This window comes from Shinella sp. AETb1-6 (genome assembly GCF_009826875.1).
Taxonomy (GTDB): Bacteria; Pseudomonadota; Alphaproteobacteria; order Rhizobiales; family Rhizobiaceae; genus Shinella; species Shinella sumterensis.
The window spans coordinates 1-56,054 of the sequence record NZ_WUMM01000012.1 but is presented as its reverse complement, the minus strand read 5'-3'; the positions used below and the strand labels follow the sequence as shown (position 1 = coordinate 56,054).

53 protein-coding genes and 3 tRNA genes (1 of these 56 running past the window's edge) are annotated in these 56,054 nt (G+C 63.0%); 26 read left to right on the top strand and 30 right to left on the bottom strand.

Annotated features, from left to right (window positions below; translation table 11 throughout):
* Positions 1–491 carry the 5' portion of a GNAT family N-acetyltransferase gene (locus GR158_RS19615; RefSeq protein ID WP_160872267.1) on the bottom strand. 76 nt of this gene lie to the left of the window's left edge, so the window shows 491 of its 567 coding nt (coding positions 1–491); it begins with the start codon at positions 489–491; the stop codon falls past the left edge of the window.
* Positions 492–668: 177 nt separating this feature from the next.
* Positions 669–1,208, bottom strand: a complete 540-nt coding sequence (locus GR158_RS19610) for a single-stranded DNA-binding protein (protein WP_134649203.1) — start codon at positions 1,206–1,208, stop codon at positions 669–671.
* Between the two features lie 282 nt (positions 1,209–1,490).
* Here GR158_RS19610 and uvrA point away from each other — a divergent pair, with 282 nt between their 5' ends.
* Together uvrA and GR158_RS19600 are read left to right on the top strand one after the other, a co-directional pair.
* Entirely contained in the window at positions 1,491–4,409 is a 2,919-nt protein-coding gene (gene uvrA / locus GR158_RS19605; RefSeq protein WP_160872266.1) for an excinuclease ABC subunit UvrA, read from the top strand.
* Between the two features lie 19 nt (positions 4,410–4,428).
* Positions 4,429–5,241 carry a DUF72 domain-containing protein gene (locus tag GR158_RS19600; RefSeq protein WP_160872308.1) on the top strand — a complete coding sequence of 271 codons (813 nt, stop codon included), beginning with the start codon at positions 4,429–4,431 and terminating at the stop codon, positions 5,239–5,241.
* 61 nt (positions 5,242–5,302) lie between these two features.
* Here the strand turns inward: GR158_RS19600 and GR158_RS19595 are convergent, their stop codons facing one another.
* Positions 5,303–6,793, bottom strand: a complete 1,491-nt coding sequence (locus GR158_RS19595; protein WP_160872265.1) for an NAD(P)H-hydrate dehydratase — start codon at positions 6,791–6,793, stop codon at positions 5,303–5,305.
* 365 nt (positions 6,794–7,158) lie between these two features.
* On the opposite strand from GR158_RS19595, the gene GR158_RS19590 reads away from it, so the two are divergent.
* Together GR158_RS19590 and glnA are read left to right on the top strand one after the other, a co-directional pair.
* Positions 7,159–7,497, top strand: a complete 339-nt coding sequence (locus GR158_RS19590; protein ID WP_003515720.1) for a P-II family nitrogen regulator — start codon at positions 7,159–7,161, stop codon at positions 7,495–7,497.
* A gap of 62 nt (positions 7,498–7,559) precedes the next feature.
* Positions 7,560–8,969, top strand: coding sequence for a type I glutamate--ammonia ligase (gene glnA, locus GR158_RS19585; RefSeq protein ID WP_134649207.1), 1,410 nt, complete (start codon positions 7,560–7,562; stop codon positions 8,967–8,969).
* 90 nt (positions 8,970–9,059) lie between these two features.
* On the opposite strand, the gene GR158_RS19580 is transcribed toward glnA, so the two are convergent.
* Together GR158_RS19580 and GR158_RS19575 are read right to left on the bottom strand one after the other, a co-directional pair.
* On the bottom strand, positions 9,060–10,094 hold the full coding sequence (locus tag GR158_RS19580) for a TAXI family TRAP transporter solute-binding subunit (protein WP_160872264.1): 1,035 nt from the start codon (positions 10,092–10,094) through the stop codon (positions 9,060–9,062).
* Between the two features lie 129 nt (positions 10,095–10,223).
* Positions 10,224–11,177, bottom strand: a complete 954-nt coding sequence (locus GR158_RS19575; protein WP_160872263.1) for a hypothetical protein — start codon at positions 11,175–11,177, stop codon at positions 10,224–10,226.
* A 155-nt stretch (positions 11,178–11,332) separates the two neighbouring features.
* On the opposite strand from GR158_RS19575, the gene hspQ reads away from it, so the two are divergent.
* Entirely contained in the window at positions 11,333–11,665 is a 333-nt protein-coding gene (gene hspQ / locus GR158_RS19570; RefSeq protein ID WP_134649210.1) for a heat shock protein HspQ, read from the top strand.
* A 116-nt stretch (positions 11,666–11,781) separates the two neighbouring features.
* Here the strand turns inward: hspQ and GR158_RS19565 are convergent, their stop codons facing one another.
* From GR158_RS19565 to pcsA, 6 genes are read right to left on the bottom strand one after another with little or no spacing between them, the layout of a single operon-like run.
* Positions 11,782–12,852 (bottom strand): BMP family ABC transporter substrate-binding protein, encoded by a 1,071-nt coding sequence (locus tag GR158_RS19565; protein ID WP_134649211.1) that lies wholly within the window; start codon positions 12,850–12,852, stop codon positions 11,782–11,784.
* 53 nt (positions 12,853–12,905) lie between these two features.
* Positions 12,906–13,826: an ABC transporter permease gene (locus GR158_RS19560; protein WP_160872262.1), complete on the bottom strand. Its 921-nt coding sequence runs from the start codon at positions 13,824–13,826 to the stop codon at positions 12,906–12,908.
* Positions 13,826–14,920 carry an ABC transporter permease gene (locus GR158_RS19555; protein ID WP_160872261.1) on the bottom strand — a complete coding sequence of 365 codons (1,095 nt, stop codon included), beginning with the start codon at positions 14,918–14,920 and terminating at the stop codon, positions 13,826–13,828. Before GR158_RS19555 ends, GR158_RS19560 begins: the two co-directional genes overlap by 1 nt.
* Positions 14,910–16,484, bottom strand: coding sequence for an ABC transporter ATP-binding protein (locus GR158_RS19550; RefSeq protein WP_160872260.1), 1,575 nt, complete (start codon positions 16,482–16,484; stop codon positions 14,910–14,912). The genes GR158_RS19555 and GR158_RS19550 overlap by 11 nt, the downstream gene beginning before the upstream one ends.
* Before the next feature lie 48 nt (positions 16,485–16,532).
* On the bottom strand, positions 16,533–17,504 hold the full coding sequence (locus GR158_RS19545; RefSeq protein WP_160872259.1) for a quinone oxidoreductase: 972 nt from the start codon (positions 17,502–17,504) through the stop codon (positions 16,533–16,535).
* 18 nt (positions 17,505–17,522) lie between these two features.
* Positions 17,523–18,248 carry a phosphatidylcholine synthase gene (pcsA, locus tag GR158_RS19540; RefSeq protein WP_134649216.1) on the bottom strand — a complete coding sequence of 242 codons (726 nt, stop codon included), beginning with the start codon at positions 18,246–18,248 and terminating at the stop codon, positions 17,523–17,525.
* Between the two features lie 247 nt (positions 18,249–18,495).
* Here pcsA and GR158_RS19535 point away from each other — a divergent pair, with 247 nt between their 5' ends.
* The gene (locus GR158_RS19535) at positions 18,496–19,704 is read left to right on the top strand and encodes a UbiH/UbiF family hydroxylase (RefSeq protein WP_160872258.1); all 1,209 of its coding nucleotides are present in this window, start codon (positions 18,496–18,498) and stop codon (positions 19,702–19,704) included.
* Here the strand turns inward: GR158_RS19535 and GR158_RS19530 are convergent.
* Positions 19,672–20,634 carry an AEC family transporter gene (locus tag GR158_RS19530; RefSeq protein WP_134649218.1) on the bottom strand — a complete coding sequence of 321 codons (963 nt, stop codon included), beginning with the start codon at positions 20,632–20,634 and terminating at the stop codon, positions 19,672–19,674. The two genes, GR158_RS19535 and GR158_RS19530, sit on opposite strands and share 33 nt — an antisense overlap.
* Positions 20,635–20,676: 42 nt before the next feature.
* Positions 20,677–21,426, bottom strand: coding sequence for a cytochrome c biogenesis CcdA family protein (locus GR158_RS19525; RefSeq protein ID WP_160872257.1), 750 nt, complete (start codon positions 21,424–21,426; stop codon positions 20,677–20,679).
* Positions 21,427–21,684: 258 nt separating this feature from the next.
* Here GR158_RS19525 and GR158_RS19520 point away from each other — a divergent pair.
* A tRNA-Leu gene (locus GR158_RS19520) sits at positions 21,685–21,769 on the top strand.
* A gap of 87 nt (positions 21,770–21,856) precedes the next feature.
* On the opposite strand, the gene wrbA is transcribed toward GR158_RS19520, so the two are convergent.
* On the bottom strand, positions 21,857–22,456 hold the full coding sequence (gene wrbA / locus GR158_RS19515) for an NAD(P)H:quinone oxidoreductase type IV (RefSeq protein ID WP_160872256.1): 600 nt from the start codon (positions 22,454–22,456) through the stop codon (positions 21,857–21,859).
* A gap of 168 nt (positions 22,457–22,624) precedes the next feature.
* On the opposite strand from wrbA, the gene GR158_RS19510 reads away from it, so the two are divergent.
* The 4 genes from GR158_RS19510 (at position 22,625) to GR158_RS19495 (ending at position 29,456) form a co-directional block, all read left to right on the top strand.
* Positions 22,625–23,380: a competence/damage-inducible protein A gene (locus GR158_RS19510; RefSeq protein WP_160872255.1), complete on the top strand. Its 756-nt coding sequence runs from the start codon at positions 22,625–22,627 to the stop codon at positions 23,378–23,380.
* A gap of 64 nt (positions 23,381–23,444) precedes the next feature.
* Positions 23,445–24,287: a universal stress protein gene (locus GR158_RS19505; RefSeq protein ID WP_160872254.1), complete on the top strand. Its 843-nt coding sequence runs from the start codon at positions 23,445–23,447 to the stop codon at positions 24,285–24,287.
* A 123-nt stretch (positions 24,288–24,410) separates the two neighbouring features.
* A complete protein-coding gene (gene gpt, locus GR158_RS19500; RefSeq protein WP_134649223.1) occupies positions 24,411–24,908 on the top strand; it encodes a xanthine phosphoribosyltransferase in 498 nt (165 codons plus the stop codon).
* 729 nt (positions 24,909–25,637) lie between these two features.
* Positions 25,638–29,456: a vitamin B12-dependent ribonucleotide reductase gene (locus GR158_RS19495; protein ID WP_160872253.1), complete on the top strand. Its 3,819-nt coding sequence runs from the start codon at positions 25,638–25,640 to the stop codon at positions 29,454–29,456.
* A gap of 122 nt (positions 29,457–29,578) precedes the next feature.
* Here the strand turns inward: GR158_RS19495 and GR158_RS19490 are convergent, their stop codons facing one another.
* The 4 genes from GR158_RS19490 to GR158_RS19475 all read right to left on the bottom strand — a co-directional run bounded on the left by GR158_RS19490 (position 29,579) and on the right by GR158_RS19475 (position 35,940).
* A complete protein-coding gene (locus GR158_RS19490) occupies positions 29,579–30,844 on the bottom strand; it encodes an OmpP1/FadL family transporter (RefSeq protein ID WP_160872252.1) in 1,266 nt (421 codons plus the stop codon).
* A 346-nt stretch (positions 30,845–31,190) separates the two neighbouring features.
* Positions 31,191–34,118, bottom strand: coding sequence for a valine--tRNA ligase (locus GR158_RS19485; RefSeq protein WP_160872251.1), 2,928 nt, complete (start codon positions 34,116–34,118; stop codon positions 31,191–31,193).
* A gap of 138 nt (positions 34,119–34,256) precedes the next feature.
* On the bottom strand, positions 34,257–35,051 hold the full coding sequence (locus tag GR158_RS19480) for a PopZ family protein (protein ID WP_160872250.1): 795 nt from the start codon (positions 35,049–35,051) through the stop codon (positions 34,257–34,259).
* A 238-nt stretch (positions 35,052–35,289) separates the two neighbouring features.
* Positions 35,290–35,940: a protein-L-isoaspartate O-methyltransferase gene (locus GR158_RS19475; RefSeq protein ID WP_160872307.1), complete on the bottom strand. Its 651-nt coding sequence runs from the start codon at positions 35,938–35,940 to the stop codon at positions 35,290–35,292.
* Between the two features lie 316 nt (positions 35,941–36,256).
* On the opposite strand from GR158_RS19475, the gene exbB reads away from it, so the two are divergent.
* Both exbB and exbD read left to right on the top strand, forming a co-directional pair.
* Entirely contained in the window at positions 36,257–37,234 is a 978-nt protein-coding gene (exbB, locus tag GR158_RS19470; protein WP_371731763.1) for a tonB-system energizer ExbB, read from the top strand.
* Positions 37,235–37,238: 4 nt separating this feature from the next.
* On the top strand, positions 37,239–37,667 hold the full coding sequence (exbD, locus tag GR158_RS19465; protein WP_160872249.1) for a TonB system transport protein ExbD: 429 nt from the start codon (positions 37,239–37,241) through the stop codon (positions 37,665–37,667).
* A 66-nt stretch (positions 37,668–37,733) separates the two neighbouring features.
* On the opposite strand, the gene GR158_RS19460 is transcribed toward exbD, so the two are convergent.
* Positions 37,734–38,231: a ferritin-like domain-containing protein gene (locus GR158_RS19460; RefSeq protein WP_134649234.1), complete on the bottom strand. Its 498-nt coding sequence runs from the start codon at positions 38,229–38,231 to the stop codon at positions 37,734–37,736.
* 121 nt (positions 38,232–38,352) lie between these two features.
* Positions 38,353–38,426 (bottom strand) — tRNA-Cys (locus tag GR158_RS19455).
* A 279-nt stretch (positions 38,427–38,705) separates the two neighbouring features.
* On the opposite strand from GR158_RS19455, the gene GR158_RS19450 reads away from it, so the two are divergent.
* A complete protein-coding gene (locus GR158_RS19450) occupies positions 38,706–39,029 on the top strand; it encodes an RcnB family protein (protein WP_160872248.1) in 324 nt (107 codons plus the stop codon).
* Between the two features lie 54 nt (positions 39,030–39,083).
* Here GR158_RS19450 and GR158_RS19445 read toward each other — a convergent pair whose 3' ends face one another.
* Both GR158_RS19445 and GR158_RS19440 read right to left on the bottom strand, forming a co-directional pair.
* Positions 39,084–39,563: a DUF2938 domain-containing protein gene (locus GR158_RS19445; protein ID WP_160872247.1), complete on the bottom strand. Its 480-nt coding sequence runs from the start codon at positions 39,561–39,563 to the stop codon at positions 39,084–39,086.
* A 60-nt stretch (positions 39,564–39,623) separates the two neighbouring features.
* A complete protein-coding gene (locus GR158_RS19440) occupies positions 39,624–39,911 on the bottom strand; it encodes a hypothetical protein (RefSeq protein WP_134651847.1) in 288 nt (95 codons plus the stop codon).
* 163 nt (positions 39,912–40,074) lie between these two features.
* On the opposite strand from GR158_RS19440, the gene GR158_RS19435 reads away from it, so the two are divergent.
* Positions 40,075–40,149, top strand: a tRNA-Asn gene (locus tag GR158_RS19435).
* Positions 40,150–40,270: 121 nt separating this feature from the next.
* Here the strand turns inward: GR158_RS19435 and GR158_RS19430 are convergent.
* Together GR158_RS19430 and GR158_RS19425 are read right to left on the bottom strand one after the other, a co-directional pair.
* Entirely contained in the window at positions 40,271–40,462 is a 192-nt protein-coding gene (locus tag GR158_RS19430) for a hypothetical protein (RefSeq protein WP_134651849.1), read from the bottom strand.
* 72 nt (positions 40,463–40,534) lie between these two features.
* Positions 40,535–40,738, bottom strand: coding sequence for a hypothetical protein (locus GR158_RS19425; RefSeq protein WP_160872246.1), 204 nt, complete (start codon positions 40,736–40,738; stop codon positions 40,535–40,537).
* A gap of 225 nt (positions 40,739–40,963) precedes the next feature.
* On the opposite strand from GR158_RS19425, the gene GR158_RS19420 reads away from it, so the two are divergent.
* From GR158_RS19420 to GR158_RS19395, 6 genes are all read left to right on the top strand, one after another.
* On the top strand, positions 40,964–42,229 hold the full coding sequence (locus tag GR158_RS19420; RefSeq protein WP_160872245.1) for a cyclopropane-fatty-acyl-phospholipid synthase family protein: 1,266 nt from the start codon (positions 40,964–40,966) through the stop codon (positions 42,227–42,229).
* Between the two features lie 125 nt (positions 42,230–42,354).
* A complete protein-coding gene (locus GR158_RS19415) occupies positions 42,355–43,395 on the top strand; it encodes a cysteine synthase A (RefSeq protein ID WP_160872244.1) in 1,041 nt (346 codons plus the stop codon).
* A gap of 5 nt (positions 43,396–43,400) precedes the next feature.
* Positions 43,401–44,144 (top strand): alanyl-tRNA editing protein, encoded by a 744-nt coding sequence (locus GR158_RS19410; protein ID WP_202402365.1) that lies wholly within the window; start codon positions 43,401–43,403, stop codon positions 44,142–44,144.
* A 12-nt stretch (positions 44,145–44,156) separates the two neighbouring features.
* Positions 44,157–45,011, top strand: coding sequence for a 3-mercaptopyruvate sulfurtransferase (gene sseA / locus GR158_RS19405; RefSeq protein ID WP_160872243.1), 855 nt, complete (start codon positions 44,157–44,159; stop codon positions 45,009–45,011).
* Positions 45,012–45,013: 2 nt separating this feature from the next.
* On the top strand, positions 45,014–45,595 hold the full coding sequence (locus tag GR158_RS19400) for a GNAT family N-acetyltransferase (RefSeq protein ID WP_160872242.1): 582 nt from the start codon (positions 45,014–45,016) through the stop codon (positions 45,593–45,595).
* A 151-nt stretch (positions 45,596–45,746) separates the two neighbouring features.
* A complete protein-coding gene (locus GR158_RS19395) occupies positions 45,747–46,307 on the top strand; it encodes an OmpA family protein (protein ID WP_134651861.1) in 561 nt (186 codons plus the stop codon).
* 67 nt (positions 46,308–46,374) lie between these two features.
* Here the strand turns inward: GR158_RS19395 and ald are convergent, their stop codons facing one another.
* Entirely contained in the window at positions 46,375–47,493 is a 1,119-nt protein-coding gene (ald, locus tag GR158_RS19390; protein WP_160872241.1) for an alanine dehydrogenase, read from the bottom strand.
* Positions 47,494–47,653: 160 nt separating this feature from the next.
* Between ald and GR158_RS19385 the strand changes: the two genes are divergently transcribed.
* Complete coding sequence (locus GR158_RS19385) at positions 47,654–48,115, top strand: Lrp/AsnC family transcriptional regulator (protein ID WP_134651863.1); 462 nt, start codon at positions 47,654–47,656, stop codon at positions 48,113–48,115.
* Here the strand turns inward: GR158_RS19385 and GR158_RS19380 are convergent.
* The 3 genes from GR158_RS19380 to ilvA all read right to left on the bottom strand — a co-directional run bounded on the left by GR158_RS19380 (position 48,112) and on the right by ilvA (position 51,229).
* Positions 48,112–49,359 (bottom strand): diguanylate cyclase, encoded by a 1,248-nt coding sequence (locus GR158_RS19380; RefSeq protein WP_160872240.1) that lies wholly within the window; start codon positions 49,357–49,359, stop codon positions 48,112–48,114. The genes GR158_RS19385 and GR158_RS19380 overlap by 4 nt on opposite strands.
* 143 nt (positions 49,360–49,502) lie before the next feature.
* Positions 49,503–49,817: an HlyU family transcriptional regulator gene (locus tag GR158_RS19375; RefSeq protein WP_134651867.1), complete on the bottom strand. Its 315-nt coding sequence runs from the start codon at positions 49,815–49,817 to the stop codon at positions 49,503–49,505.
* Between the two features lie 164 nt (positions 49,818–49,981).
* Positions 49,982–51,229 (bottom strand): threonine ammonia-lyase, encoded by a 1,248-nt coding sequence (gene ilvA / locus GR158_RS19370; protein WP_160872239.1) that lies wholly within the window; start codon positions 51,227–51,229, stop codon positions 49,982–49,984.
* A gap of 259 nt (positions 51,230–51,488) precedes the next feature.
* Here ilvA and GR158_RS19365 point away from each other — a divergent pair, with 259 nt between their 5' ends.
* The 4 genes from GR158_RS19365 (at position 51,489) to GR158_RS19350 (ending at position 55,374) form a co-directional block, all read left to right on the top strand.
* The gene (locus GR158_RS19365; RefSeq protein WP_134651871.1) at positions 51,489–52,943 is read left to right on the top strand and encodes a TrkH family potassium uptake protein; all 1,455 of its coding nucleotides are present in this window, start codon (positions 51,489–51,491) and stop codon (positions 52,941–52,943) included.
* Positions 52,944–53,022: 79 nt separating this feature from the next.
* Complete coding sequence (locus GR158_RS19360) at positions 53,023–53,598, top strand: hypothetical protein (protein ID WP_160872238.1); 576 nt, start codon at positions 53,023–53,025, stop codon at positions 53,596–53,598.
* Positions 53,599–53,722: 124 nt separating this feature from the next.
* Positions 53,723–54,367, top strand: a complete 645-nt coding sequence (locus GR158_RS19355; protein WP_134651875.1) for a DUF47 domain-containing protein — start codon at positions 53,723–53,725, stop codon at positions 54,365–54,367.
* The gene (locus GR158_RS19350; protein ID WP_134651877.1) at positions 54,367–55,374 is read left to right on the top strand and encodes an inorganic phosphate transporter; all 1,008 of its coding nucleotides are present in this window, start codon (positions 54,367–54,369) and stop codon (positions 55,372–55,374) included. The genes GR158_RS19355 and GR158_RS19350 overlap by 1 nt, the downstream gene beginning before the upstream one ends.
* A gap of 97 nt (positions 55,375–55,471) precedes the next feature.
* Here the strand turns inward: GR158_RS19350 and GR158_RS19345 are convergent, their stop codons facing one another.
* Together GR158_RS19345 and GR158_RS19340 are read right to left on the bottom strand one after the other, a co-directional pair.
* Positions 55,472–55,690, bottom strand: a complete 219-nt coding sequence (locus GR158_RS19345; protein WP_160872237.1) for a hypothetical protein — start codon at positions 55,688–55,690, stop codon at positions 55,472–55,474.
* Positions 55,691–55,711: 21 nt separating this feature from the next.
* Positions 55,712–56,054: transposase (locus GR158_RS19340; protein ID WP_160872236.1), on the bottom strand; the 343-nt coding region annotated here is incomplete at its 5' end.

Here is a 56,054-nt window from a genome sequence, read left to right as displayed (position 1 = left end):
CTGTCGTTTTCGATAAGGTGCGCCTCGCGGCGCAGGCCCAGACGCTCGACCACACCGATCGAGCCCGCGTTTTGCGCATCCAACCGGGCGAATATCCGATGGAAACCGAAGGTCGAGAAGCCGATATCGATCATTGCGGCCACCGCTTCCGTGGCATATCCGGCACCGGCATAGTCCGGGTTGAAGATATAGCCGACCTCTCCCTGAAGAGCCTCCCTGCTGTCGAGCTTCAATAGCACCTCGCCAAGCAGCGCCTCATCGCCCCTGCGCACGACGGCGAGCCGAAAGACATCGCCGTCCTGTTCGAAGGGAGCCTTCAGAACATCGGCAAATGTCTGCTCCAGCGCTTCGCCCTGCAGTGGATCGGCGTAGAGGTAGCGGTAGACTTCCGGGCGGGAGTGGTAAGCCCCGAAGGCCGGAAAGTCGGTCTGGACGAACTTTCTCAGGATGAGGCGGTCCGTCCTGGTGGTCATGTGCTTTTCCTGCTGCATGGTGCCCTAGCTAGGAAGGCACAGAGCCAGCCGCAAGGCATCGGGTGTGCCCGGCCACGGGAAACCTGCCCACAAGAAGCCATCTCGCCCGGATGTTTGCTACGTATGAAACAGAAACCCGGCGCCAGGCCGGGTTTCTTGGTGTGGTCGAGAAGAACCGAACTTTCAGACCGGTTCTCAGAACGGGATGTCATCATCCATGTCGCGCGAGAGCGAGCCACCGCCCGAACGGCTGCCGCCGCCGCTGCTGGCGCCACCGGAGGCCGGACGCGAACCGTAGTCGTCGTAGCCCTGGCCGCCGCCGGCACCGCCGAAATTGCTGCTACCGCCGAAGTCGCCGCCGCGGCTTGCGCCGCCGCCCTCGCCCCGCCCATCCAGCATGGTCAGGGTGGAGCCGAAGCCCTGCAGCACCACTTCCGTCGAGTAGCGGTCGTTACCTGTCTGGTCCTGCCACTTGCGCGTCTGCAGCGCGCCTTCGATATAGAGCTTCGCGCCCTTCTTCACATATTGCTCGACGACCTTGCACAGGCCTTCGTTGAAGACGACGACATTGTGCCATTCCGTCTTCTCGCGGCGCTCGCCGCTGTTGCGGTCACGCCAGGTTTCGGACGTGGCGATGCGCAGGTTGGCGATCGGCCGACCGTCCTGCGTGCGCCGGATTTCCGGGTCCGCACCGACGTTCCCGATCAAGATCACCTTGTTGACGCTTCCAGCCATACCCGTATTCCCGTTGTCGCGCCGGGCAAAGGGGCACCCGGCATGTGTCACTCGATTTAAGATACCTTATCGACTGGAGCGCGCCAGCGCGCCCCACACAAGCGACAATCCACAGATTGCGCATTTTTGTTCTTTTTTTGTTCTATTAATTCCCTACACTCTTGTCAACCGAATCGGAAACGGGCACGGAATCTTCTCAAGGGCGCATGGACACGCGGCTGCCAATCCCTACATAGGAGCCGACCTTTCCTGAATGCGCAACGACTTCTGACGCTGGATACCATGAGCGAACTCAAGACCATTTCCATACGCGGCGCGCGCGAGCACAATCTCAAGGGCATTGATCTCGATCTGCCGCGCAACAAGCTGATCGTCATGACCGGGCTGTCCGGATCGGGCAAGTCGTCGCTCGCGTTCGACACGATCTATGCCGAGGGCCAGCGCCGCTATGTCGAGAGCCTCTCGGCCTATGCGCGCCAGTTCCTCGAGATGATGCAGAAGCCGGACGTGGACCAGATCGACGGCCTGTCTCCGGCCATCTCCATCGAGCAGAAGACGACCTCGAAGAACCCGCGCTCGACCGTCGGGACCGTCACCGAGATCTACGACTATATGCGCCTGCTGTTCGCGCGCGTCGGTGTGCCGTACTCTCCGGCCACTGGCCTGCCGATCGAAAGCCAGACCGTCAGCCAGATGGTCGACCGCGTCATCGATTTCGGCGAGGGCACCCGTCTTTATATCCTGGCTCCCATCGTGCGTGGCCGCAAGGGCGAGTACAAGAAGGAACTCGCCGAGCTCATGAAGAAGGGCTTCCAGCGCGTCAAGGTGGACGGTCAGTTCTACGAGATCGCCGACGTGCCTGTTCTCGACAAGAAATACAAGCACGACATCGACGTGGTGGTGGACCGCGTCGTCGTGCGCCCGGATCTTGCCTCGCGCCTCGCCGATAGCCTTGAGACGTGCCTGAAGCTCGCCGATGGCCTCGCCATCGCCGAATTCGCCGACAAGCCGCTTCCAGCAGAGGAAACCGCCGCCGGCGGCTCGGCGAACAAGTCGCTGAACGAGACGCATGAGCGCGTGCTGTTTTCCGAAAAGTTCGCCTGCCCGGTCTCCGGCTTCACCATTCCGGAAATCGAGCCGCGGCTCTTCTCGTTCAACAACCCCTTCGGCGCCTGCCCGACCTGCGATGGCCTGGGCAGCCAGCAGAAGATCGATCCGGACCTCATCGTGCCGGAAACGGAACGCACATTGAAGGATGGCGCGATCGCGCCCTGGGCCAAATCCTCCTCGCCCTATTACAACCAGACGCTGGAAGCGCTCGGCGCCGCCTATGGCTTCAAGCTGTCCAACCGCTGGTCGGAACTGTCGGAAAAGGCGCAGAACGCCATCCTGCACGGCACGGACGAGAAGATCGAGTTCAACTACAAGGACGGAGCCCGCTCCTACAAGACGGTGAAGACCTTCGAGGGCATCGTGCCGAACCTCGAGCGCCGCTGGAAAGAAACGGATTCGGCCTGGTCGCGCGAGGAGATCGAGCGCTACATGTCGGCCGCGCCCTGCCCGGCCTGCAACGGTTTTCGCCTGAAACCCGAGGCGCTGGCGGTCAAGATCAACAAGCTGCATATCGGCGAGACGACGGCCATGTCGATCCGCGTGGCGCGCGACTGGTTCGAGGCGCTGCCGGAGCATCTCAACGCCAAGCAGAACGAGATCGCGGTGCGCATCCTCAAGGAGATCCGCGAGCGGCTGCGCTTCCTCAACGATGTCGGCCTGGAATATCTGTCGCTGTCGCGCAATTCCGGCACGCTGTCGGGCGGCGAAAGCCAGCGCATCCGGCTTGCCTCGCAGATCGGCTCCGGCCTGACGGGTGTGCTCTACGTGCTGGACGAGCCGTCCATCGGCCTGCACCAGCGCGACAATGCGCGCCTGCTGGATACGCTTCGGCACCTGCGCGACATCGGCAACACCGTCATCGTCGTCGAGCATGACGAGGATGCGATCCTGACGGCCGACTATGTCGTCGATATCGGTCCCGCCGCCGGCATCCATGGCGGCCAGGTCATCGCACAGGGCACGCCGGAGGAGGTCATCGCCAATCCGGCCTCGCTGACCGGCAAGTATCTTTCGGGCGAGCTGTCGGTCGCCGTTCCAAGCGAACGCCGCAAGCCGAAGAAGAAGAAGGAGATCAAGGTCGTCGGCGCCAAGGCCAACAACCTGAAGAATGTCACGGCTTCCATTCCCCTCGGCGTCTTCACGGCGGTCACGGGCGTGTCGGGTGGCGGCAAGTCGACGTTCCTGATCGAGACGCTCTATAAGTCCGCCGCCCGCCGCATCATGGGCGCACGCGAAATTCCGGCGGAACACGAGCGTATCGACGGCTTCGAATATATCGACAAGGTCATCGATATCGACCAGTCGCCGATCGGCCGCACGCCGCGCTCCAACCCGGCGACCTATACCGGCGCCTTCACGCCGATCCGTGATTGGTTCGCGGGGCTTCCGGAAGCGAAAGCGCGTGGCTATCAGCCGGGTCGTTTCTCCTTCAACGTCAAGGGCGGGCGTTGCGAGGCCTGCCAGGGCGACGGCGTCATCAAGATCGAGATGCACTTCCTGCCCGATGTCTACGTCACCTGCGACGTCTGCCACGGCAAGCGCTACAACCGCGAGACGCTCGATGTCACCTTCAAGGGCAAGTCCATCGCCGACGTGCTCGACATGACGGTGGAGGAAGGCGTCGAATTCTTCGCCGCCGTGCCGGCGGTGCGCGACAAGCTGGTGACGCTCAACCAGGTCGGTCTCGGCTATATCAAGGTCGGGCAGCAGGCCAACACGCTGTCGGGCGGCGAGGCGCAACGCGTCAAGCTTGCCAAGGAACTGTCCAAGCGTTCCACCGGCCGCACGCTCTACATTCTCGACGAGCCGACGACGGGCCTGCATTTCCATGATGTGGCGAAACTGCTGGAAGTGCTGCACGAGCTGGTCAACCAGGGCAATTCGGTCGTCGTCATCGAGCACAATCTCGAGGTCATCAAGACCGCCGACTGGATCATCGACTTCGGCCCCGAGGGCGGCGATGGCGGCGGCGAGGTGATCGCCGAAGGCACGCCGGAGGATGTGGTGAAGATCGAGCGGTCCTATACCGGGCAGTTCCTGAAGGAGCTGCTGGAGCGACGGCCGATCAAGCGGATCGCAGCGGAATGAGGAAAAAGGGAGGACGATGATGAGCGCATCCGGCACGATCAGAACCGGAATCGGCGGCTGGACCTTCGAGCCCTGGGAGGGAAGCTTCTATCCCGAAAAGCTGGTGAAGAAGCGCCAGCTGGAATTCGCCAGCCGCGAACTGACGACGATCGAGGTCAACGGCACCTATTACGGCTCTCAGAAGCCGGAGACCTTCGCGAAATGGGCGTCGGAAGTGCCTGACGGTTTCATCTTTTCCCTCAAGGCCAGCCGATTTACCACCAACCGAAAGGTTCTGGCCGATGGCGGCGAGTCCGTCCAGAAATTCCTGACGCAGGGCCTGACGGAGCTTGGTGAGCATCTCGGCCCGATCCTCTGGCAGTTCGCGCCGACCAAGGCGTTCGATCCGGAGGATTTCGAGGGCTTTCTCAAGCTCCTGCCGGAAAAGCAGGATGGCTTGACGCTGAAGCACGCGCTCGAAGTGCGCAACGAAAGCTTCATGGCACCGGAATTTGCCGCGCTGGCCCGCAAATACAATGCGGCCGTCGTCTACGCGCATCACGCCGAATACCCCGAGATTGCCGATGTGACGGCCGATTTCGTCTATGCCCGCCTGCAGAAGGGATCCAACGATATCGAGACCTGCTATCCGCCCAAGGCGCTGGATGAGTGGGCGGAGCGGCTGAAGGCCTGGGCGGCAGGCGGTGAGCCATCCGACCTGCCGAAGATCGATCCCGACACGAAGCCGGCGAAGAAGCCGCGCGATGTCTTTGCGTTCTTCATCACGTCGGGCAAGGTCAATGCGCCGAATGGCGCGCGCGAATTGCAGAAACGTACGCAGCCGCGCGCGTAGTCATTCGCGCTTCGCGATGGGCGATATTCAGCCTTGCCCATTGATGTCGCCCGGAGAAACCTCACTTCAGCTGGTCGAGGCCGGTCAGGGCGTCGATCAGCGTTTCGGCCGTCAGGCCTTCGCCGGCCAGGCGCCCCGCCTCTCCATGGCGCCACACCGCGCTCGCCGCGGCCTCGAAAGCCGGCATGCCCTGTGCGAGATGCGCGCCGACGAGACCGGCCAGCACGTCGCCGGACCCGGCGGTCGCGAGCCATGGCGGCGCATTGTCATTGACGAGCGCGCGTCCGTCCGGTGCTGCGATGACGGTGTCCGCGCCCTTGAGGACGACCACGCCGTTGCTGCGCGCCGCGGCCTTTTGCGCCCGCTCGATCTTCGAAAGCGTGCTGTCTTTCGCGATATCGGGAAACAGCCGGGCGAATTCGCCGTCATGCGGCGTCAGGACCAGGCGCAGCGCCGGTCCTTCGAAAAGATCGAAAAGTGCCTGCGGGTCATCGCGGAAAGCGGTTATGCCGTCGGCATCGAGAACCAGGCGCCGTTCGCCCGAGGCGATCAGGCCGGCATAGCGTCGCGCCCGTTCACCGTCGCCGAAGCCGGGGCCAAGCACGAAGGTCTTGAGCCGGGCATCCTCCAGCAAGGCGGCGAGATCGCCTTCATCATCGATCGGCTTCAGCATGACCGCCGTCAGCTGCGCGGCGTTGGCGGGCAATGCCGCGATCGGAGACAACAGCGTGACAAGCCCCGCGCCGGCGCGAAGGCCTGCCATCGCCGAAAGCCTTGCTGCCCCCGTCGCGGTGGCAGGCCCGGAGAAGACGGCGAGATGACCCCGCACATATTTATGCCCCGCCCCCGTTTCTATCGGCAGGACATCCCGCCAGGCGGCCGGCGCATTGACGCCGATCTCTCCCCCATGGGCGCGCAGGATGCGCTCGGGTATGCCGATGTCGAAGATTTCCAATGCGCCGGCCAGCATCCGGCCCGGCAGGAGAAGATGCCCGGGCTTGCGGCACATGAAGGTGACGCTCGCGGCGGCCTGGAAGGCGGCGCCGCGGACTGTGCCGGTTCTGCCGTCGATACCCGAGGGAAGATCCACCGCAAGCACCGGAATGGCGCTTTCATTGATGCTTTCGATAATCGAGATCACATCCGCTGCAAGGTCCCTGGCCAGCCCCGCGCCGAACAGGGCATCCACCACGACGTCGCCGGTCCGGGGACGATAATCCGCAAGCGGCGCGACTAAGCCTGTGAACTGCCCGAAGGCCGTGGCCGCATCGCCGCGCAGCGCTGCCGGGTCGCCCAGTGCGTGAACCGCGATTTCCGCGCCGGCCGCCTGCAGCGCCCGCGCCGCCACATAGCCGTCTCCGCCGTTGTTGCCGGGACCGCAGAGGATGACGAAGCGAAGGGCACCGGCAAAGCGGCGCAGCGCGCAGGCGGCCACCGCCTGCCCTGCCCGCTCCATCAGGCCATAGCTGGAGAGACCCGATGCGGCGGCGGCGCGATCGACCTGCCCCATCTCTTCGGGCGTGAGCAGCAATGTGTCCTTATGGCTGTGCATGGCACACCATGCCCGGAAAATCCTCAGCTCGGCAAGAGCGGTAACCCGTCCTCCCAATAAGTCTATTATTTATGCAAATGCCCATATTGAATGCTCAAATTTGCGGCTTTTGAAGCCATGGCCGACGACATGTTCGCGCCGCACGGCAACCGGCCCCGAAAAGTGATAAATTTTAGGCAGATTTCGCTGGCCCTTTCGGCTGCAAATCCGCATCATCGGCGACGTGGCGACGAGCGGTTTCATCTTGAAACGGGATTTTTCGGTTTCGACACCAATCCTGCCTCAAGTTGGCATGCTACATGCATTGGATGTTTGCAGCGGGCGCAAAACGCGCGCAAACGGGAGAAGCGGAGAGACATTTTCTCATGAAAAAGATCGAAGCGATCATCAAGCCCTTCAAGCTCGATGAGGTGAAGGAAGCCCTTCAGGAAGTTGGCCTGCAGGGTATCACCGTCACCGAAGCGAAGGGCTTTGGACGCCAGAAGGGGCACACGGAGCTTTACCGCGGTGCCGAATATGTTGTCGACTTTCTGCCCAAGGTGAAGGTCGAGGTCGTTCTGGCCGATGAAAATGCGGAGGCCGTCATCGAGGCCATCCGCAACGCCGCCCAGACCGGCCGCATCGGCGACGGCAAGATCTTCGTCTCCAATGTCGAAGAAGTCATCCGCATCCGCACCGGCGAGACCGGTGTCGACGCCATCTAATCCCGCCTGGCCGTCCGGCCCGGGCTTTCATAACCTCGTCATCTCACACAGGGACTACACACATGACGACTGCCAATGATATCCTCAAGCAAATCAAGGAAAACGACGTCAAGTTCGTCGACCTGCGCTTCACCGACCCGCGCGGCAAGCTGCACCACGTCACGATGGACGTCGATTGCGTCGATGAAGACATGTTCGCCGACGGCGTCATGTTCGACGGCTCCTCGATCGGCGGCTGGAAGGCCATCAACGAGTCCGACATGGTGCTGATGCCCGATACCGCGACGGTTCACATCGACCCGTTCTTCGCGCAGTCCACCCTCGTCGTCATGTGCGACATCCTCGATCCGGTCTCGGGCGAATCCTACAACCGCGACCCGCGCGGAACGGCCAAGAAGGCTGAAGCCTACCTCAAGGCATCGGGCATCGGCGACACCATCTACGCCGGTCCGGAACCCGAATTCTTCGTCTTCGACGACGTCAAGTACAAGGCCGACCCGTACAACACCGGCTTCAAGCTGGATTCGTCGGAGCTCCCCTCCAACGACGACACCGACTACGAGACCGGCAACCTCGGCCATCGCCCCCGCGTCAAGGGCGGCTACTTCCCGGTTCCGCCGGTCGACAGCTGCCAGGACATGCGTTCCGAAATGCTGACCGTGCTCAAGGAAATGGGCGTCACGGTTGAAAAGCAGCACCACGAAGTGGCGGCCGCCCAGCACGAGCTCGGCGTCAAGTTCGACACGCTCGTCCGCAGCGCCGACAAGGTGCAGATCTACAAGTACGTCGTGCACCAGGTCGCCAATGCCTATGGCAAGACGGCAACCTTCATGCCGAAGCCGATCTTCGGCGACAACGGCTCGGGCATGCACGTCCACCTGTCGATCTGGAAGGACGCCAAGCCGCAGTTCGCCGGCGACGAATATGCCGGCCTGTCGGAAACCTGCCTCTACTTCATCGGCGGCATCATCAAGCATGCCAAGGCGATCAACGCCTTCACCAACCCGACGACGAACTCCTACAAGCGCCTCGTCCCGGGTTATGAAGCACCGGTTCTGCTCGCCTACTCGGCCCGCAACCGCTCGGCATCGTGCCGCATTCCGTTCGGTACGGGTCCGAAGTCCAAGCGCGTCGAAATCCGCTTCCCCGACCCGCTCGGCAACCCCTACCTCGGCTTCGCCTCCATGCTGATGGCTGGTCTCGACGGCATCAAGAACAAGATCCATCCCGGCAAGGCCATGGACAAGGACCTCTACGACCTGCCGCCGAAGGAACTGAAGAAGATCCCGACGGTCTGCGGCTCGCTGCGCGAAGCTCTGGAAAGCCTCGACAAGGATCGCAAGTTCCTCACGGCCGGCGGCGTCTTCGACGACGACCAGATCGACGCCTATATCGAACTGAAGATGGCCGAAGTCATGCGCTTCGAAATGACGCCGCACCCGGTCGAATTCGACATGTACTACTCTGCCTGATCGGCGCTTTTCCTCCCGCCTTCGGGCGGGAGGCCTCCCGAGACGAAAAACCCGGCCAGTGGCCGGGTTTTTTGTTGGTCTGCGATGCGGTCAGGGCTTCAGCCGCTGCTTGAGGAGATTGAGATATTCCTCGTTCGAATCGTCCGTGGCGCCCGTTGCCGCGCCGGCTTGCGGCTTGCAGGCCGGCTTGTAGTCCAGCGCCATGCCGGCCTTGACGCAGACCCCGACCTGCCAGCCCGGCGGCAGCGCCGTCAGGTCGACGGTCTTCCATTTCGGATGTCCCGTCGCCTTCAGCTTGTCGAGGCCGCCGATGATCAGGCTGGAGAAGTCGGCGACGGTCTTGCAACTGTCGCGATGATAGGCGTTGCGCTTGACGTCGTAGTCATAGGTCATCATCACGGCCTTTACCGCGACGAGATCGACGGGCTCGTCCTGGAACGAATAGGTGCCGGCTTCTATGCGCGAGGGCGTATAGGTGGCGAGCAGCGGCGCTTCGGTGATCGGCAGGAGGTGGAACTTCGCCTTGTCGATCGTGTTGCCGGAAAACAGCGATGCGGGCGCGCCCGCGACATAGAAGAACGCGTCGATCTCGCCGGAAAGCAGCTTCGGCAGCGCCTCGTCCGGGTTGATGTCGACCCGCTCACCCGCCTTCACCTGGAGGATGTCCATCACCAGCGTCGCGGTCAGGAAGGTCCCGGAATCCTTCTTGCCGACGGCGACCTTCTTGCCGGCGAGGTCCTTTACGCCGGCAATCTCCTTGCGCGCCAGCACGTGGATTTCCTCGTTGTAGAGCGGGAACATGATGCGCACGCCCTTTACCGCCTTCTGCACCTCGGGATCGTTCGCCTCGAAGGTCTTCAGATATTCGAGCACGTCGCTCTGGACGATGCCGAACTGCGTGTTGCGGCGGTTGCGCACGCCGACGAAGTTCTCAAGCGACCCGGCGCTTTCGACGACGTTCAGCGTCAGGCCGCACTCGGCGCCGAGCGCGGCGATGTCACGGCCGATCTTGATATAGGTGCCCTGGGGGCCGCCCGTCATGATGCTGCGCTCGAACGCCTGTGCCGATGCCGTTCCCATCGACAGTGCAAGGCCGAGTGCGGCGGCCAGAACTGATCGCTTCATGCAAATCTCCTTCCGTGGGCGGGCATTTTTCCCGCAGGTCAGGGCCGTCTGTTAAACGCTTTAACCGCCCATCGACGTGTCTTCGCGACCTGGCAGAACAGTATCGTGCCCCGCCTTCGCCGCAAAGGCCTAGCAGTCGCTGTCGAGATCGCGCATCAGGCCGCGAAGCGCCAGGATGGGCACGCGGTTCAGCACGCTGCCGAGCGCGTTGGTCACGCATTCTCCGGAAACGAGGGTCTGCTCCAGCTGTGTGCGTTGCGTCCCCGTCAGCCGGTCGAGCCCCGGCGTTCTCTCGATGACCTGCGCCACAAGTGCGGCGTTGCGGGGGCTGCGACCGTCGGCCGGTTTGGCGTTGTCGCGCGCGCGGTTGTCATCCGCCTGTTGCGGGCTCTTCGGCTGGGCGGCCGTCTCCAGCGCGGCAATCCTCTCCTCTAGGGCGGCGTTGCGCGCCGTCAGTGTCGCGATCTCCTGGTTCTTTCGGGCGATTTCGGCCACCAGGTCGGGCAGCTCGCGGGTGCGGAGCCTTTTAGCGGCTTGCTCGGCCTCGGCAAGTTCCCGGCGCAACGTCTCCGCCTCGGCCTCGAGGCGTTCGGTCTCGGTATTCCGGTCGGCCGCCTGCGTGCTGCGTGCCTCCTCGATCGCCTTTTCGAGCTGCGCAATTTGCCCGGCTCGTTCGTCGAGCTCACGGGCGCGCTCGGTTGCAGCCGCCTCGGCGTCCTTCCGCAGCCGTTCGACCTCGGCGAGTTTTTGACCAGCCAGCTCCAGTTCGCGCTGAAGTCCTGGAACGATCTCCTGTGCCAGGCGCACGTTTTCTGCGCTCTCCGCCGCGTCGGATCGGCTGGCATCGGCGCGCAACGCATCGAGCTGGCGCTTCAGGGCATCGTTTTCATCGGCCAGATCTGCAATGCGCCGGTTGCTGTCTTCGAGGGCATTTTCGGAGGGGGCGCCGGACATCGCGCGGAAGGCGCCATAACCGGCAGCGCCACCCAGCACCAGGCAGACGATCGACGCGAACAGAATGCCGCCGATGCCGCTACCGCCCCCGGTTGCCCCGCCGCTGCCTCTGCCCCACTGATTGTTCATGCATTACGACCCGCTTGACGCTGTCTTTTGGAGGTACGCCGAAACCGGAGCAGGCGCAAGCGCCGCCGCCCTGTTCGGAACGCGTAACGCACGCGACCGGAACTATTGATGTTTCAGCGCAATTACCCAAATATAAGGAGAAAGGTAGGTACGCCATGAAGATGCGTCATGCAAAATTTGCCATCGGCGATGTGGTCCGCCACCGGGTTTTCCCGTTCCGTGGCGTGGTCTTCGACGTCGACCCCGAATTCGCCAACACCGAAGAGTGGTGGAATGCCATTCCGGCGGAAATCCGCCCGTCGAAGGACCAGCCCTTCTACCATCTCTTCGCGGAAAACGACGAGTCGGAATATGTCGCCTATGTCTCCGAGCAGAATCTGGTCGCGGACGATAGCGGCAAGCCCGTCCGCCATCCGCAGGTCCGCGCGCTGATGGACGTGGATGAAGGCCACTACAGGTGGAAGGAACAGAGCGGTATCTTCCATTAACCGCTCCGGCAGGCCGCGAGGCCGACTGTGACGATCCGAAAGGCGCGTCACGGGTGCTTCAAACGAAAAAGGCGCTCCGCTGGAGCGCCTTTCTGTTTTTGGGATGATCGATCCGATCACTTCGGCAGTTGGTCGTCCACGCCGGCGATGTAGAAATTCATGCCGAGAAGCGTGCCGTCGTCGGAAACGGCGCCATCAGCCAGCCAGTCCGAGCCGTCCTGCTTCTTGATCGGGCCGGTGAAGGGGTGCAGCTCGCCGGAGCGGATCTTCGCTTCGGTCTCTTCTGCCAGCTTCTTCACGTCGTCAGGCATGTTCGTGTAGGGCGCCATGGTGAGGATGCCGTCCTTCAGGCCATCCCACATCTGTTCGGACTTCCACGTGCCGTCGAGAACGGCTTGGGTGCGCTTGATGTAGTAGGCGCCCCAGGTGTCGACGATCGCGGTCAGCTGCGTTTCCGGGCCGGCCTTGATCATGTCGGAAGCCTGGCCGAAGGCCTTGATGCCACGCTCGGCGGCAACCTGCATCGGCGCGGTCGTGTCGGTGTGCTGCGTCAGGATATCGACGCCCTGGTCGACCAGCGCCTTGGCGGCATCGGCTTCCTTGCCCGGGTCGAACCAGGTGTTGGCCCAGATGACCTTCACCTTGAAGTCCGGGTTCACGGACTGGGCGCCGTGGACGAACGAGTTGATGCCCATGACGACTTCCGGGATCGGGAAGGACGCGATGTAGCCGGCGAGGCCCTTCTGCGACAGCTTGGCGGCAATCACGCCCTGGATGTAGCGGCCTTCATAGAAACGCGCATTGTAGGTCGCGACGTTCGCGGCCGACTTGAAGCCGGTTGCATGCTCGAACTTCACGTCCGGGAATTTCTCCGCAACCTTGATGGTCGCGTCCATGAAGCCGAACGACGTGGTGAACACCAGGGCGCAGCCGGAGCGGGCCATGCGCTCGATTGCGCGCTCGGCATCCGGGCCTTCCGGCACGTTTTCGAGGAAGGGCGTCTCGATCTTGTCGCCGAAGTGGTCCTGCAGCGCCTGGCGGCCGATGTCGTGCGCCTGCGTCCAGCCGCCGTCGGTCTTGGAGCCGACATAGATGAAGCAGATCTTCGTCTTGTCCTGAGCGCTGGCAGCGGCGGCAAAGCCGAGAACGGCGGCCGATGTCGTGAGAGCGAGAATGATTTTCTTCATTTTATCCTCTGTAGGTGGGTTGGATTGGTTGTGTCCCGTCTTCTTGTTCTTCGTCACCGATCAGGCACGAATGGCTTGCCGAGGCAGGCGGGCGTGTTGATCAGCGTCATGCGCCGATTATGCGATATCAGGATTAGTACGATAACAGTGGCGGCATAGGGAAGAGCCGACAGGAATTGCGAGGGAATGCCGAGACCGAGCGCCTGGGCGTGCAGCTGGCTGATCGAGACGGCGCCGAAGAGATAACCGCCCGCCAGCAGCCGCCACGGCCGCCAGGAGGCGAAGACGACGAGCGCTAGCGCGATCCAGCCGCGCCCGGCCGACATGTTCTCCACCCATTGGGGCGTATAGACGAGCGACAGCTGCGCGCCGGCGAGACCCGCGCAGGCGCCGCCGAACATCACGGCGAGGTAGCGCGTGCGGATGACATGGATACCGAGCGCATGCGCCGAGGCATGGTTGTCGCCGATCGCCCGGATCTTGAGCCCCGCCCGGCTGCGGAACAGGAACCAGTTCACGCCGAACACCAGCGCAATCGACAGGTAGAAGATCAGGTCCTGCTTGAACAGAATGGGCCCGATGAACGGAATATCGGAGAGGAACGGAATGACGATGGGCTGAAGCTTGACGCCGGACATGCCGACATAGGGCTCGCCGATCTGCCCGGATACGCCAAGGCCGAGGATGGTCAGCGCGAGGCCGGTCGCCACCTGGTTGGCGACGAGCGTCAGCGTCAGGAAGCCGAAGAGCAGCGAAAACAGCGCGCCGCAGGCAATGCCCGCGAGAATGCCGATATAGGGCGAACCGGTGGCCTGCGTGGCGGCGAAGGCGAGCACCGCCCCCATCACCATCATGCCCTCCACGCCGAGATTGAGCACGCCCGCCCGCTCGGAGACGAGCTCGCCGAGCGAGGCGAGCACCAGCGGCGTGGCGGCGGTGACGACCGTCAGGAGGATGGCTTCGATGATACCCATCAGTGCGCTCCCCCCTCGCTCGTCTGGCCGAACCGGGAAAACACCAGCCGGATCCGGTACTGGATCAGCGTGTCGCAGGAGAGCACGAAGAACAGCAGCAGGCCCTGGAAGACGCGTGTCACCTTGTCGGAGACGCCGAGCGTCAGCTGCACGGCTTCGCCGCCGACATAGGTGAGCGCCAGGAACAGGCCGGCGGCGATGATGCCGAGCGGATTGAGGCGGCCGAGGAACGCGACGATGATGGCGGTGAAGCCGTAGCCGGGCGAAATGATGGGCTGCAGCTTGCCGATGACGCCGCTGACTTCGGAAATGCCGGCAAGTCCGGCGAACGCGCCGGAAAGCAGCATGGAGAACCAGATCATGCGCTTGGAGGAAAAACCCGCGAAGCGCCCTGCCCGTTCGGACTGGCCGAGCACGGTGATCTCGAAGCCTTTCAGCGTATAGCGCATCATGATCCACAGGCCGACCGCGGCGACGATGGCGAAGACGAAGCCGAGATTGGCGCGCCCGGAGGATATGAGTTCGGGCAGGATCGCTTCCGGCGCGAAATCGCGTGTAACAGGAAAATTGTAGGCATCCGGGCTGCGCCAGGGGCCGCGCACCAGCCAGTCGAGGAAGAGCTGTGCGATATAGACCAGCATCAGGCTCGTCAGGATTTCATTGGTGTTCATCTGCGCCTTGAGGAAGGCGGGTATGGCGGCATAGAGCGCACCGCCGATCATGCCGAAAATCAGCATCAGCGGCAGCACCAGCGACGAATGCCAGTCGTGGAAGACGACCGGAACGATGGCCCCCGCAATCGCGCCGGCGATGAACTGCCCCTCCGCGCCGATGTTCCAGTTGTTGGATCGATAGCACACGGACAACCCCGCGCCGATCAGGATCAGCGGTGCGGCCTTGATGGCGATCTCATGCAGCGACCAGATGTCGAGCAGCGGCTCGATGAAGAAGCTGTACAGCGCCGAGACCGGGTCCTTGCCCAGCAGCGCGAACATGATGCCGCCCGCAATCACCGTCAGCGCCAGCGCCAGAAACGGGGACAGGACGGAAAACAGGAGGGACGGGTTGGCGCGTCGTTCCAGTTCAATGCGCATGGGCCACCTCTTCGCCTTCCGTCTTGCCGTACATTCCACCCATCAGGAGGCCGATCTTTTCGCGCGTCAGCGCGTGCGCGGGATAGGCATCCGACAGGCGTCCCTCGCTGATGACGGCGATTTCGGTCGCCACCTCGAAGATCTCGTCCAGGTCCTGGCTGATGACGAGAACGGCCGAGCCGGATTTGGCGAGATCGACGAGCGCCTGACGGATGCGGCTTGCCGCTCCCGCATCGACGCCCCAGGTCGGCTGGTTGACGATCAGCACGGAGGGCTGGCGGTCGAGTTCGCGGCCCACAATGTATTTCTGGAGATTGCCGCCCGACAGCGAGCCAGCCGCCGGATCGTCACCGCTCTTGCGCACGTCCATCGTCTCGGAAATGCGGCGCGATGCCAAACGCACGACCGCATGCTTGATGATGCCGAGCACGCCGCCGCCGAGAAAGGTTCTCCGGTCGGACTGGTTGCGCGCCAGGACGAGGTTGTCCGACAGCGGCAGCGAGGGCACGGCGGCGTGGCCATGGCGTTCTTCCGGCACGAAGCCCGCGCCCATCAGGCGGCGCGCCGTGATGCCGAGATTGCCGGCCGGCTTGTTGCGGATGAACACGGCGGAGGCGTCCGCCGCGGGATATTCGCCCGAAAGCGCATCGAAAAGCTCGCCCTGCCCGTTGCCGGCGACGCCGGCGATCGCCAGCACCTCGCCGCCCCGCACCTTGAGACAGACGTTCTTGAGGGCGACGGCGAAGGGCGTGCGCGCCGGCACGCTCAGATGACGCGCCTCCAGCAGCACGTCGCCCTTGGTGTTGGTGCCGGCGGTGCTCACGGACGCGACATCGCTGCCCACCATCATGCGGGCGAGCGAGGCGGGCGTTTCCTTGCGGGGATCGCAGGCGCCCGTCACCTTGCCGTGGCGCAGCACGGTCGCGCGGTCGCAGATGCGCTGCACTTCTTCGAGCCGATGGCTGATGTAGAGAACGGAGCGTCCTTCGGCCTTCAGCTTGTCCAGCGTCTCGAACAGCCTGTCGGCCTCCTGCGGCGTCAGGACGGAGGTCGGCTCATCAAGGATGATCAGTTCAGGGTTCTGCAACAGGGCGCGCACGATCTCGATGCGCTGGCGCTCGCCGACCGAGAGATCCGCGACATGCGCCTTCGGATCGAGGGGCAGGCCGTAGAGATGCGAGAGGCGCGACGCTTCCTCGGCGACCTTCGACAGCGATATGCCGGGGCTCAGCGAAAGCGCGATGTTTTCGGCGACCGTCAGCGCCTCGAACAGCGAAAAATGCTGGAACACCATGCCGATGCCGAGACGGCGGGCGGCGCCGGGGCTCGGGATGCGCACGGCCTCGCCCTTCCAGACGATCTCGCCGCTGCTCGGCGCCAGAACGCCGAAAAGCATCTTCACGAGCGTTGATTTTCCCGCGCCGTTCTCGCCCAGCAGGGCATGGATTTCCCCGGGCTGGATTTCGAGGTCGATGCCGTTGCAGGCGGCAAACGAACCGAACAGTTTTGTCAGGCTGCGAACGGCCAATAAAGGTCTGCCCGCGGATGCTCCAACGGCTGGCACTTTGCCCCTCTTTCCTGCGATCCCAGCCTTTTTGCCCCGTCGGGGCGGTCAGGGAATGAGCAGTGTCGTTCCACTCGTTTTTCTTGTTTCCAGATCCGTGTGCGCGCGCCCCGCGTCCGCCAGCGGATAAGTCTGATTAATATTGATACGCACTTTGTTGCTTTGCACAATATCAAACAGCGAGTTTGCACATGCATCGAGTGCCTCGCGCGTGGCGATATAGGCAAACAATGTCGGACGCGTCGCGAAGAGTGAACCCTTCTGGGCGAGCAGTCCCATGTTGAACGCTTCGACCGGACCGGAGGAATTACCGAAACTCACGAACAGGCCGCGCGGCTTGAGGCAATCCAGCGACTTCGGAAAGGTGTCCTTGCCGACGGAATCGTAGACCACGTCGACACCCTTGCCGTCCGTCAGTTCCCGAACGCGCGCTGCGAAATCTTCCTTGCCGTAATCGATGACATGGTCGTAGCCATGGGCAAGCGCGAGATCGATCTTGGCCTGCGATCCCGCCGTGCCGATCACGGTGGCGCCCAGCGCCTTGGCCCATTGTCCGGCGATGAGGCCGACGCCGCCTGCCGCGGCGTGGAAGAGGATCACGCTGCCGGGCTTCACCTGGTAGGTCTGCAGCAGCAGATACTGCGCCGTCATGCCCTTCAGCATCATGGCGGCCGCCGTTTCGAGCGAAATGCCGTCCGGCACGCGCACCAGATGCCGCGTCGCGACATTGCGTTCCGCTGTATAGGCGCCATCGGCCGAGGCATAGGCGACGCGGTCGCCGACGGCGAACTCGGTCACGCCCTCGCCCAGCGCCGTGACGATGCCTGCGCCTTCCTTGCCGGGAATGAACGGCAGCTCCGTCTTGTAGAGGCCGGTGCGGAAATAGACGTCGATGAAATTGAGGCCCACGGCCGCCTGCCGGATCTGCACCTCGCCCGGGCCGGGCGCCTCAAGCACAACGTCCTCAAGCTTCAACACCTCGGGTCCGCCGAGGCTGCGAATGACGATCGCCTTGGTCATGGCATGCTTCCTTATATTCTAGCGGCGGCCGAGGCTGGGGAACACCTGCATCACGGCGCCGATGACATAGAGATAGAGACCCGTCGCGACCACGCCCCAGACCACCCAGGTGGGCGACGCGAAGTGAAGAAGCAGCGCATACCCACTCAGCAGCGCCCAAAGGAAGAAGACGGCGAGATTGACGTTGCGCAGCCGCTCCACGCGCACCGGGTGCAGGAAGTTGATCGGCATGAAGGTGAGGAAGACGGACACGAAAACGATGATCGACGCGGTCAGTTCGCTCGCCTGAATGACGAAAAGCGTGAACACCACCATGTTCCAGACCACGGGGAAGCCCGAGAAGAAATATTCGTCGGTCTTCATGCCCATATCGGCGTAATAGATGGCGCTGGACACCACGATGGCGCCGGCCGCCACGAAGGACCACGGCTCGCCGATCATGCCGCTCTGGTAGAGCGCGAAGGCCGGCAGCAGCACATAGGTCACGTAGTCGATGACATTGTCGAGCGTGTCGCCGGACCAGTTCGGCAGCACTTCCTTGACGCGCACCTTGCGGGCGATCGGCCCGTCGATACCGTCGACGAGCAGCGCGAGCCCCAGCCACCAGAACATGTCGACGAAACGGTGTTCCGCTGCGGCAACGACGCCGAGAAAAGCCAGGAAGGAACCGGATGCCGTCAGGATGTGAACGGAAAAGGCGCGGATTTCCGCGTAGGGCACGCGCTTGTAGTTGAAAAATTTCATTGCCGGTCGCAGTCCATCCTGGGGCTTTGTCACGCGTTCGTCCGTGCCGAACGCGCCCTCCTGTGCGGTCACGTCAGGTAATATGCATTGATTGCTCGCCATCGCCAGTGAAAATCCCCGCATTTGCGAGCCGTTTGCCGCCTGCGCGGATTCATCCCATGGAAATTGCCTCTTTGCCGGCCTAGTCTTGAGGGATAGAAGCCCAGCAAAATCTGTGGGTAATCGCGTCGCGCTGCGGAGGCCGGTCATGAGACAATTCGATATCGCCATCGTCGGGGCCGGCCTTGCCGGCAATCTCGCCGCTTTGGCGCTCGCCGACTCGGGGTCCAGCGTCGCGCTCATCGCCCCGCCCGCCCGCAAGGCAGACGGCCGCACGACGGCCCTCATGGACCAGTCCATCGCTTTCCTGAGGACGCTCGGCCTCTGGGAGGACATCGCCCCGCATGCCGCGGCGCTGGAAACCATGCAGATCCTCGACGGGACGACGCGCCTGCTGCGCGCCCCGCCCGTTGCCTTCCGTGCCGGCGAAGTCGGCCTGCCCGCCTTCGGCTACAACATCCCGAACGCGCCGTTCCTCGCGGCGCTGGATCGCAGGATTTCCGAAAACGCCGGCATCTTGCGCATCGAAAACGGCGTCAAGGCCGCCAACACGTTCGAAACCGGCGTCGAACTTGTGCTGGATGACGGCGAGCGCGTCATGGCCGGACTGGTGGTCGGCGCGGACGGTCGGCAATCGCTGATCCGCCAGAGCGCCGGCATCGGCGTGCGCGCCTGGTCCTACCCGCAATCGGCGCTCGTGCTCAATTTCGCCCACGACCGTCCGCACGGCCATGTCTCGACGGAGTTCCACACGGAGAGCGGCCCTTTCACCCAGGTTCCCCTGCCCGGCGATCGCTCCAGCCTTGTCTGGGTGCTGCCGCCGAAGGAAGCGGCAAGACTCGCCGCACTCCCCGTCGCCGAACTGAGCATCGCCGTCGAGCAGCGCATGCAGTCCATGCTCGGCAAGGTGTCGGTCGAAGCCGGCGCCCAGAGCTTTCCGCTGTCCGGCATGACCGCCGACCGCTTCGGCAAGGATCGAATGGTGCTGATCGGCGAGGCCGCCCATGCCTTCCCCCCGATCGGCGCGCAGGGCCTCAATCTCAGCCTGCGCGACATCATGGCCCTCAAGGACCTGCTCAAGACGTCAGCGGCGGCGAGCGATGCCGCGATCGGCGCGCGCTTCGACCGCAAGCGCCAGGCGGATGTCCGTTCGCGCACGCTCAGCGTCGATCTCCTCAACCGCTCGCTGCTGTCGGATTTCCTGCCCGTGCAGTTCCTGCGCTCGGCCGGCCTTCACCTGCTCTCCACCATCGGCCCGCTTCGCAGCGTCGTCATGCGCGAGGGTATCGAGCCGCTGGGCTCGCTCAAGGCATTCCGCGACAGCTTACGGGAACGGGTCGGCCGGAAGCAGGCCTGACTTCACGAGGTAGAGAAGCGCCGTCACAGTGGCGACGGACAGCACCGTCGTCACGAGGATGGTCGCGGACGCCCGCTCCTGCCAAACGCCATATTGCTGGCCGATGACGAAGACATTCGTTGCGGTGGGAAGCGCTGCAAGCAACACCGCGGTATAGACCCAGACTGGATCGAAACTGCCGGCAAGCCCGAGCATGAGATACATCGTCACCGGCAGCAGGACGAGCTTCGCCGGCACGATATAGCCGATCTCGACCGGCACCCGCTTCAACGGCCGCAGCGCCAACGTCACCCCCATGGCGAAGAGCGCGCAGGGCGCGGCCGCCTGTGCCAGATAATCGATCAGCCGCTGCAACGGTGCCGGCGCTTCGAACCCGGTGAACGCGGCAAGGAAGCCGGCGGCCGTGGCGATGATGAAGGGATGCGTGACGATCCGGCGTGCGACGCCTGCGGCAAGCCGGTGCAACGGCTGCTTCTCACCACCGCCCAGCGCCATCAGGGCCGGCGCAATCGAGAAATGCAGCATGTTCTCGAAGCAGAAGATGAGCGCCACGGGAACGGCCGCCGGCTCCCCGAAGGCGAGCAACGCAAGTCCCGGCCCCATATAGCCGATATTGCCATAGGCGGCGGCAAGCCCCTGGATCGTCGCCTCGCGCGTCGTCGCGCGGCGCAAAAGCAGGCCGGCGGCGAAGATGAGCGTGAAAACCAGATAGGTGGCGCTGACATTGGCCAGGATGAAATCGATACGCGTCAGCTGCTCGATGGGCGTCTTCGCCACGAGCTTGAAGAACAGCGCCGGCAGCGCGATGTAGATGATGAACGTGTTGAGCCAGCCCAGAGCCTCGATCGGCTGGCGCGTGATCCTTGCGACGACATAGCCCAGGAAAATCATGCCGAAGAACGGCAGAACCAGTCCGATGATGTCCGCCATGGTTTGTCGCCCAATCCCGCATGCAGAGGCTGATGCCCCGCACTAGCCGATTTGCGAGAGAATGGGAAACGTTTGCTGGAACCAGATGGCGACGGCGCTGATATAGCCGAAGATGAAGGCCAGTCCGGTGAGGATGAGCAGGATGCCCATGACCTTCTCTACCGTGCCGAGGTGACGGCGGAACCTGACGAGAAAGCGCATGAAGGCGCCGGAGAAGCCTGCCGCGATCCAGAACGGAATTGCAAGCCCCAGCGAGTAGACGGCAAGCAGCGCGGCACCGTCCCCGACCGTCTCGCGTGCGGCCGCCACGCCGAGAATGGCACCCAGCACCGGCCCGATGCAGGGCGTCCAGCCGAAGGCGAAGGCAAGACCCATGAGATAGGCGCCCGATGCCGTCGCCGGCTTGCCGCCGCCCTGGAAACGCGCCTCGCGGGCAAAGAGCCCGATGCGCAGCACGCCGAGGAAATGCAGGCCCATCAGGATGATGATGACGCCGCCGATCTGGGCGAGGATGTCGAGATGCCGACGCAGCACCATGCCGATCGTCGAGGCGCCGGCCCCGAGCGCCACGAATACGGTGGCGAAGCCGAGCGTGAAAAAGAAGGCGGCCAGCAGCACCGCACCGCGCGTGTCGCGCCGGACGGCGACCGCATCTGCGCCCTTGAACTGCTCGACGGAAATGCCGGCCATGTAGCAGAGATAGGGCGGCACCAGCGGCAGCACGCAGGGCGAGAGGAACGACAGCGCTCCGGCAAGCAGTGCGCTCAAAAGGGAAATATCGGCAATCGACACGGGCTACTCCGCAAGGCCGGGGCAAGACGGCCAAGCCGCGCAGCACCGTGAGCCTCCAAACATGCCTCCTGATAGCCGCCGCACCACCGCCCTGCCAATCACCTTTTGGAGAACGCGGCGAAATGTCTTGGTGCCCCGTGGTTGCCAACGGGGAAACAAGTCAGCGTCTGGTAAATGATGTGCAGCAAACGGAATTTCCATCGCAATAGCGCTTGCGAGGCTTCCAAAGTCACAGCGGCGTGTTATTTGAAGCTCAACGCGGGCGTGGCGAAACTGGTAGACGCAAGGGACTTAAAATCCCTCGGCCTTGGCTGTGCGGGTTCGATCCCCGCCGCCCGCACCAACCCTACAAAAGTGCGACAAACAACAAAAAGGGCGCGGCCCCTGACGCTGGCCGCACCCTCTTGTTCAGCGATGTTTCAGGAGAACATCAGGCCGAAAGCTTGGCCGCGAGCTTCGCGACATGGGCGCCCTGGAAGCGGGCGGCATCCAGTTCCACCTGCGAAGGCTGGCGCGAACCGTCGCCGTCGGTGATGGTGGAGGCGCCGTAGGGCGAGCCGCCCTTGACTTCATCGACGCCCATCTGGCCCTGGAAGGCATAGGGAAGGCCGGCGACGACGAGGCCGTGGTGAAGAAGGGTCGGAATGAAGCCGAGGATCGTCGATTCCTGGCCGCCATGCTGCGTGGCGGACGAGGTGAAGACCGAGCCTACCTTGCCGACCAGCTTGCCGGCTGCCCACAGGCCGCCCGTCTGGTCCCAGAAATTGCGCATCTGCGAAGCGACCGTGCCGAAGCGCGTGCCGGCGCCGACGATGATGGCATCGTATTCGGCCAATTCGTCGACCTTGGCGATCTCGGCCTTCTGGTCCAGCTTGTAGTAGGACGCCTTGGCGACTTCTTCGGATACCAGTTCCGGAACGCGCTTGACCGTCACCTCGGCGCCGGCCGACTTCGCGCCTTCCGCCACGGCGTAGGCCATCGTTTCGATATGGCCGTAGGCCGAATAGTAGAGAACCAGTACTTTCGCCATTGTCGTCTCCTGTTCGAAAAGGGCTTTCCGCTTGATCGCGGCATCCTCTTGGATGTAGCACTTCGGTGTGACAGCGTCACAACCCGTCGGGTCGACAGACTGTTCACCCCGCGTTGACAATACCCGGCCATGCGGTCGGATTTCCATTCGAAATTTCAGGAAATGACCATGAGTTCCACGTCTGTCGCTACGGCTGCCATGCTTGCCATCGGGGACGAACTGCTGTCGGGCCGCACCAAGGACAAGAATATCGGCCAGCTCGCCGATGTGCTGTTCCTCGCAGGCATCGACCTCAAGGAGGTGCGCATCGTCGGCGACGAGGAGGATGCGATCGTCGAGGCGCTCAATGCGCTGCGCGCGCGCTACACCTATGTCTTCACCTCCGGCGGCATCGGCCCGACGCATGACGACATCACCGCCGATGCCATATCCAAGGCCTTCGGCGTGCCCTGCCTGCATGATCCGCTTGCCATGCAACTTCTCGGCGCCATGTACGAACGGCGCGGCGTCGAGTTCAACGAGGCGCGCCAGCGCATGGCGCGCATGCCACAAGGCGCAGTCCACATCGAAAACGCCGTCTCGACGGCACCCGGCTTCCATATCGGCAATGTCTACGTCATGGCCGGCGTTCCCCAGGTCTTCACCGCCATGCTGGGAACCATCATCCCCAAGCTTGAGGGCGGCGTGCCCATGCTGTCGCGCTCCGTCGCCTCCCCCTTCGGCGAGGGCGATATCGGCAGTGCGCTGGCGGCCATCCAGAAAAACCATCCCGAGACCAGCATCGGCTCCTACCCGCGCTTTTCCGAAAACCGGTTCTCGACGGAAATTGTCATTCGCAGCCGCGAGGAAGCGCCAGCGCACGCCGCAGAACGTGATATAATGGCGATGATCGCCGAAATCGCGGGCGGCAAGGCGGCATCTTGATCCTGATCAAGGTTGCGGCGGCCGTGCTGGCGCAGATTTCGGACGAACCAGACAGGAGGCCGACATGACCTACAAGACGATTGTCGCAGTGCTGAGCACCGCAGAAGACGCCGGCAAGGTGACGGATCACGCCTTGGCGCTTGCCCGCCGCACCGGCGGCCACGTCATCGGTATTCACGCGGAAGCGCCCGTGGTGGTGACGCTGATCGCACCGATGGAATATCCTGATCCGAACGCCGTGCTGCAATTGCAGGACCGGGCGCAGCAACAGTCCCGCGCGGTCGAAGAGGCGTTCCGGTCCCGTTGCGAGCGCGACGACATTTCCTATGAATGGCGGCTGTTCACAGGTTCGGCCGGCTACGCCTCCGCCGGCGTGATCGACAGCGCACGCAGCGCCGATATCGTGATCGCCGCCCAGTTCGATCCGGATATCGACGGCCCGGCGCGCGAGGACATCGAGGACCTGCTCTATGAAAGCGGCCGCCCGCTCTATCTCGTGTCGAATGCACAGGCGGGGCCCGCGCCCATCGAGCGCGTGCTTGTCGCCTGGAATGGCTCGCGCGAATCGACCCGCGCCGTCTTCGATGCCCTGCCCTTTCTGACCGCCGCAAGGGAGGTCGAGATTTTCGCGATCGATCCGCCGGAGACCGCCCTGCAGTCGCGGGATTTCTGCGGCGCGGAGCTTGCCGCCACCCTGGCGCGCCATGGCGTCAGGGCAACGGTGTCCTCCGGTGCCTCAGAGGGCCGCTCGGTCGCCGACGCGCTCAATCATCGCGCGACCGAAATCGACGCCGGCCTCATCGTCATGGGCGCCTACAGCCATTCACGCCTGCGCCAACGCCTGTTCGGCGGCGTCACCAGCGCACTGATGCGCGGTGCCCGCGTGCCGACGCTGATGTCGCGCTGACGCGCCGAATGCGGTGACTTGCCTGTGGATCGGCGGCAGACGAGGGTCGGCCGCCGATTTTCTTGGGGTCAGGTTTGCAGTAGAGAGGTGGAATCTTGTTTTTCCGCCGTTCAGGAGCCCGTCATGTCGCTGCCCGACAAAGCCTTCCCCGTTTCCTGGGATCAGTTTCATCGCGACGCACGCGCCCTTGCCTGGCGCCTGGCCGACGGCGACCGCGAATGGAAGGCGATCGTCTGCATCACGCGCGGCGGCCTTGTGCCGGCTGCCGTCATTTCGCGCGAACTCAATATACGCCTCATCGAGACCGTCTGCGTCGCCTCCTATCACGACTATGTCTCGCAGGGAGAAATGCACGTCCTGAAGGGCATCTCGCCGGAACTGACCCAGCAGGGCGGCGAAGGCATCCTCATCGTCGACGACCTCACCGACACCGGCAAGACCGCCGCCCAGGTGCGCGCCATGTTGCCGAAGGCGCATTTCGCCGCCGTTTACGCCAAGCCGAAGGGCCGTCCGCTGGTCGATACCTTCGTGACCGAGGTCAGCCAGGACACCTGGATCTATTTCCCCTGGGATATGGGCTTCACCTACCAGGAACCGATTGCAAAGGGCTCGCGCGGATAGGCCACCGACTACCCTGACGCCGCGCCGAGCGCGGCCTGCTTGTCTCAAGCCGGCGCATGTGCCTGACATGCCGCCGGCTTTTCCTTGCCTGCGCATGGCTGGAGGACGGAGGATAGAATCACCTTATCCACGGATCACATCGTGGTCGGCATGGCCATCCCGAAAGTCGTGGCGGAGAAAAATCCCGTGTTTTTACCCCTCATTTCTTCTTGTTTTCCACAACGGTCTGGCCGCCGCCCTGCCCTTTGCACCGGAACCGCCTGAGTTTTCAGGCGTTCGGCACTGTCCCCATTTTCCACAGCCAGGAGGCACAAGATATGGGGTTCAAACTTCGTTCACAAACCAGCCCTTGACGAGAATCAGGCAGATGGGGTTAATGAAAACCAAGGTTGCGGCGGCGCCTGAACCGTAAGTCACGAGGTCGGTTCTCATCACGAAAATCGCGTTTATGCGCATGTGGCCGGGCGGTAGGTCCGCTCGCCGCAGGGGTATTTCGCGCGTCCGTTTTCTGGTGCGCCAAAGTTTCCTGAACCACTGGCATAAAGAAACTGTTAATACTATATTTAGCGTTTGCAGCCAGAATAAGCACAAGATACAGGAATATCCGAGATCAATCGGGTTTCCCATACGGACTGGAAGATCGGGGCTGGCTGCAGGGACATTGCGGCCTGGCGGGGATTATTTTTGCCCTGTTTTTGCGACAGGATGCGGCACAGAGGACAACGGACAATGCGTATAGAACGTCGTTTCACCAAACCTGGCCAGTCGGCCTATGCGGACATCGCGTTCCGCAAGGCCACAAGCGAGATCAAGAACCCGGACGGTTCCATCGTCTTCCGGCTGGCCGATATCGATGTGCCCCAGCAGTTCAGCCAGGTCGCAGCCGACATCCTGGCCCAGAAGTACTTCCGCAAGGCGGGCGTGCCCGCGCGGCTGAAGAAGGTCGAAGAAAACGACGTTCCGTCGTTCCTGTGGCGCTCCGTGCCGGATACCGAAGCCTTGAAGGCGCTCCCCGAGGGTGAGCGCTTCGGTTCGGAAACCGATGCCCGCCAGGTCTTCGACCGTCTCGCCGGCACCTGGACCTACTGGGGCTGGAAGGGCAAGTATTTCGCGACCGAGGAAGATGCCGCCGCCTTCAAGGACGAGCTTGCCTATATGCTCGCCACCCAGCGCGTCGCACCGAACTCGCCGCAGTGGTTCAACACCGGCCTGCACTGGGCCTACGGCATCGATGGCCCCGGCCAGGGCCATTTCTATGTCGATCCCTTCACTGGCAAGCTGACCAAGTCCAAGTCGGCTTACGAGCACCCCCAGCCGCATGCCTGCTTCATCCAGTCCGTCGAGGACGATCTCGTCAACGAGAACGGCATCATGGACCTGTGGGTGCGTGAAGCCCGCCTCTTCAAATACGGCTCGGGCACCGGCTCGAACTTCTCCCATCTGCGTGGCGAAGGCGAAAAGCTTTCGGGCGGCGGTCGTTCCTCCGGCCTGATGAGCTTCCTGAAGATCGGCGACCGCGCGGCGGGCGCCATCAAGTCGGGCGGTACGACGCGCCGTGCGGCCAAGATGGTCGTGGTCGATATCGACCATCCGGATATCGAGGCCTACATCAACTGGAAGGTCAAGGAAGAGCAGAAGGTGGCGGCGCTCGTCACCGGCTCGAAGATCGTCGCCGGCCACCTCAAGGCCATCATGAAGGCCTGCGTCAACTGCTCGGCCGAAGGCGACCGGTGCTATGACCCGGCGGAAAACCCGGCGCTGAAGCGCGAAATCCGCGCGGCCAAGAAGTCCCAGGTTCCGGAAAACTACATCAAGCGCGTCATCCAGTTCGCGCGCCAGGGCTACAAGGACCTCGAGTTCACCACCTATGACACGGACTGGGATTCGGAGGCGTACCTCACCGTTTCCGGCCAGAACTCCAACAACTCCGTCTCCTTGAAGGACGACTTCCTGCGCGCCGTCGAGAACGATGGCGACTGGAACCTGACCGCCCGCAAGGACGGCAAGGTCATGAAGACGCTGAAGGCCCGCGACCTCTGGGAGCAGATCTCCTACGCCGCCTGGGCATCGGCCGATCCGGGCCTGCACTTCAACACGACGATGAACGACTGGCACACCTCGCCGGCCGCGGGCCCGATCCGCGCCTCGAACCCGTGCTCGGAGTACATGTTCCTCGACGATACCGCCTGCAACCTCGCCTCGCTGAACCTGCTTCAGTTCAAGGATGCGGTGACCAAGAACATCAACATCGCCGACTATGAGCACGCCGTCCGCCTCTGGACCATCGTGCTGGAAGTCTCGGTGATGATGGCGCAGTTCCCCTCGCGCCAGATCGCCGAACGCTCCTACGAATACCGCACGCTCGGCCTTGGTTACGCCAATATCGGCGGCCTGCTGATGTCCTCGGGCATTCCCTATGACTCGACGGAAGGCCGCGCCATTGCCGGTGCACTGACCGCGATCATGACGGGTGTGTCCTATGCGACCTCCGCCGAGATGGCGAGCGAACTCGGTCCGTTCCCGAACTTCGAGCCGAACCGCGACAACATGCTGCGCGTCATGCGCAACCACCGCCGCGCCGCCTATGGCGAGACCACCGGCTACGAGCAACTGTCGGTCAATCCGGTCGCCCTCGTTCATGACGAGTGCCCGGACCAGACGCTGATCGTCCATGCCAAGGCTGCCTGGGACAAGGCCGTGGAACTCGGCGAAAGGCACGGCTACCGCAACGCCCAGACGACCGTGATTGCGCCGACCGGCACGATCGGCCTCGTCATGGACTGCGACACGACCGGCATCGAGCCCGACTTCGCGCTCGTCAAGTTCAAGAAGCTCGCCGGCGGCGGCTACTTCAAGATCATCAACCGCGCCGTTCCCGAAGCCCTGCGCACGCTCGGTTATTCGGAAAGCCAGATCGCCGAAATCGAGGCCTATGCCGTCGGCCACGGCAACCTGAACCAGGCGCCGGCGGTCAACCCCGGCTCGCTGAAGGCAAAGGGCTTCACCGACGAGAAGATCGAGGCGGTCAGCGCCGGTCTCAAGGCGGCCTTCGACATCAAGTTCGCCTTCAACCAGTGGACGCTGGGTGCCGACTTCCTGAAGGAGACGCTGAAGGTTTCCGACGAGCAGCTCGCCGACATGTCCTTCAACCTTCTGGAGCATATCGGCTTCACGAAGAAGGAAATCGAAGCCGCCAACATCCACGTCTGCGGTGCCATGACGCTGGAAGGCGCGCCCTTCCTGAAGCCCGAGCACCTGGCGGTGTTCGATTGCGCCAATCCCTGCGGCAAGATCGGCAAGCGTTACCTTTCGGTCGAAAGCCACATCCGCATGATGGCGGCCGCCCAGCCGTTCATTTCGGGCGCCATTTCCAAGACGATCAACATGCCGAACGAGGCGACCGTCGAGGATTGCAAGAACGCCTACATGCTCTCCTGGAAGCTTGCGCTGAAGGCCAACGCCCTCTACCGCGACGGTTCCAAGCTCTCGCAGCCGCTCAATGCCTCGCTGATCGAGGATGAGGACGACGAGGACGACGCCGTCGAGGCGCTGGTCGCAGCTCCCGCTGCCGCCCAGGCCGTCACGGTCACCGAAAAGATCGTGGAGAAGATCATCGAGCGCGTCGTGCGCGACCGTGAAAAGCTGCCGAACCGCCGCCAGGGCTACACCCAGAAGGCCGTCGTCGGCGGGCACAAGGTCTATCTGCGCACCGGCGAATTCGGTGACGGCCGCCTCGGCGAGATCTTCATCGACATGCACAAGGAAGGCGCCGCCTTCCGTGCGATGATGAACAACTTCGCCATCGCCATCTCGCTGGGCCTCCAGTACGGCGTGCCGCTCGAGGAATATGTGGAGGCCTTCACCTTCACCAAGTTCGAGCCCGCCGGCATGGTCCAGGGCAACGACGCGATCAAGAACGCGACGTCGATCCTCGACTACGTGTTCCGCGAACTCGCCGTCTCCTATCTCGGCCGCCATGACCTCGCGCATGTCGACCAGTCGGACTTCTCCAACACCGCCCTCGGCAAGGGCATCCAGGAAGGCAAGACCAACCCGTTCTCGACCGGCTGGACGCGAGGCCACAAGCCGACGCTCATCCAGGGCGGCCAGTCGGGCGAACGTCAGCTCGCCGAGCCCAAGGGTGCGGCCACTGCCGCTCCGGCAAAGGCGGCCGTGGCCGGCAACGTGACGGCTTTCGCCGGCAGCGCCGCCCGCAAGATCGAGCCGACGGTTGCGATCTCCACCAACGAAATCGTCGCCTTCAAGCGCGATTACGAGGAGCGCGCGGCCGAACTGGCCGAGGAGATCGCGGAAGAGGTCGCCGGAGAAGCCGAACAGAGCGTGACTGCCCTCTTCTCCGACAAGGCCGCAGCCGAAGCGGCTTCCGCCAAGGCGGACGCCAAGAAGCTCGAAGCCGAGCGCCGCATGCGCTCGATTGCCCAGGGCTATACCGGCAACATGTGCTCCGAGTGCCAGAACTTTACCATGGTGCGCAACGGCACCTGCGAGAAGTGCGACACCTGCGGCGCAACGAGCGGCTGCTCTTGATCTGAGACCGATGACCGGGGCGGAAACGCCCCGGTTCTTGTTTTAGCTCAGAAAGACCTTCGCAATGTAAAAAGGCCCGGCGCTATGCGCCGGGCCTTTCGTCTTGAAGCCTTGCCTTTAGGTCAGAACTTGACCTTAAGGGAGGTCGAAATGGCGGAAACCAGGTCATTGTCGAAATCGTAGGAGGCGCGCTGGCCATAAGCGCGGCCGTCCTTAACCACCTCACGGGAGGAACCGCTTGTCAGGAGGCCCAGGGCACCGCTCAGGCGGAGCTCGATGTTCTCCGTGGGGGTATAGGAAACGCCCGCGCCGAGCGTCCAGGTATCGGTATGCGTACCAATCCCCGTGCTGACGCCGCGATCCCACGTCAGGCTTGCAGCACCGCTCCACTGCTCATTGAACTTGTGTCCCACACCGCCCGAAATCGTCCACCCATCACGATAAAGCAGGTCGAGCGACGTAACTTCGTTCGTCGGGTTAGCCGGAGTACTTGTCGAGCATCCGGCACTGCGCAATGCGGTAGGGCAGAATGGAATGCTCTGCAATTGGCTCCAATCAGTCCATTTCACTCCACCGAAAACCAGCCAGCCTGGCGCAACACCGGTCTGAAACTTGAACTCGAGCGAGTCCGGCATGCTGACTGAGCCGAACACAGGGATAATGGTGCCATTGACCTGACTAAGGTTAAGCGTGCCCGTGATATTATCCAGATCGACTGCGCTGTTGTAAACGAGGCTAGTGCGAAGGGCGTACTCCTCGATCTCGTACGCAACGCCGGCTCGCCATCCCCAGCCATCAGCCTTCAGACCGAGATGGCCGACGCCCGAAAGGGGTAATCCAAGCGCCGGTAAATCATAAACCAATCTATCCTGGAAGCCCGAGACTTCCTGATAGAATGCGCCGCCTATTATTCGGAGTTTTCCGGTTCCAGCGTCGAATGAATAAGAGCAAGTCGTCGCGTAATTTTGACTCTTGATCTTCGTCTCGATGTTCTCGTTGGCACCCGCCCAGTTCTCTCCCTGATTTAGATGAGCACCCCAGGGTTCGGAGTAATCGGCCATGCAATCGACGGCGTCGCCAATAGATGCTTTTACGCCTAAGCGCTTGACCCAATAGCCTTCTGTCGCTCGGATTCCTTCATTAGGACGTCCGTTCAGATTCCCGTCTCCACCGAGCGGCGGCAGAATGCCAGTGTTGCTGTCCCGCACATTGTTCAGCTTGCGCTGCGGATTTACGTAGGTCACGGACGAATCGATGACATAGTCTGACGGGTCGAACAGCAGGTCGATATTGTAACCGCCCCGTTCGAGGCCGCCCGCCTGTGCCGATGTGGCCGCCAAAAGCGTGGCGGCTGTCATGGCCCCGAGACCGAAATTCTTCTTACGCATGCGCTCCTCCCCTGCGAATAGCGACGTGCGGAAAGTGCCCCCTCGCACACGCCTGTCCATGAAGACTATCGAAGACGACATCCGACTTGGCAAACCCCAGTTTTTCGCGGTGTTTTCCAGCGCAGGTCGCGAAATTACGTAAGTTTTTTCTGAAGCCCCTCACTATGCCGAGCCTCCGGAAAATCTTTCCAAGAATCACTTAAAAATTCCTGAAATTGAGATGACCATTTCCGGAGAGCAGCGCAATGTCACATTTTTGATACAGCGCGGCTTTTGTGCCCTGTCCTCAAATACAAAACCGCGCCGAAACGTTTCGGCGCGGTTTCGCAACGTCGGCAATGGAGAATCAGCCGGCCTCGCTGACCCGCGAAAGCGCCAGGGCCAGGCTGGCGAGCTGCTGCTCCAGCTCGACAAAGCGTTCCCGCTCCGCTTCGACGAGTTCGGGCTTGGCGTTGGCAACGAACTTCTCGTTCGAAAGCTTGCTCTCGATACGCGCCGCCTCGGTCTTCGCCTTGTCGATCGCTTTTTCAAGGCGGGCCTTCTCCACCGCGAGATCGATCAGGCTGCCGAGCGGCAGGCAGGCCGTGGCTTCGCCGACGACGATCTGGGCCGCACCCTTCGGTGCGGTGTCCTCGAGCACGATTTCGGAGACCCGTGCGAGACGACGGATCGCCGAGTCGTGCGTGACCAGGCGGCTTCTCGTCTGCGCGCTGGTGCCGACCATGACGAGCGGCGCCGTCGCACTCGGCGGCACGTTCATTTCGGCCCGCACCGAGCGGATACCGGAAACGAGGTCCACCAGCCAGTTGATCTCGTCGGCGGCCGCATCGTCGGCATAGGCCGGGGCCGGCCAGCCCGCGTGGCAGAGGAGACCGTCGCGGCTCTTGCCCTCGCCGGCGGTATGCGCCCACAGTTCCTCCGTCATGAACGGCATGAACGGATGGAGCAGCTTGTAGATCTCCTCCAGAACATAGGCCGCGCAGCCCTGGGATTCCGCCTTGGCCGCCGCATCCTCGCCGCCGAACACCGGCTTCAGCAGTTCGAGATACCAGTCACAGAACTGGTTCCAGACGAAGCGGTAGAGCGTGCTCGCCGCATCGTTGAAGCGGTAGGTCTCGATGGCCTCGGTGACGTCACGTGCCGTACGGGCAAGCTCCGTCAGGATCCAGCGGTTGATGGTGAGCGAGGCGGTCTCCGGCACGAATGTCGGGTCGCTCGTCACGCCGTTCATCTCGGCAAAGCGCGTGGCGTTCCAGAGCTTGGTGCCGAAGTTGCGGTAGCCGGCGATGCGGGCCGGGTCGAGCTTTACGTCGCGCCCCTGCGCCGCCATGATGGCCAGCGTGAAGCGCAGCGCATCCGCACCGTACTCGTCGATCAGTTCGAGCGGGTCGATGACGTTGCCTTTCGACTTCGACATCTTCTGCCCGTTCTTGTCGCGCACCAGGGCGTGCACATAGACGGTGTGGAACGGCTCGACCGGATTGCCGGCCTCGTCCTTCATGAAATGCAGGCCCATCATCATCATGCGGGCAACCCAGAAGAAGATGATGTCGAAGCCGGTGACGAGAACATCGGTCTGGTAGTACTTTTCCAGCTCCTTCGTCTGTTCCGGCCAGCCGAGCGTCGAGAACGGCCAGAGAGCGGAGGAGAACCAGGTGTCGAGTACATCCTCGTCGCGCGTCAGGATCTCGCCCGGCGCGAAGTTCTCCAGCTTTTCCTCGACCCACGCCTTCCACGGACCTTCGTGGGCGATATAGTGCTGGATGGCAGCATGAAGCGCCTCTTCCTCGGTCTTTTCGACGAAGACCTGGCCGTCCGGGCCATACCAGGCCGGAATCTGGTGACCCCACCAGAGCTGACGCGAGATGCACCACGGCTCGATGTTCTCCATCCAGTCGAAATAGGTCTTTTCCCAATTCTTCGGTACGAAGTTGGTGCGCCCCTCGCGGACGGAGGCAATGGCCGGCTCCGCCAGCGTCTTGGCGTCGGCGAACCACTGGTCGGTCAGCATCGGCTCGATGACGACGCCGGAGCGATCGCCGAACGGCTGCATGATCTTCTTGTTCTCGACATAGGGAATGTCGTTGCCTTCGGCATCCTTGACGGTGACGGCAAGTCCCTCGGCATTGATCGAATCAACAATACGCTTGCGCGCCTCGTAGCGGTCGAGACCGCGGTACTCGTCGGGAACGAGGTTGATGTCATCAACCTCGGCCTCGGTGGGAACCGCACCCGTGCGAGCAATTTCCAGCGCCTGCGCCGCATAGAAGGCATAGGGCTCTCCGTCGGCGCGCATGGAAGCGCGGGTATCCATAAGGCGATAGAGCGGAATGTTGTTGCGGCGGGCGACCTGATAGTCGTTGAAGTCGTGCGCGCCGGTGATCTTGACCGCGCCCGAACCGAAATCCTTCTCCGGATACTCGTCGGTGATGATGGGGATCAGGCGGCGATGCTCTTTCGGGCCTACCGGGATTTCACAGAGCTTGCCGACGATCGGTGCATAGCGCTCATCGGTCGGGTGAACGGCGACGGCGCCGTCACCCAGCATGGTCTCAGGACGCGTCGTGGCGATCGAGATATAGTCGCGCTCTTCCTGGAAGACGACGTTGCCGTCCTTGTCCTTCTCGACATAGGTGTAGGTCGCCCCGTCGGCCAGCGGGTACTTGAAGTGCCACATATGGCCGTCGACTTCCTTGTTCTCGACCTCGAGGTCGGAAATCGCGGTCTCGAATTTCGGATCCCAGTTGACCAGCCGCTTGCCGCGATAGATCAGGCCTTCCTTGTAAAGCGAGACGAAGACTTCGCGGACAGCTTCCGAAAGGCCCTCGTCCATGGTGAAGCGCTCGCGCGACCAGTCACAGGAGGCGCCGAGGCGCTTCAGCTGGTTGAAGATCAGCCCGCCGGATTCCGCCTTCCACTCCCAGACCTTGTCGATGAAGGCCTCGCGGCCCATCTCGCGACGGCCCGGCAGCTTTTCGGCGGCAAGCTTGCGCTCGACGACCATCTGGGTGGCGATACCCGCGTGGTCCATGCCCGGCTGCCACAGCACGTCCTTGCCGCGCATGCGCTCGAAGCGGACCATGATGTCCTGGAGCGTGTTGTTCAGCGCGTGGCCCATATGCAGCGAGCCCGTCACGTTCGGCGGCGGGATGACGATGGTGAAGGTCTCGGCGCCGGGTTCGGCGCCCTCGCCGGCGCGGAAGGCATCCGCGTCTTCCCATGCCTTGGCAATGCGCGGCTCGACCGCTGCGGAATCGTAATTTTTCTCAAGCATTTTGGTGCGTGGCCTGCTGTTTATCGGTGTGGTTTGTAAACCGGATGGCCGGCATGAAGTCAACAATATCAGAAGAAAAGCCGCCCCGGGGGCCCGGCGCGGCTTAAATCGTTCCTGTTTGGGGAGAGACGGGGGCGATCAGCGGCGCGAGCCGCGCGCCACCCGTTCGATTTCCTCGCGCACGAGGCGCTCCACCAGCGTCGGCAGGTTGTCATCCAGCCATTCCTGCAACATCGGACGCAGCATGTCCTCGGCGATCTCGTCGAAGGAACGGCGCGGGCCGGCATCGACCGCCTGCGCCAGCGCACCGAAGGAGAGCGCCACACGTTCGCCGACAGCGGGCGACACGAGTGCCGCGATATCCCTGGTGACCTCGGCCGTGGCGGCCTGTTCCTGCCGGGCCGGCTGTATGTCAACGGGCTGAACAGGAGCGGGCTCAGGCTCCGACACCAGCGCGGGTGCCGGTTCTTCGGCAGCAGGCTCCATCCTGGCAACGGGTTCCTCAACGGGCGTGAAGCGGCCGGCGCCGGCGGACATGCGGCTCGTGACCAGCGGGCTCTCCTCGCGGGAAACCGGCGACGGGACGACCGGATCGCTTTCGGCCGGTTCGCGATGGGCAGCGACATGGCGCTCGGATGCGGCACGGACGCGCGCGGCGACATCCGCCAGCGAAAGCGCCGGCTGGGCGCCCTGCCCGGGCTCGCTATGCCGGATCGGCTGGATGGGAGCAGGCTGCGGCTCTTCCATCCTGAACCGCTCGAGGACGGCGGGATGGTCCGACAGCGCGGAATGGCTTTCCGTGGTGATGTCGAAACCGTCGTCCTGCGCATCGGGAGCAAGGTCCGGCTGGGCCTCGTTGTTCTCGATGATCTTGCGGATGGACGCCAGGATTTCATCCATGGACGGTTCACGCGCTACATTTGGCTGAGCCATTTCTATCCCCGTTCTCTCGCGGCGGCCGCGGCGTACAAGACGTGGCGGGCCGGACCTGCCGAAGACCCTAGGCGAGTTCGCAGACGAACTAAATCGCCGCGAATCATGTGTCATCAGTGATGCACAGATTTGTTTACCCTGCCAAGGCCACGGGCGGAGCAATGACCTGCGGCCCGGCAAAAGAAAGAGCCCGCAACGGGTGCTGCGGGCTCCTCGAATCCTTCCTGACAAAATCTCGTCAGAAAACGAAATCCTTGGCCTTGCGGAAGCCCGGCAGCGGCTTGACCGCCGTATTGAAGGCATAGCGCTCGGAAACATGGCCGCCTTCCTTGATGTAAAGGCGGGCCTGCGAGGCATTGCCGTAGCCTTCCACCACGACGAGGCGGCCGCCGTCGCGCAGCTGCGTGAAAAGCGCGTCGGGAACGAACTCGACGGCACCATGCACGAAGATCACGTCATAGGGGGCTTCAGCCGCATAGCCGGCCTCGAGATCGCCGGTGACGACGGCGACATTGTCGTAGCCGAGGCGCGCGAGCGTTTCGGTCGCGGTTGCAGCAAGGTCCGTATCGCTTTCGAGAGCCACGACGGAGCTGCCCAGACGCGACAGGATGGCCGAGGCATACCCCGTGCCGCAGCCCACTTCCAGCACCACGTCGCTTGCCGCGATCTCGGCGAGCTGGATGAGCTTGGCGAGCGGCGACGGCTCCATCAGGTAGCGGCCGGGCGCAATCTGGATATCGTTGTCGATATAGGCGAGCGGCTTTGCGGCCGCGGGCACGAACTCCTCGCGCGCGACGGTCAGGAAGGCATCAAGCACGTCGTGCGACGTCACATCCGTCGTACGGATCTGGTTGTCCACCATCTTCGTGCGCGCTGCTTTGTAGTCAATCATCTCTAGCCCTTGAAGTGAGACGGCGTGAACCGGCGCAAAGGCCCGGTCCCGTGCCGGATGCATCGCAGTTCTCTTAGTGCGCTTTCGGGCCGGGTGTCCAGTGGCGCAAGCCGATTGCGCGCAAAAACCGCGCCCTTTGCCGATGACGCCCTACCAGGCCCGGATTGCCGTCATTTTATCATGAATAATAGAGTCAACATATTATTGCCTCCCGCACCGTAAATGTCGTATTGGACACTCATGTTTTACGGCGCCAGCGCCGTGTCCCTGCCCCACCGGGCTCTTGAACTTGAAGATGCAAGAGGAATACGCCGTGCTGAAACGGTCTCGACTGCTTTTCGCGATCATCCTGATGGCGATCACCGCCCCGCATATGGTTCTGGCGCAGGCACAGACCCCGTCGGTCCAGACGGAAGGCCAGCCGGAGGCTGGCCAGAGCGAAGGCTCCACGCCGGCGGTTACGACGCAAACCAACACGCAGCCGGCAACGACGGACAACACGATCGAGGGCGCCACCGAACTCGATGCGCTCGATGCCGACGAGGCCGCGGGTGAGGAGCGCCAAGCCGGCCTCCCGCACGACCTGTCGCCCTGGGGCATGTTCATGGCGGCGGATATCGTGGTGAAGGGCGTGATGCTCGGCCTCGCCTTCGCCTCGATCGTGACCTGGACGGTGCTGCTGGTGAAGCTGGCCGAACTTGGGGCGGCCCAGCGTTCGGCGAGCCTCGCCGTTCGCGAACTCGTTGCCGCCCGCGGTCTGGCGGATGGCGAAGCGGCCGTCGGCCGCGGCGTCGTCGGTCGGATGACACAGGCGGCACGCGCGGAGATGAGTGCGTCGGAAGGCGTGCTCGATCATGTCTCCGACGGCGGCGTGAAGGAGCGCATCGCATCGCGTCTCGCCCGCATGGAAATCCATGCCGGCCGCAGCATCGCCAAGGGAACGGGCCTGCTTGCGACCATCGGTTCGACGGCGCCCTTCGTCGGCCTGTTCGGCACGGTCTGGGGCATCATGAACTCGTTCATCGGCATCTCGAAGGCCCAGACCACGAACCTTGCCATCGTCGCGCCCGGTATCGCCGAGGCGCTGCTGGCAACCGCCATCGGCCTCGTCGCCGCCATCCCGGCCGTCGTGATCTACAACTTCCTCGCCCGCGCCATCACCGGCTACCGCCAGAGGCTCGGCGATGCCTCTGCCGCAATCGAACGGCTTGCCAGCCGCGACCTCGATGTGCGCCGCGCCCACCGCCAGCACGCCCAGCGCGCCGCAGGCACCATCGCGAAGGTCGGGTAACGTCATGGCCAGCAAGATCAAGGAAGGCGGCGGCGACGATCTCGAGGAGAACAGCGAAATCAACGTGACGCCGTTCATCGACGTCATGCTCGTTCTGCTCATCATCTTCATGGTCGCGGCCCCGCTGGCCACCGTCGATATCAATGTCGACCTGCCCTCCTCCGTCGCCCGGCCGACGCCCCGCGAGGACAAGCCGGTCTTCATGACGCTGAAGAAGGATCTCACGGTCTCCATCGGCAATGGCGAGATCGCGCGCGATAATTTCGGCCCCGAACTCGATGCGGTGACCGAAGCCAACAAGGACACCCGGATCCTGCTGCGCGCCGACAAGAGCGTCGACTATGGCAGCGTCATGGATGTCATGAACCTGCTGCGCGCCGCAGGCTACGGCAAGATCGCCCTTGTCGGCCTGGAAGGCGCCCCAGCGCAATAAACGCATGAGGGGCACACCCTGCGGTGTGCCCCTCATGAAAGTTAGCTCAATTAAGCGCTCTGCCGTTCAGGCGGCAGCCTTTGCCCTGGTGGTCGTCTTGTTGATGGCGGTAACGGCAAGGTTCGTGAGCTTGTTGTTCGTCGCCTTCTCCTGGTCGAGGATTTCGCTCAGGATCTTGTGGGCCTCGTCATGGCCGAGGTCCTTCGCCCACTCCCGCAACGAGCCATAGCGCGCGATCTCGTAGTGCTCGACAGCCTGACAGGCGGCCAGCAGGCCGGCGTCGAGAGCCGTACCTTTGGCTTCCTTCATCAGGCCGTCGGCTTCCTTGATCAGCCCTTCGATGGCATCGCACTTTTCGCCTGACGCCGTCTTGCCGATCGACTTGAAGACCTGCTCCAGCTTCTTGATCTGCTCCTTTGTCTCCGCAAGATGCTCTTCGGCAGCCTTGCGCAGCTCCGCACTGCCGGCGGCCTTCGCCACTTTCGGCAGAGCCTTGGTGATGGCGTTCTCCGCGTAATAGACGTCCTGCAGCGTATGTTCGAAAATGTCGGATAGCGATTTCATGGATTCCTCCTTCAAGCTAATGACGCGAGGAAAATCCATCTGCCGCGGAAACGTTCCGACGCCTCGGCAAAATAGGTCGCAGCGCGACCATCCGACATCGATGCATGTTGAGGGAAGAGAGTGGAGGCCTCGCCCGGAATCGAACCGGGGTGCAAGGATTTGCAGTCCTCTGCGTAACCACTCCGCCACGAGGCCGTCCGTTTGCTATAAAGCGAGTGGTGCCGGGCGTTTAGAACGAATTGAGAAAGGGCGCAAGGGGCTTCGCTGCGATTGCCATCCTTTTTTCGTTACGGCCGCCCTTCCATCCGGCGCAACAGGGCGTCACCACCCTACCCGCGCCGGGATAGTCGATGCAGCGCATTAAAAAGACCAATCTAATATATTGTTTTCCTTACAGGAATGTAATGTTGTCATTCAGTTTTCGTTCATCCCGTCCGCAATAGGGTGTCCTCATCGACAACGAGGAACCACCACATGAAGCTCTTCACCCGCACGCTGCTCGCCGCCGTCGCCCTGTCCTTTGCCGTGGCACCCATGGCACAGGCCCAGCAGCATGGCCATGATCGCAAGCCCGGATATTCTTCCTCCTGGAAGAAGAACGATTACAAGAAGAAGCGGCCCCATTGGAGCAAGGGCCAGCGCTATTCGGATTGGAAGCGCCGTCCGCCCGTGCGTGATTATCACCGCCACGGCCTGCGCAAGCCCGGCCGCGGCCAGCAGTGGGTGAAGGTCGACGACACCTATCTCCTGCTGAGCGTCGCATCCGGCCTGATTCTCGGCGTCGCCGCAGCCCGGTAAGCAGAACAAGACAAACGCCACCGTCGCCTTCGGCCGCGGTGGCGTTTTCACATGTCAGCGCAAGAGCAGCGCCGTCCCGTAGAGCCCCAAGCCGAACACCGTATGGGCCAGCAGATTGAAGATGCGCACGGTGTTGGCGTTGGGCAGCCTTGAGGCCGCGACCCCGATGCCGAGGCCCGGCTGCAGCAGAAACCAGCCGGCGGCCACCGTGACGATCCCCCAGATCCAGGCCGGCAGGAAGGTGGGCGCGGCAAGCCAGCCCGGCCCGACCATCAGCACCAGAATCACACCGTAAAGAATGCCGACGGCATAATGAGCGATCCATCCCAGCGCGCGTTCATGGTCATAGGGCGCGGCGCGAGCGATATCGTCGTGAAAGACCGTGCCGTTTTTCAGATGCCAGAACCATCGCCCGACGGGCGCCCAGTTGGGGCGCGGCTGGCGGAAGACCCTCCATAACAGCACCGCCCAGATATCCATCAGCAGCGTGGCGCCCGTCCCGATCAGGACGCCCTTCAAAAGCAATTCCATCATTTTCCCCATCACGATCAACTTCGCGTTTAGAGCAGGTTCGGATGGGAGAGGCAATGAAGCCTACCGGCGGCCGTCGCGCCGCATCTTGCGCGTCGCCCACCAGACGGCAAAGCGGCGGCGCTGCCGGCGCACGAAATGGGAATCGTGGGAAAGAACAAGCAGGCCGAGCGGCAACATCCAGAAGCCGAGCACCGGCAGGAAGCCGAGAAGTCCGCCGATGACCAGAAGGACCCCGATCAGCGTTCGCATCCATCGCGATTCCGGCAATTTGATCCTGAGCGAACCGATGACGATCTCCCGGGTCCTGGGATCGATACCGAAATGCATGTTGGATTTTCGCGCGGACATTCACGGCTCATTTCTTGTAACGCCCGGAATACCAGGGCTCTTTCTCAACCCAGTTGGCGACTTCTCCACAATCAATCAAGCCCATTGCATTTTTTTGTCAAAAAGCGCTTGGCAAATCGATCAGGCATTTGTATTACGCGCTCACTCCGCAGCGAGCGGATGATCCCTGGTAGCTCAGCGGTAGAGCATTCGACTGTTAATCGACAGGTCGCCGGTTCGAATCCGGCCCGGGGAGCCAGATTCTGAAAGGGGCCGCGCTGTAAAGCGAGGCCCCTTTTTCGTTTCTGATTGATAAGTATTGCGAGACGACACCGTGGGGCACGCAAAGTCCCTCGGCGCCTGTCCGCTTCTATTTCCGATCATCGCAGATTTTCTGGATGACGCTTGATGTTCATCTGGAGTTCGTGGCGGCTGGCGAAGCGGCCGAGCAGCGTCAGCAGCTTGCGTTCCTGCGCCTTGTCGACACCATTCTTCTGGCAGTGAGCCGCGACGTCGATGACGGCCCGGCTCTGTGTTTTACCCAACTGGCGATTGTCGATGTGATGGGTCATGGCGGGCCTCCTCGTAAAGCTGACACCGAAAAACCGGCTGAGGCCGCACTTTGTTCCCGCCGGCTTTACATTTTAGGCGACCATGCCCGCGCCGGTCTGGCCGGCCGTGCGCACGGCGCCGTAATCGCGCTCGTGGCGGCTGCGGGATGCCCGGCTGCGCTCGCGCAAAACGGCGGAGGGGTCGCTGCGCAGCACCTCCATCATGCCGTCGGCATAGGTGCCGGTCGCGATGTCGTCGTCCCTGTCGGGGCTGGACTGAAAAAATCCGAAAAACATGAGCGCTCCTCCTTCACGATCGAACTGGACATGCAACGGGCGACATCGAGATTGGTTTCAACGGGCCGCCCGATAGACGCAAAATTAACCATGTTTGCTAACGGGTCGTTAAAGCGGGGTGCTTTTCCCGCACGTCGTTGATCCACTCCAGGACGATTTTCGTATTGGTGTTTCGCCACATTGACGTTAGCCTTCCCCGACATCGGGTTGGCAGAGGGGCAATCGATGATGACCAAAAACCTTACAGAAACGGCGTTTCCGGGCCAGGAGCGGCTGACGCGTGAGACATTTGCCGAGCGCACGAAAGCTTTGCCTCTGCGCGCGCGCATGGTGCTGAAAGGACTTCTGGACATCGAGGCGGGCACGCTCGCCATGACGTTGCCCGCCGGACAAGTCTTCGTGATCGAAGGCGAAAGGCCCGGCCCGGCCGCCGCCGTGACGCTCAACAACTGGAACCTCATTCACCGCGCCGTGAGCGGCGGCACGATCGGCGTCGCGGAAAGCTATATGGACGGCGACTGGGAAAGCCCCGATGCCGGCGCATTCCTTGAGCTCGTCCTCGTCAATCCGCAGGTGGGGCGCAACTATGCCAACGGCCCGCGCGGCCTCTTTCTTCTCGTCGAGAAGTTCCGCCACTGGCTGAATGCCAATACGCGCCGCGGCGCGCGCCGCAACATCTCGGCGCATTACGACCTCGGCAACCAGTTCTATTCCCAGTGGCTCGATCCGACGATGACCTATTCGTCGGCGCTTTACACGAGCGGCGCAAACGACCTGACATCCGCGCAGGTCGCAAAATACCGTGCGCTGGCGGAGGCGACCGGTATCGGCCCGAAGGACCATGTTCTGGAGATCGGCTGCGGCTGGGGCGGCTTCGCCGAATTCGCGGCGGGTGAGATCGGCTGCACGGTCACGGGCCTGACCATCAGCCGCGAGCAGCTGGCCTTTGCCCGCGAGCGCATCGCCAGGGCGGGCCTTTCTGACCGGGTCGAGCTGAAGTTCCAGGATTACCGCGACGAGAAAGGCACCTATGACCGCATCGTTTCCATCGAGATGTTCGAGGCGGTGGGTGAGAAGTACTGGCCGGCCTATTTCTCCAAGCTGCACGAATGCCTGAAGCCCGGCGGGCGCGCCGGCCTGCAGATCATCACCATCCTGCAGGAGGCCTATGCGGATTACCGCGCCAACCCCGATTTCATTCAGAAATATGTCTTCCCCGGCGGCATGCTGCCGACACGGGAGCACCTTGCCACGCTCGGCCGCCAATCCGGCCTGTTCACCGCCTCCGACATGGGTTTCGGCCACGATTACGCCCGCACGCTCGCCGAATGGCGGCACCGCTTCTGGGCGGCGTGGGAACGCATCGTTCCGCTCGGTTTCGACGAGCGGTTCCGCAAGCTGTGGGAGTTCTACTTCTATTATTGCGAAGCGGGATTTCGGGCGAAAAACATCGATGTTCGGCAGGTGGTCTATACACGCCCCCTCGCCTGACCGTGACAGTGGAAAAAATCCCTCACGATGAGTGCTTGGCAGGAACAGGATTTCTTGCAAACCGACGGCTGCCGGCCGAAAAGACGCTTCCCACCAAGGCAAACCACATGCGAGGCTCGTCTGCCATGTCCATTCTTCCGTCTGTTCTGGATGCCATCGGCAACACGCCGCTGATCCGCCTCAAGGGGCCGTCCGAAGCGACGGGCTGCGAGATCCTCGGCAAGGCGGAATTTCTCAATCCCGGCCAGTCCGTGAAGGACCGCGCGGCGCTCTCGATCATCCGCAAGGCCGAAGCGGCCGGAAAGCTGCGTCCGGGCGGCGTCATCGTCGAGGGAACGGCCGGCAACACCGGCATCGGGCTGGCGCTGGTCGCCCGCGCGCTCGGCTATCGGGCCGTCATCGTCATCCCGGAAACGCAGAGCCAGGAAAAGAAGGACGCCATTCGCGGGCTCGGTGCCGAACTCGTCGAGGTGCCGGCTGTCGCCTACAAGAACCCGAACAATTACGTGAAGCTCTCCGGCCGTCTCGCCGAACAGCTGGCGAAGACGGAACCGAACGGCGCGATCTGGGCCAACCAGTTCGACAACGTCGCCAATCGCGCGGCCCATGTCGAGACGACGGCGCCGGAAATCTGGCGCGACACGGATGGCAAGGTGGACGGCTTCGTCTGCGCCGTCGGCTCCGGCGGCACGCTGGCCGGCGTGGCGGAAGGCCTGCGCGCGAAGAACCCGAACATAAAGATCGCCCTCGCCGATCCCAATGGCGCCGCCCTCTATAACTATTATGCCCATGGCGAACTGAAGTCGGAAGGCAGCTCGATCACCGAGGGCATCGGCCAGGGCCGCATCACCGCGAACCTCGAAGGTTTCACACCGGACTATTCCTACCAGATCCCGGATGCGGAAGCCGTTCCGCTCATCTTCGACCTGATCGAGAACGAAGGCATCGCCGTCGGCGGCTCGTCGGGCATCAATATTGCCGGCGCCATCCGCCTGGCGAAGGATCTCGGCCCCGGCCACACCATCGTGACGATCCTGTGCGACTATGCTAACCGCTATCAGTCGAAACTCTTCAACCCGGACTTCCTTGATTCGAAGGGCCTGCCCGTCCCGGGATGGCTGAAGGCGAAATCGGGGATCAAGGTCCCTTACCAGCCGGTCGAATAGGTCTCATGTCCATAGCCACCACCGCCCTGTTTCGCGACGATTTCTATCTTTCGACAAACGAGGCGGTGGTGACGGCGGTGCATGCCGATGGCGGCATCGAGCTGGATCAGACCTGTTTTTATGCCACGTCCGGCGGACAGCCCGGCGACACTGGCTTTCTGGAGCGCTCCGACGGCAGCCGCATCGCGCTCGGCCCGGCCGTCACCGGCGCCACCAAGGATATCATCATCCACCGCCCGCTGGCCGACGAGACCCTGCCCATCGTGGGCGAAACGCTTGTCGCGCACATCGATTGGGCGCGCCGTTACAAGCTGATGCGCATGCATACGGCCTGCCATCTGCTTTCCGTCGTCTGCCCCTACCCCATCACCGGCGCAGCCGTCGGCGAGGACGAAAGCCGCGTCGATTTCGACATGGCGCAGACCATCGACAAGGACGAGGTGACGGAGAAGCTGATGGGGCTCGTCGGCGAAAACCACCCGATCTTCGTACAATGGATCACGGATGCGGAACTGGCGGCCAATCCCGGCATTGTGAAATCCAAGAACGTGCGTCCGCCGAGCGGCCTCGGCCGGGTCAGTCTGGTCTGCATCGGTGAGAATTCGTCGGTCGACAGCCAGCCTTGCGGCGGAACGCACGTGTCCGAGACGCAAGAGGTCGGCGCCATCTACATCGCGAAGATAGACAAGAAGGGCAAGGAGAACCGCCGGTTCCGCATCCGTTTCGGTGCGCCGGGTTCGGATGCCTGAGAGGAGGATATGATGTCCAAGAAAAAGAGCAGGTTCGTCGTTTCGGCGGATTGGGTTGAAAAGCAGCTGGGCGCACCGGAATTCCGCATCGTGGACGCCGCCTGGTATCTGCCCGCGCAGAACCGCAACGGGGCTGCCGAATATGCGAGCGGTCACATTCCGGGCGCCGTATTCTTCGACCAGGACGTGATCGCCGATCATTCCAGCGGCCTGCCGCATACCATACCCTCGCCGGAATTTTTTGCCTCCGAAGTCGGCAAGCTCGGCATTGCCGACACGGATGCGATCGTCGTCTATGACGGCCCGGGCATCTTCACAGCGCCGCGCGTCTGGTGGCTGTTCCGGGTGATGGGTGCCAAAAACGTCTTCGTCATGGATGGCGGGCTGGACGGGTGGAAGAAGGAGGGACGGCCGCTCCAGACGGACCTTCCGGAACCCGCCCCCGCCGTCTTCCACACCAATTTCAATCCCTATGCCGTCACCTCCTTCGAGGAAATGCGCGGGATCGTGACGACGCGTGCGCGCCAGGTCGCCGATGCGCGTGGAGCGGGCCGGTTCACCGGCGAGGAAGCCGAACCGCGTGCCGGCATGCGCTCGGGCCATATGCCGGGCGCGAAGAACATGCCGTCGGGCACGTTCTCGGTCGATGGTCATTTCAAGGATCTCGATCAACTCCGCACGCTTTTCGAGGACGCGGGGATAGATCTGTCCAAGCCTGTCGTCACGAGCTGCGGGTCGGGCGTGACGGCCGCGATCATCACGCTCGCGCTGCATTCGCTGGGGCACGAGGACAACACGCTGTATGACGGATCCTGGTCGCAATGGGGCGGACGCGAGGACACGCCTGTCGTGACGGGGAAAGACTGACCATGGCACGGAAGGTCACGCCCGCACCCATCGCGGTTCATATCACGGCGCTTGAAATGACCGCGCCGCCGAAGCAGAGCCTGCCGGTGCCCGTCAATGTGCACACGGCCATCCTGAATGCGCCGGACATTCCGCTCGCATTCTACCGTTTCCTCTACCGGCAGGTCGGCAGCCGCTGGCACTGGGTCGACCGGCTGCGCATGGACGACGCGACGCTGACGGCGACGCTGCATGACAAGCGCAACAGCGTGACCGTGCTCTACGTGAACGGCGCGCCGGCGGGCTTCTTCGAACTCCTCCAGATCGACGCCGATGTCGTCGAGCTCACCCATTTCGGCCTGTTCGAACACGCGCTCGGGCTCGGCATCGGCAAGTGGTTCCTGCTGCAGACGCTCTATGCCGCCTGGACGCTCGGACCGAAACGCGTCAGCGTCACCACGAACAATCTCGACCATCCGCGCGCGCTCCAGCTCTACCAGATGTTCGGCTTCTCGCCTGTGGGCACCGAGGATGCACAGCTCGTCCCGCTCTCGGATGCCGAATTGCTTGAGCTTGCCAAACGCGACTGTCTTCCGCCTGCGTAAAGGGCCGCAGCGCAACCTGCGGCGGAAGCCGCGCGCTTGTCCGCCGGCCGTTAAGCAATCTGAACGGGAGATAAAAGCCGGGTTCAGCTTTGCTTCAGATCGACGATGGCATTTTCACGCCAACAGATGATCAACACTACAGGAGACAAGCATGCAACGCCGCGCCTTTCTGACCGCGCTTTCCGCCGCCTTCGCCGCCCCGGCCCTTTCGAGCCTTGCCTTCGCCCAGGAAACGCCGTCGGCAGACGTCATCCTGCGCCGGCTCGACGCCGCTCCGACGCGGCGCATGCGCGAACAGGACCGCGTGACGATCCGCGAGTTCAAGCGCCGGCCGGACCTGCGTGGCGCCGCCCCCTCCATCAATATCCAGTCGATCAACTTTGCCTTCGGCTCCGCCGAAATCCCGCATTCGGAATATCGCAAGGTGCGGCAGATCGCGCGCGCCATGGAGCAGCTGCTGCGCCGCCGGCGTCATGCGGTTTTCCTCATCGAAGGCCATACCGATGCGGTCGGCTCCTTCGAATCCAACCAGATCCTGTCGGAACGCCGTGCCGAATCGCTGAAGCGCGTCCTCGTTCGCGAATTCCTCATCCCCGCCCGCGCCCTTGAAACGGTCGGTTACGGCGAGGAATATCTGCTGGTGCAGACGCAGCTCGAGGAATGGCGCAACCGCCGCGTCACGCTGCGCCGTATCGACGAATTCGTCCGCTGATCGCACGGAAGAACGCCAAAGGCCCGGATCGCTCCGGGCCTTTTCTGTTTCCGGGGATAGCTGCGTCTTACGCGACGTTGAGCACCGCCTCCGGTGCGACGGATTCATAGCCCAGCGCATCGGCGACGGGTCCGTTCGTCACGCGGCCCCTGTGCACGTTGAGGCCGGCGCGCAGGTGCCTGTCCTCGGCAATCGCCTTCAGGCCCTTGTCAGCCAGTTGCAGGCCGTAATGCAGCGTCGCGTTGTTGAGCGCATGCGCGGAGGTGACCGGCACGGCGCCCGGCATGTTGGCGACGCAATAATGCACCACGCCGTCGACCTCGAAGGTCGGATCGGAATGGGTGGTGGCATGGGAGGTCTCAAAGCAGCCGCCCTGGTCGATGGCGACGTCGACGATGACGGCGCCCTTCTTCATGCCCGACAGCATTTCCCGTGTCACGAGCTTCGGCGCGGCGGCACCGGGGATGAGCACGGCGCCGATGACGAGGTCGGCCGCGAAAACCTCCTCCTCCAGCGCATCGATCGTCGAGTAGCGCGTGTGCACGCGGCCGCCGAAGAGGTCATCGAGCTGGCGCAGGCGGGGGATGGAGCGGTCGAGGATCGCGACATCGGCGCCAAGGCCCGCCGCCATCCTGGCGGCATGCAGGCCCACCACGCCACCGCCGATGATGGCGACCTTCGCCGGCAGCACCCCGGGCACGCCGCCGAGCAGCACGCCACGACCGCCATTCGCCTTCTGGAGCGCGGTGGCGCCTGCCTGGATGGAGAGGCGTCCGGCAACCTCGGACATCGGGGCCAGCAGGGGCAGGCCTCCGCGGTCGTCCGTCACCGTTTCGTAGGCGATGGCGGTCACGCCCGATTCCAGCAGGCCGCGGGTCTGTTCCGGATCCGGCGCGAGATGAAGATAGGTGTAGAGGATCTGGCCGTCGCGCAGCTGCGTCCATTCGCTCGGCTGCGGTTCCTTGACCTTCACCACCATGTCGGACTTCTGGAAGATGTCAGATGCGGAAGCGACGATGCGTGCGCCTGCGGCGCGATAGGCGTCGTCATCGGCGCCGATGCCGGAGCCCGCCCCTGTCTCGATGATCACATCATGGCCATGGGCGACGTATTCGCGCACCGCGCCGGGCGTCAGGCCGACCCGATATTCGTGATTCTTGATTTCCTTCGGACAACCGACACGCATGCGCGTTCCTTCCCAGTCTGTTTCCGTTGCTCCTCCCGCCGTATCGGCGGACGTCCATGGAAGCAGAGGATGTGCGCAATGTCCTTGCAAAGCAGCTTTGCCCAGGCAGCAGATATCGAATAATATTCGAAAAAGTGGGTGGATTCCGAAGGAAATTCGAATGTCTCAGCTCGACGCCATCGATACTGCGATCCTGAAAGTCATTCAGCAGCATGGCCGCATATCCAATGCGGAGCTTGCCGAGCGTATCGGACTATCCCCCTCCGCCTGCTCGCGCCGTCTCGACATCCTTGAGAAATCCGGCGTCGTGACCGGTTATCATGCCCGCGTCTCGGCCAAGGCGCTCGATTACAAGATGATCGCCATCGTGCACATCTCGCTATCGGGCCAGTTTGCCAAGACGCTCACCGAATTCGAGGCGGCCGTGAAACTCTGTCCGAACGTCCTGGTCTGCTATCTGATGTCGGGGGAGTACGACTATATCCTGCGCGTCGCGGCGAAGGACCTCGAGGACTACGAGCGCATCCATCGCGACTGGCTCTCCGCCCTGCCCCATGTCGTGAAGATCAATTCGAGCTTTGCTCTGCGCGAGGTCATCGACCGTCCGAATGTCGGGATCTAGCCTGCAACGACCCGGTTGCGGCCGGCGCTCTTGGCGGCATAAAGCCGGGTATCGGCGGCCGACAGCAACGCATTGAGCGTCGTGCCGTCGGTGTAGCTGTTGGCCACGCCGATACTGACCGTGACGGCGACACCGTCCGGTCGGCGGATGTCCGCCTCCACCAACGCGCGAAGAGCCTCGGCATGCGCTCTCCCGGCCTCCGGCCCAAGATCCTCGCAGATCACCACGAACTCCTCCCCGCCGAAGCGGAAGAGGCGATCGCCGCTGCGCATCACGGTTTGCAGGCGGCCGGCGAGGTCTTTCAGAACGCTGTCGCCGGCAAGGTGGCCGAAATGGTCGTTGATATCCTTGAAATGATCGGCGTCGACGATCATCAGCGCCATGGGCTTGCCCGCGGCCATCATGGACGACAGCATGCGCGGCGCCTCGAATTCCAGCCGGCTGCGATCGTAGACGCCGGTCAGGGCATCGCGGCCCGAGCGATCCAGCAGGTCCTCGTAGCGTTCGCGGAACGTGAGGTCGGCGAAGATATCGGAGATCGGCCGCGGCGAGACCGGAATGGCCGATATGCGCGAATAATAGAGATAGACCGAGATGAGCACGGCATAAGCGCAGGCCGCCATCATCTTGGCGATCCAGCCGCCCCAGAAAACGGCGATCGGCGCCCCGTTCAGGAAGTTCAGCGCCGCGTAGAAACCGATCTGGTCGAAGGTCAGGACCACGACGCCGGCGACGAAGAAGCGCATGGTCGTGCTCTTCCTGAAGACGCGACCAAGGCGCTCGTAGAGCAGGATGATGGCGAGCGAATCGACATAGAGCAGCATGGTGCCCCAAAGCATCAGCCAGCCCATCTCGTCGATGAAGGCAAGATCCGCCACGCGCCCCGGCACGGCACCGATGGTCTGGTGATGACGCAGGAAGAAACTTAGGCCCACCGTCAGGAAATTGCCGGCCAGAAGGCCGTAGATCGGCGCGCGCACGACGGCCGCATCCTCCTTCACGTAAAGAAGCAGGATCATCATCAGCTTGCCGGAGAACAGCACGGATGAGCCCGGCGAGATCACGCCGAACGGCAGCTCGATATAGAAGACGGCGGCAAGGTAGGTTTCGAGGAAGTGCATCACACCGAGGGCCGCGACGAAGACCCCGATGCCAAGCTGGTGGCGCATATGCAGGATCGCCACCATGAACACGAAATAGAATCCGGCCTCGATGAGAAGCAGGATCAGATTTTCAGTTCCCATGGCCGGCCCGTCGCGTCATCGACCGCCTCCCGGGCGGCCGTATTCAATGATGTTTCAGCCGATACAGGCAAACACGCCGGTTCTCCAGCACGCTTGCGCAACGGTCGCCATTTTTCGGAAGGCTTGTTGCGGTCGGTCGGACGTCAGACCTGCCGGCTTTCCACGCCATCGGCAAAAAGCGATGCGCCATGCTGGTCGGCGATCTGCCTGGCCTTGCGGAACGCCGTGGCCACCGTGTCGTCGCGCGAGGTGAAGATGTCCGCACGAATGAAGCTGCGGACCAGCACCCTGTCGCCGTCGTGCTTTTCGATTCGCCCGGCCAGACGGTACTGGCTACCCTCCTGGATCGGGGCTGCGACAAGAAGAAGGTCGTTATAGGCCTCGGTTTCCTCGGCAACCTTTGCCGGAGATGCCGAGCCGCCGCCGCGACCGAAGAGTTTTGAGAAGAATGAAGCCATGTCCGATTGCTACCACAGGCCACAGCGCCCTCCAAGAGCAGAGCGCCATGCCGACGGTTCTCCCAGAGCATTTCCGTTGAAAAACAGACTGCCCGGAAATGCTCCATCTTTTGTTTTGCCGCATTGTCCGATGCCGAAGCGATCCCGCTTCGGCTGGAAATGCTTTAGATGATGAGGTTGGCGAGGATCTCGTTTTCGGTGATGTCCTGATAGCCGAGCCCCGCCGCATCGAAGGCAGCCCTCAGCGCGGTAAAATTCTCCGGTGCCTTCGTCTCGATGCCGATCAGGATGGAACCGAAGTTGCGGGCCGACTTCTTCAGGTACTCGAAGCGGGCGATATCGTCGTCGGGGCCGAGCATGTTGAGGAAATCCCGTAGCGCGCCGGGGCGCTGGGCCAGCCGCAGGATGAAGTACTTCTTCAGGCCCGCATGGCGCATCGCGCGCTCCTTGACGTCGGGCAGGCGCTCGAAATCGAAATTGCCGCCGGAGACGACCGCGACCACCGTCTTGCCTTCGAGCGCCTCACGTCCGAGCGCCTCCAGCGCCGTCAGCGACAGCGCCCCGGCAGGTTCGAGCACGACGCCCTCCACATTGAGCATGTCGACCATCGTCACGCAGATCGCATTCTCCGACAGCAGCATCACCTGGTCGGACGAAAAGCGCTTCAGGGCGTCGAAATTGAGTGTACCGATCTGCGCGACCGCCGCCCCGTCGACGAAGTTGTCCACCTTGTCGAGCGTCACGACCGCGCCGCTCTCCAGGCTGCGCTTGAGGCTCGGTGCGCCCTCAGGCTCGCAGAACAGGAAGCCCGAGGGATCGATCACGTCTCTGAAATAGCCGGTGACGCCGGAGGCCAACCCGCCGCCGCCGACCGGCAGCACCACGAGATCGGGCAGCCTGCCCTCGCCGAGCTGCGCGACGATCTCGGCCGCCACCGTCGCCTGGCCCTCGATGATGTCGTGGTGGTCGAAGGGCGGCACCATCAGCGCGCCGGTGGCCTCGGCATGGTCTCGGGCGGCCTTGTAGCACTGGTCGAAAAAGTCGCCGACGAGCCTGATCGTGACGAATTCGCCGCCGAACATGCGGGTCTTGTCGATCTTCTGCTGCGGCGTCGTCACCGGCATGAAGACCACACCCGGCACGCCGAAATGGCGGCAGACGAAAGCGAAGCCCTGCGCGTGATTGCCGGCGGACGCGCAGACGAAACTGCGCGCGCCCTGCGGATCGGCCAGCACCTTGCGCAGGAAATTGAACGCCCCTCTGATCTTGTAGGAGCGAACCGGCGAGAGATCCTCGCGCTTGAGATAGATCTCGGCACCATAGCGGGCGGAGAGATGTTCGTTGAGCTGGAGCGGCGTTTCGGGAAAGAGCCCGCGCAAGGCGTCCAGGGCTGCGTCGACGTCGGATGTCATTCTGTGGTCCGTCTTCGGTTGGGATGCGGTTCGGTAGGCTGCATGTCGTGCCTTCGGCAAGGACAGAGACAGACGAGGACGATCATTCTTCCGGCCCTTTTACGATCCCGTGGCGCGCCCATGCGCGGTGCGGCGCAACCGATCCCGCCGCCGATCCCGCCCCTGGGGCGTCCTTGAGTTTGGACGTCGCAGAGGCTATGGCATATCGACGCGACGGTTTCCACCCGCCCTGGCCGAGATGGCCTCATCGAGACCAACCTTGAACGCCACGATCTTCCGTTCCGCCATCAATATCGCCGCCATTGCGGGCATGTACATGTCCGTGGCGATGCTCGTCCCGGCCTTCATCGACGTCTATTACGGCCATCCCGATTCGGAAGTCTTCTTCCTGTCCGCCTTCTTCACGGGCGGCCTTTCGCTTGCCACGGCCGCGGCCACCCGTGCCGGCCCGCCGCCGTTCAACAAGCGCATGGGCTTTCTCGTCGTCAACATGCTGTGGCTTTCGGCCAGCATCATCGGCTCGATCCCGCTGTGGCTGTCCTCGATGAAGCTCAGCTACGCGCAGGCTTTCTTCGAATCGGTCTCGGCGATCAGCACGACGGGCTCCACCGTCATCGTCGGCCTCGATCACGCGCCCCCGGGCATCCTGATGTGGCGGTCGCTGCTGCACTGGCTCGGCGGCGTCGGGATCCTGGCGCTCGGCCTCTTCATCATGCCCTACCTGCGCGTCGGCGGCATGTCCTTCTTCAAGCTCGAATCCTCCGACACCGCCGACAAGCCGTTTGCCCGCATCGCCAGCTATACCCGCGCCTTCCTCGCCATCTACGTGGCGATCACCCTGATCTGCGCCGTCACCTATGCCGCGCTTGGCATGACCCGCTTCGACGCCTTGAACCACGCCATGTCCACGGTCGCGACCGGCGGGCTTTCGACGCATGACGCCTCCTTCGGCTACTTCAAGAGCCTGCCGCTCCTGTGGGCCGCCACGTTCTTCATGACGCTCTCCAGCCTGCCCTTCTCGGTGCTCATCCTCTTCGTCGTGCGTGGACGGATCGATGCCTGGCGCGACCCGCAGATCCGCGTCTTCCTCGGCTATCTCGTGCTGTTCGCCATCGCCGCCAGCATCTTCCAGCGGTTGCAGAACGGTGTCTCGTTCCACGAGGCGCTGGCGCACTCTTTCTTCACCGTGTCCTCGATCCTGTCCACGACGGGCTTCGTCAGCGACGACTATACGCAGTGGGGCCATTTCATCGTGGCGCTCGCCTTCGTCGCGACCTTCATGGGCGGCTGTTCGGGCTCCACGGCCGGTGGTCTCAAGGCCTATCGGCTGATCATCCTGTTCAACTTCATGCGCACCGGTCTCTACCGCCTGATCTATCCCGACGGCATCCACGCCGTGCGCTACGGGACGATGACGGTCGATGCCGATTTCCAGCGCACCGTCTTCCTGTTCTTCCTGACCTATGTGAGCCTATCCGCGATCGGCGCCATTCTGCTCGGCCTCATGGGCTATGACGTGCTGACGGCCATCTCGGCAGCCGCCACCTCCCTCTCCAACGTCGGCCCGGGTGTCACGGAGGCCATCGGCCCGTCGGGTTCATTCGCCATTTTCCACGACGCTGCACTCTATCTCCTGTCGTTTCTCATGCTGCTCGGCCGCCTGGAAATCCTCACCGTGCTCGTCCTCCTGACGCCGCTGTTCTGGAAAAGCTGACCGGGTACAGTCGTCGAGGCGTTCTTGACTGTTGTCACGCTTCTCCGCATCTTGCCGAAATCGGCTGGAGGAAGACGGAATGTTCGTGTCGAAGTCACTGTTGCCCCTGTTTCTCGCCGCGTCCCTGGCATCACCGGCGCTCGCCGGGCCGCTTGCCGATGCCGCCCGGAAAGCTGAGGAACAAGCCGCGGCCGGTGATCCCGTGGGCGCCCACAACACCATCCGCGACGCCTTCGGCGCCTTCGCCGCCACGCTTCCGTTCACCATCGGCAAGGCCGTGTTCGTCGCGGCCCCGCCCGAGGGATACGGCATGTATGCCACGCGCCCGACCTCCGACTTCAAGTCCGGCGAAACCTTGATCTCCTACGTCGAGCCGGTGGGGCTCACCTGGCGCGCGGGCGATGGCGGCAATCTGGAGTCCCACTTCACCGTCGACTTCGAACTGCTCGATACGAAGGGCGCCAAACTCGCCGAACAGAAGGCCTTCGGCTCCTTCGATTTCAAGGGAACGGTGCGCAACCAGGAGGTCTTCGCCAAGCTGACGCTCAAGCTCAGCGGCCCGCCGGCCGGCGACTACGTGCTGCGCTACCGCTTTCGCGACACGGCAAGCGGCGCCGTCGCGATCAGCGAACAGCCCTTCAAAATCGTGCAGTAAGCCGGCTATCGAAGTTTTCCACAGGCTTTGAGAGAATTGGGACAAGCCCGAATCCGGGCTTTCCAGCGCATGGGCGCTGAATTATGACAGCGACATGACAACCCCAGCCACGTAAGGGGCACCCATGCTCTCGCTGTTTCGCAAACTCATGCCGCGTGAAGACCGGTTCTTCGATCTCTTCGAGCGGCATTCCCGCACCGTCGTCGGCGCCGCCGAGGCGCTCCAGGCCGTCCTGGCCGGCGGCCCGGACATGGAAAAGCACTGCGACCGCATCGTCGCGCTGGAAGACGAGGCGGACGCGATCACGGCCGAGGTCCTGCTTGCGGTGCGCCGCAGTTTCATCACGCCCTTCGACCGCGGCGACATCAAGGACCTCATCCAGTCGATGGATGACGCGATCGACATGATGCACAAGATGGTCAAGACGATCCGCCTCTACGAGCAGACGAGCTTCCAGCCCGGCATGCAGGAAATGGGTGCGGCGGTCGTCAAGGCCGCCCATCTCGTCGCCGAAGCCATTCCGCTGCTCGACAAGGTCGGCGTTCATGCCGACCGCCTCAGCGCCATCGCCCAGGAAGTCACCCGCGTCGAGGGCCGTTCCGACGAACTGCACGACCAGGGCGTGAAGGAGCTCTTCAAGACCTACGGCAAGACCGACCCGATGGCTTACATCATCGGCAGCGAGATCTACAGCGAACTGGAGAAGGTGGTCGACCGCTTCGAGGACGTGGCAGACGAGATCAGCGGCATCGTGATCGAGAACGTCTGATGGACGCCACCCTCGCCCTGCCGCTGCTCATCGCCCTCGTGGGCATCGCGCTGCTCTTCGACTTCCTGAACGGCCTGCACGACGCGGCGAACTCCATCGCCACCATCGTCTCCACGCGCGTTCTTCGCCCGCAATATGCCGTCATGTGGGCGGCGTTCTTCAATTTCATCGCCTTCCTGTTCTTCGGCCTGCATGTCGCCGAAACGCTCGGCAAGGGCATCATCGATCCCTCCATCGTCAGCCCGCTCGTGATCTTCTCCGCCCTCATGGGCGCGATCATCTGGAATGTCGTGACCTGGATCTTCGGCATTCCCTCGAGCTCCTCGCACGCGCTGATCGGCGGACTGGTCGGCGCGGGCCTCGCCAAGACCGGCTTCGACGCCGTCGTCTGGAGCGGCCTGATCAAGACGGCGAGCGCCATCTTCCTGTCGCCGGCCATCGGATTCTTCCTCGCCCTGATCCTGGTCCTCACCGTGTCCTGGATCTTCGTGCGGCAAACGCCGTTCGCCGTCGACCGCACCTTCCGCGTCATGCAGTTCATCTCGGCCTCGCTCTACTCGCTCGGCCACGGCGGCAACGACGCGCAGAAGACGATGGGCATCATCGCGGTGCTTCTCTACTCGCAGGGCTATCTCGGCGGAGAATTCTACGTGCCGTTCTGGGTGGTCATCACCTGCCAGGCGGCCATGGCACTCGGCACGCTGATGGGCGGCTGGCGCATCGTGCACACGATGGGCTCGAAGATCACCCGTCTCAACCCGATGCAGGGCTTCTGCGCGGAAACCGGCGGCGCGATCACCCTCTTTGCGGCGACATGGCTCGGCATTCCCGTCTCGACCACGCACACCATCACGGGCGCCATCATCGGCGTCGGCGCGGCCCGTCGCGTCACGGCCGTGCGCTGGGGCCTCGCCGGCAACATCGTCTGGGCATGGATCATCACCCTGCCCTCAGCCGCGGCCATCTCGGCGCTGTTCTACCTGGTCTTCGCCGCCATTTCGGGCTGATCAAAACAAAAAAGTCCGGTGACAGCAACGTCACCGGACGTCTTTAGGCCAACTCAGCGCAAATCGGCAACAGCACGACAGGCTCAGGGCCAAGCCCTCAAAAGCCCGTTTCTGCGCCTTCCAGATCGCTGCCCTCGCAGGCCGATACATTGGCGACCTCATAGGTCGTCTTGCCCGGTCCGGCCGGCGGAACGGGCGTCAGCGTGACGATGACGTAGCATTCGGAATTCTGCACGCGCCATTCGATCTGGCCATTGTCGCGCGTGCGAACCTGCTCCAGCGTATCGAACGCCCGCCCGCCCATGGCGAAGGACACCTTGTCGCTGCCGACGACCGCCTAGGTCACCGACTCATAAGTGCGCAGCCATATTCGTAATGCGGCGAGTTGGATGGATGCCAGGAAGTTGTCGTCGCGTTTGTCATACCGGGTTGCAACGGCTCGGAAGAGTTTGATCTTGCTGAAGAAGCGTTCGACACGGTTGCGCTTGCGATAGAGGGTGGCGTCGAAGGCGGGAACACGCCTTCGCGTCGGCATGGGTCGGATGTTGGCTACTGCACCACGGGCGGCGAGGCTGTCACGCAGCGCATCGCTGTCGTAGGCTCGATCAGCCAGCAGCGTCTGGCCCGCACCGACCGATCCGTACATGTCGGCCGCCGAGCGCCCGTCATGCGCCTGGCCT

What these genes read in the sequence shown, in the direction of transcription:
- GR158_RS19610 (WP_134649203.1), bottom strand. Translation starts at nt 1,208, where the DNA reads ATGGCTGGAAGCGTCAACAAGGTGATCTTGATCGGGAACGTCGGTGCG.
- uvrA (WP_160872266.1), top strand. Translation starts at nt 1,491, where the DNA reads ATGAGCGAACTCAAGACCATTTCCATACGCGGCGCGCGCGAGCACAAT.
- GR158_RS19600 (WP_160872308.1), top strand. Translation starts at nt 4,429, where the DNA reads ATGAGCGCATCCGGCACGATCAGAACCGGAATCGGCGGCTGGACCTTC.
- GR158_RS19595 (WP_160872265.1), bottom strand. Translation starts at nt 6,793, where the DNA reads ATGCACAGCCATAAGGACACATTGCTGCTCACGCCCGAAGAGATGGGG.
- GR158_RS19590 (WP_003515720.1), top strand. Translation starts at nt 7,159, where the DNA reads ATGAAAAAGATCGAAGCGATCATCAAGCCCTTCAAGCTCGATGAGGTG.
- glnA (WP_134649207.1), top strand. Translation starts at nt 7,560, where the DNA reads ATGACGACTGCCAATGATATCCTCAAGCAAATCAAGGAAAACGACGTC.
- GR158_RS19580 (WP_160872264.1), bottom strand. Translation starts at nt 10,094, where the DNA reads ATGAAGCGATCAGTTCTGGCCGCCGCACTCGGCCTTGCACTGTCGATG.
- GR158_RS19575 (WP_160872263.1), bottom strand. Translation starts at nt 11,177, where the DNA reads ATGAACAATCAGTGGGGCAGAGGCAGCGGCGGGGCAACCGGGGGCGGT.
- hspQ (WP_134649210.1), top strand. Translation starts at nt 11,333, where the DNA reads ATGAAGATGCGTCATGCAAAATTTGCCATCGGCGATGTGGTCCGCCAC.
- GR158_RS19565 (WP_134649211.1), bottom strand. Translation starts at nt 12,852, where the DNA reads ATGAAGAAAATCATTCTCGCTCTCACGACATCGGCCGCCGTTCTCGGC.
- GR158_RS19560 (WP_160872262.1), bottom strand. Translation starts at nt 13,826, where the DNA reads ATGGGTATCATCGAAGCCATCCTCCTGACGGTCGTCACCGCCGCCACG.
- GR158_RS19555 (WP_160872261.1), bottom strand. Translation starts at nt 14,920, where the DNA reads ATGCGCATTGAACTGGAACGACGCGCCAACCCGTCCCTCCTGTTTTCC.
- GR158_RS19545 (WP_160872259.1), bottom strand. Translation starts at nt 17,504, where the DNA reads ATGACCAAGGCGATCGTCATTCGCAGCCTCGGCGGACCCGAGGTGTTG.
- pcsA (WP_134649216.1), bottom strand. Translation starts at nt 18,248, where the DNA reads ATGAAATTTTTCAACTACAAGCGCGTGCCCTACGCGGAAATCCGCGCC.
- GR158_RS19535 (WP_160872258.1), top strand. Translation starts at nt 18,496, where the DNA reads ATGAGACAATTCGATATCGCCATCGTCGGGGCCGGCCTTGCCGGCAAT.
- GR158_RS19530 (WP_134649218.1), bottom strand. Translation starts at nt 20,634, where the DNA reads ATGGCGGACATCATCGGACTGGTTCTGCCGTTCTTCGGCATGATTTTC.
- wrbA (WP_160872256.1), bottom strand. Translation starts at nt 22,456, where the DNA reads ATGGCGAAAGTACTGGTTCTCTACTATTCGGCCTACGGCCATATCGAA.
- GR158_RS19510 (WP_160872255.1), top strand. Translation starts at nt 22,625, where the DNA reads ATGAGTTCCACGTCTGTCGCTACGGCTGCCATGCTTGCCATCGGGGAC.
- GR158_RS19505 (WP_160872254.1), top strand. Translation starts at nt 23,445, where the DNA reads ATGACCTACAAGACGATTGTCGCAGTGCTGAGCACCGCAGAAGACGCC.
- gpt (WP_134649223.1), top strand. Translation starts at nt 24,411, where the DNA reads ATGTCGCTGCCCGACAAAGCCTTCCCCGTTTCCTGGGATCAGTTTCAT.
- GR158_RS19495 (WP_160872253.1), top strand. Translation starts at nt 25,638, where the DNA reads ATGCGTATAGAACGTCGTTTCACCAAACCTGGCCAGTCGGCCTATGCG.
- GR158_RS19490 (WP_160872252.1), bottom strand. Translation starts at nt 30,844, where the DNA reads ATGCGTAAGAAGAATTTCGGTCTCGGGGCCATGACAGCCGCCACGCTT.
- GR158_RS19485 (WP_160872251.1), bottom strand. Translation starts at nt 34,118, where the DNA reads ATGCTTGAGAAAAATTACGATTCCGCAGCGGTCGAGCCGCGCATTGCC.
- GR158_RS19480 (WP_160872250.1), bottom strand. Translation starts at nt 35,051, where the DNA reads ATGGCTCAGCCAAATGTAGCGCGTGAACCGTCCATGGATGAAATCCTG.
- exbD (WP_160872249.1), top strand. Translation starts at nt 37,239, where the DNA reads ATGGCCAGCAAGATCAAGGAAGGCGGCGGCGACGATCTCGAGGAGAAC.
- GR158_RS19460 (WP_134649234.1), bottom strand. Translation starts at nt 38,231, where the DNA reads ATGAAATCGCTATCCGACATTTTCGAACATACGCTGCAGGACGTCTAT.
- GR158_RS19450 (WP_160872248.1), top strand. Translation starts at nt 38,706, where the DNA reads ATGAAGCTCTTCACCCGCACGCTGCTCGCCGCCGTCGCCCTGTCCTTT.
- GR158_RS19445 (WP_160872247.1), bottom strand. Translation starts at nt 39,563, where the DNA reads ATGATGGAATTGCTTTTGAAGGGCGTCCTGATCGGGACGGGCGCCACG.
- GR158_RS19440 (WP_134651847.1), bottom strand. Translation starts at nt 39,911, where the DNA reads ATGTCCGCGCGAAAATCCAACATGCATTTCGGTATCGATCCCAGGACC.
- GR158_RS19430 (WP_134651849.1), bottom strand. Translation starts at nt 40,462, where the DNA reads ATGACCCATCACATCGACAATCGCCAGTTGGGTAAAACACAGAGCCGG.
- GR158_RS19425 (WP_160872246.1), bottom strand. Translation starts at nt 40,738, where the DNA reads ATGTTTTTCGGATTTTTTCAGTCCAGCCCCGACAGGGACGACGACATC.
- GR158_RS19420 (WP_160872245.1), top strand. Translation starts at nt 40,964, where the DNA reads ATGATGACCAAAAACCTTACAGAAACGGCGTTTCCGGGCCAGGAGCGG.
- GR158_RS19415 (WP_160872244.1), top strand. Translation starts at nt 42,355, where the DNA reads ATGTCCATTCTTCCGTCTGTTCTGGATGCCATCGGCAACACGCCGCTG.
- GR158_RS19410 (WP_202402365.1), top strand. Translation starts at nt 43,401, where the DNA reads ATGTCCATAGCCACCACCGCCCTGTTTCGCGACGATTTCTATCTTTCG.
- sseA (WP_160872243.1), top strand. Translation starts at nt 44,157, where the DNA reads ATGTCCAAGAAAAAGAGCAGGTTCGTCGTTTCGGCGGATTGGGTTGAA.
- GR158_RS19400 (WP_160872242.1), top strand. Translation starts at nt 45,014, where the DNA reads ATGGCACGGAAGGTCACGCCCGCACCCATCGCGGTTCATATCACGGCG.
- GR158_RS19395 (WP_134651861.1), top strand. Translation starts at nt 45,747, where the DNA reads ATGCAACGCCGCGCCTTTCTGACCGCGCTTTCCGCCGCCTTCGCCGCC.
- ald (WP_160872241.1), bottom strand. Translation starts at nt 47,493, where the DNA reads ATGCGTGTCGGTTGTCCGAAGGAAATCAAGAATCACGAATATCGGGTC.
- GR158_RS19385 (WP_134651863.1), top strand. Translation starts at nt 47,654, where the DNA reads ATGTCTCAGCTCGACGCCATCGATACTGCGATCCTGAAAGTCATTCAG.
- GR158_RS19380 (WP_160872240.1), bottom strand. Translation starts at nt 49,359, where the DNA reads ATGGGAACTGAAAATCTGATCCTGCTTCTCATCGAGGCCGGATTCTAT.
- GR158_RS19375 (WP_134651867.1), bottom strand. Translation starts at nt 49,817, where the DNA reads ATGGCTTCATTCTTCTCAAAACTCTTCGGTCGCGGCGGCGGCTCGGCA.
- ilvA (WP_160872239.1), bottom strand. Translation starts at nt 51,229, where the DNA reads ATGACATCCGACGTCGACGCAGCCCTGGACGCCTTGCGCGGGCTCTTT.
- GR158_RS19360 (WP_160872238.1), top strand. Translation starts at nt 53,023, where the DNA reads ATGTTCGTGTCGAAGTCACTGTTGCCCCTGTTTCTCGCCGCGTCCCTG.
- GR158_RS19355 (WP_134651875.1), top strand. Translation starts at nt 53,723, where the DNA reads ATGCTCTCGCTGTTTCGCAAACTCATGCCGCGTGAAGACCGGTTCTTC.
- GR158_RS19350 (WP_134651877.1), top strand. Translation starts at nt 54,367, where the DNA reads ATGGACGCCACCCTCGCCCTGCCGCTGCTCATCGCCCTCGTGGGCATC.